At 67.4% G+C, this 43,465-nt stretch carries 40 protein-coding genes and 7 tRNA genes; 16 read left to right on the forward strand and 31 right to left on the reverse strand.

Features of this window, described 5'->3' with window-relative positions:
* Positions 1–46: 46 nt before the first annotated feature.
* The 8 genes from HLB44_RS35375 to HLB44_RS35410 form a co-directional block, all read right to left on the reverse strand.
* Positions 47–122 (reverse strand) — tRNA-Trp (locus HLB44_RS35375).
* Positions 123–726: 604 nt separating this feature from the next.
* A tRNA-Arg gene (locus HLB44_RS35380) sits at positions 727–804 on the reverse strand.
* A gap of 61 nt (positions 805–865) precedes the next feature.
* Positions 866–941, reverse strand: a tRNA-Asp gene (locus HLB44_RS35385).
* Positions 942–980: 39 nt separating this feature from the next.
* A tRNA-OTHER gene (locus HLB44_RS35390) sits at positions 981–1,041 on the reverse strand.
* Positions 1,042–1,048: 7 nt separating this feature from the next.
* Positions 1,049–1,124: transfer RNA gene (locus tag HLB44_RS35395), tRNA-Ala, on the reverse strand.
* Between the two features lie 90 nt (positions 1,125–1,214).
* Positions 1,215–1,291 (reverse strand) — tRNA-Glu (locus tag HLB44_RS35400).
* 175 nt (positions 1,292–1,466) lie between these two features.
* Positions 1,467–1,542: transfer RNA gene (locus HLB44_RS35405), tRNA-Gly, on the reverse strand.
* A gap of 248 nt (positions 1,543–1,790) precedes the next feature.
* On the reverse strand, positions 1,791–2,000 hold the full coding sequence (locus HLB44_RS35410; RefSeq protein ID WP_173135218.1) for a hypothetical protein: 210 nt from the start codon (positions 1,998–2,000) through the stop codon (positions 1,791–1,793).
* A gap of 202 nt (positions 2,001–2,202) precedes the next feature.
* Between HLB44_RS35410 and HLB44_RS35415 the strand changes: the two genes are divergently transcribed.
* Positions 2,203–2,565, forward strand: a complete 363-nt coding sequence (locus HLB44_RS35415; RefSeq protein ID WP_173135221.1) for a hypothetical protein — start codon at positions 2,203–2,205, stop codon at positions 2,563–2,565.
* A gap of 158 nt (positions 2,566–2,723) precedes the next feature.
* Here HLB44_RS35415 and HLB44_RS35420 read toward each other — a convergent pair whose 3' ends face one another.
* The 14 genes from HLB44_RS35420 to HLB44_RS35485 all read right to left on the reverse strand — a co-directional run bounded on the left by HLB44_RS35420 (position 2,724) and on the right by HLB44_RS35485 (position 19,883).
* Positions 2,724–3,698, reverse strand: coding sequence for a GlxA family transcriptional regulator (locus HLB44_RS35420; protein ID WP_173135224.1), 975 nt, complete (start codon positions 3,696–3,698; stop codon positions 2,724–2,726).
* Between the two features lie 81 nt (positions 3,699–3,779).
* Positions 3,780–4,850: an FAD-binding oxidoreductase gene (locus tag HLB44_RS35425; protein WP_173135226.1), complete on the reverse strand. Its 1,071-nt coding sequence runs from the start codon at positions 4,848–4,850 to the stop codon at positions 3,780–3,782.
* A gap of 4 nt (positions 4,851–4,854) precedes the next feature.
* Complete coding sequence (locus HLB44_RS35430) at positions 4,855–6,099, reverse strand: aromatic ring-hydroxylating oxygenase subunit alpha (protein WP_173135228.1); 1,245 nt, start codon at positions 6,097–6,099, stop codon at positions 4,855–4,857.
* Position 6,100: 1 nt separating this feature from the next.
* Positions 6,101–6,871: an adenine nucleotide alpha hydrolase family protein gene (locus HLB44_RS35435; protein ID WP_173135229.1), complete on the reverse strand. Its 771-nt coding sequence runs from the start codon at positions 6,869–6,871 to the stop codon at positions 6,101–6,103.
* A complete protein-coding gene (locus HLB44_RS35440; protein ID WP_173135232.1) occupies positions 6,868–7,977 on the reverse strand; it encodes an electron transfer flavoprotein subunit alpha/FixB family protein in 1,110 nt (369 codons plus the stop codon). Before HLB44_RS35440 ends, HLB44_RS35435 begins: the two co-directional genes overlap by 4 nt.
* The gene (locus tag HLB44_RS35445; RefSeq protein ID WP_173135234.1) at positions 7,974–9,797 is read right to left on the reverse strand and encodes a DUF3483 domain-containing protein; all 1,824 of its coding nucleotides are present in this window, start codon (positions 9,795–9,797) and stop codon (positions 7,974–7,976) included. Before HLB44_RS35445 ends, HLB44_RS35440 begins: the two co-directional genes overlap by 4 nt.
* On the reverse strand, positions 9,797–11,857 hold the full coding sequence (locus tag HLB44_RS35450) for an oxidoreductase (RefSeq protein WP_173135236.1): 2,061 nt from the start codon (positions 11,855–11,857) through the stop codon (positions 9,797–9,799). The genes HLB44_RS35445 and HLB44_RS35450 overlap by 1 nt, the downstream gene beginning before the upstream one ends.
* Before the next feature lie 12 nt (positions 11,858–11,869).
* Positions 11,870–12,409, reverse strand: coding sequence for a 4-vinyl reductase (locus tag HLB44_RS35455; protein WP_173135318.1), 540 nt, complete (start codon positions 12,407–12,409; stop codon positions 11,870–11,872).
* Positions 12,409–13,380 carry a dipeptidase gene (locus HLB44_RS35460; RefSeq protein WP_173135238.1) on the reverse strand — a complete coding sequence of 324 codons (972 nt, stop codon included), beginning with the start codon at positions 13,378–13,380 and terminating at the stop codon, positions 12,409–12,411. The genes HLB44_RS35455 and HLB44_RS35460 overlap by 1 nt, the downstream gene beginning before the upstream one ends.
* Before the next feature lie 12 nt (positions 13,381–13,392).
* Positions 13,393–14,661: a serine hydroxymethyltransferase gene (gene glyA / locus HLB44_RS35465; protein WP_173135241.1), complete on the reverse strand. Its 1,269-nt coding sequence runs from the start codon at positions 14,659–14,661 to the stop codon at positions 13,393–13,395.
* Positions 14,658–15,326 (reverse strand): sarcosine oxidase subunit gamma, encoded by a 669-nt coding sequence (locus tag HLB44_RS35470; protein ID WP_173135244.1) that lies wholly within the window; start codon positions 15,324–15,326, stop codon positions 14,658–14,660. The genes glyA and HLB44_RS35470 overlap by 4 nt, the downstream gene beginning before the upstream one ends.
* Positions 15,319–18,321, reverse strand: coding sequence for a sarcosine oxidase subunit alpha family protein (locus HLB44_RS35475; RefSeq protein ID WP_343051775.1), 3,003 nt, complete (start codon positions 18,319–18,321; stop codon positions 15,319–15,321). The genes HLB44_RS35470 and HLB44_RS35475 overlap by 8 nt, the downstream gene beginning before the upstream one ends.
* Positions 18,318–18,617: a sarcosine oxidase subunit delta gene (locus HLB44_RS35480; RefSeq protein WP_246312662.1), complete on the reverse strand. Its 300-nt coding sequence runs from the start codon at positions 18,615–18,617 to the stop codon at positions 18,318–18,320. The genes HLB44_RS35475 and HLB44_RS35480 overlap by 4 nt, the downstream gene beginning before the upstream one ends.
* Before the next feature lie 9 nt (positions 18,618–18,626).
* Entirely contained in the window at positions 18,627–19,883 is a 1,257-nt protein-coding gene (locus HLB44_RS35485) for a sarcosine oxidase subunit beta family protein (RefSeq protein WP_173135249.1), read from the reverse strand.
* A 253-nt stretch (positions 19,884–20,136) separates the two neighbouring features.
* On the opposite strand from HLB44_RS35485, the gene HLB44_RS35490 reads away from it, so the two are divergent.
* Positions 20,137–21,246, forward strand: coding sequence for an ABC transporter substrate-binding protein (locus HLB44_RS35490; protein ID WP_173135252.1), 1,110 nt, complete (start codon positions 20,137–20,139; stop codon positions 21,244–21,246).
* A 480-nt stretch (positions 21,247–21,726) separates the two neighbouring features.
* Here the strand turns inward: HLB44_RS35490 and HLB44_RS35495 are convergent, their stop codons facing one another.
* The gene (locus HLB44_RS35495) at positions 21,727–22,458 is read right to left on the reverse strand and encodes a hypothetical protein (RefSeq protein WP_173135255.1); all 732 of its coding nucleotides are present in this window, start codon (positions 22,456–22,458) and stop codon (positions 21,727–21,729) included.
* 308 nt (positions 22,459–22,766) lie between these two features.
* Here HLB44_RS35495 and HLB44_RS35500 point away from each other — a divergent pair, with 308 nt between their 5' ends.
* Positions 22,767–23,441 (forward strand): hypothetical protein, encoded by a 675-nt coding sequence (locus HLB44_RS35500; RefSeq protein ID WP_173135258.1) that lies wholly within the window; start codon positions 22,767–22,769, stop codon positions 23,439–23,441.
* A gap of 332 nt (positions 23,442–23,773) precedes the next feature.
* Positions 23,774–25,312 carry a toll/interleukin-1 receptor domain-containing protein gene (locus HLB44_RS35505; RefSeq protein ID WP_173135261.1) on the forward strand — a complete coding sequence of 513 codons (1,539 nt, stop codon included), beginning with the start codon at positions 23,774–23,776 and terminating at the stop codon, positions 25,310–25,312.
* Between the two features lie 166 nt (positions 25,313–25,478).
* Here HLB44_RS35505 and fdhA read toward each other — a convergent pair whose 3' ends face one another.
* The gene (gene fdhA, locus HLB44_RS35510) at positions 25,479–26,684 is read right to left on the reverse strand and encodes a formaldehyde dehydrogenase, glutathione-independent (RefSeq protein ID WP_173135264.1); all 1,206 of its coding nucleotides are present in this window, start codon (positions 26,682–26,684) and stop codon (positions 25,479–25,481) included.
* Positions 26,685–26,717: 33 nt separating this feature from the next.
* The gene (choX, locus tag HLB44_RS35515) at positions 26,718–27,668 is read right to left on the reverse strand and encodes a choline ABC transporter substrate-binding protein (protein ID WP_343051776.1); all 951 of its coding nucleotides are present in this window, start codon (positions 27,666–27,668) and stop codon (positions 26,718–26,720) included.
* 225 nt (positions 27,669–27,893) lie between these two features.
* Here choX and HLB44_RS35520 point away from each other — a divergent pair, with 225 nt between their 5' ends.
* From HLB44_RS35520 to HLB44_RS35530, 3 genes are all read left to right on the forward strand, one after another.
* On the forward strand, positions 27,894–28,751 hold the full coding sequence (locus tag HLB44_RS35520; protein ID WP_173135267.1) for a quaternary amine ABC transporter ATP-binding protein: 858 nt from the start codon (positions 27,894–27,896) through the stop codon (positions 28,749–28,751).
* The gene (locus HLB44_RS38290; RefSeq protein WP_173135270.1) at positions 28,748–30,106 is read left to right on the forward strand and encodes an ABC transporter permease subunit; all 1,359 of its coding nucleotides are present in this window, start codon (positions 28,748–28,750) and stop codon (positions 30,104–30,106) included. The genes HLB44_RS35520 and HLB44_RS38290 overlap by 4 nt, the downstream gene beginning before the upstream one ends.
* 76 nt (positions 30,107–30,182) lie before the next feature.
* Positions 30,183–31,163, forward strand: a complete 981-nt coding sequence (locus tag HLB44_RS35530) for a glycine betaine ABC transporter substrate-binding protein (RefSeq protein ID WP_173135274.1) — start codon at positions 30,183–30,185, stop codon at positions 31,161–31,163.
* A gap of 51 nt (positions 31,164–31,214) precedes the next feature.
* Here the strand turns inward: HLB44_RS35530 and HLB44_RS35535 are convergent, their stop codons facing one another.
* From HLB44_RS35535 to HLB44_RS35545, 3 genes are read right to left on the reverse strand one after another with little or no spacing between them, the layout of a single operon-like run.
* On the reverse strand, positions 31,215–31,535 hold the full coding sequence (locus HLB44_RS35535; RefSeq protein WP_173135277.1) for an addiction module antidote protein: 321 nt from the start codon (positions 31,533–31,535) through the stop codon (positions 31,215–31,217).
* A 6-nt stretch (positions 31,536–31,541) separates the two neighbouring features.
* The gene (locus tag HLB44_RS35540) at positions 31,542–31,853 is read right to left on the reverse strand and encodes a type II toxin-antitoxin system RelE/ParE family toxin (RefSeq protein ID WP_246312663.1); all 312 of its coding nucleotides are present in this window, start codon (positions 31,851–31,853) and stop codon (positions 31,542–31,544) included.
* 26 nt (positions 31,854–31,879) lie between these two features.
* Entirely contained in the window at positions 31,880–32,911 is a 1,032-nt protein-coding gene (locus tag HLB44_RS35545; RefSeq protein ID WP_173135280.1) for a GlxA family transcriptional regulator, read from the reverse strand.
* 181 nt (positions 32,912–33,092) lie between these two features.
* On the opposite strand from HLB44_RS35545, the gene cdhC reads away from it, so the two are divergent.
* Genes cdhC through HLB44_RS35580 form a run of 7 tightly spaced genes read left to right on the forward strand, consistent with a single transcriptional unit; the run spans position 33,093 to position 39,897 of the window.
* Entirely contained in the window at positions 33,093–33,983 is an 891-nt protein-coding gene (cdhC, locus tag HLB44_RS35550; protein WP_173135284.1) for a 3-dehydrocarnitine:acetyl-CoA trimethylamine transferase CdhC, read from the forward strand.
* Positions 33,984–33,990: 7 nt separating this feature from the next.
* Positions 33,991–34,956, forward strand: coding sequence for an L-carnitine dehydrogenase (locus HLB44_RS35555; RefSeq protein WP_173135287.1), 966 nt, complete (start codon positions 33,991–33,993; stop codon positions 34,954–34,956).
* 1 nt (position 34,957) lies between these two features.
* The gene (locus HLB44_RS35560) at positions 34,958–35,338 is read left to right on the forward strand and encodes a thioesterase family protein (protein ID WP_425500897.1); all 381 of its coding nucleotides are present in this window, start codon (positions 34,958–34,960) and stop codon (positions 35,336–35,338) included.
* Positions 35,335–35,901 (forward strand): thioesterase family protein, encoded by a 567-nt coding sequence (locus HLB44_RS35565; protein ID WP_173135293.1) that lies wholly within the window; start codon positions 35,335–35,337, stop codon positions 35,899–35,901. Before HLB44_RS35560 ends, HLB44_RS35565 begins: the two co-directional genes overlap by 4 nt.
* On the forward strand, positions 35,898–37,058 hold the full coding sequence (locus HLB44_RS35570; protein ID WP_173135297.1) for an acyl-CoA dehydrogenase family protein: 1,161 nt from the start codon (positions 35,898–35,900) through the stop codon (positions 37,056–37,058). The genes HLB44_RS35565 and HLB44_RS35570 overlap by 4 nt, the downstream gene beginning before the upstream one ends.
* Complete coding sequence (locus HLB44_RS35575) at positions 37,055–39,124, forward strand: acetate--CoA ligase family protein (protein ID WP_173135300.1); 2,070 nt, start codon at positions 37,055–37,057, stop codon at positions 39,122–39,124. Before HLB44_RS35570 ends, HLB44_RS35575 begins: the two co-directional genes overlap by 4 nt.
* Positions 39,121–39,897 (forward strand): enoyl-CoA hydratase-related protein, encoded by a 777-nt coding sequence (locus tag HLB44_RS35580; RefSeq protein ID WP_173135303.1) that lies wholly within the window; start codon positions 39,121–39,123, stop codon positions 39,895–39,897. Before HLB44_RS35575 ends, HLB44_RS35580 begins: the two co-directional genes overlap by 4 nt.
* A gap of 4 nt (positions 39,898–39,901) precedes the next feature.
* Here the strand turns inward: HLB44_RS35580 and HLB44_RS35585 are convergent, their stop codons facing one another.
* Positions 39,902–40,519: a GDSL-type esterase/lipase family protein gene (locus tag HLB44_RS35585; protein ID WP_173135305.1), complete on the reverse strand. Its 618-nt coding sequence runs from the start codon at positions 40,517–40,519 to the stop codon at positions 39,902–39,904.
* A 3-nt stretch (positions 40,520–40,522) separates the two neighbouring features.
* Positions 40,523–41,641: a porin gene (locus tag HLB44_RS35590; protein ID WP_173135308.1), complete on the reverse strand. Its 1,119-nt coding sequence runs from the start codon at positions 41,639–41,641 to the stop codon at positions 40,523–40,525.
* A gap of 527 nt (positions 41,642–42,168) precedes the next feature.
* Here HLB44_RS35590 and HLB44_RS35595 point away from each other — a divergent pair.
* Entirely contained in the window at positions 42,169–42,420 is a 252-nt protein-coding gene (locus HLB44_RS35595) for a hypothetical protein (protein ID WP_173135312.1), read from the forward strand.
* Positions 42,405–42,851, forward strand: a complete 447-nt coding sequence (locus HLB44_RS35600; protein ID WP_173135315.1) for a pepsin/retropepsin-like aspartic protease family protein — start codon at positions 42,405–42,407, stop codon at positions 42,849–42,851. Before HLB44_RS35595 ends, HLB44_RS35600 begins: the two co-directional genes overlap by 16 nt.
* A 167-nt stretch (positions 42,852–43,018) precedes the next feature.
* Here the strand turns inward: HLB44_RS35600 and HLB44_RS35605 are convergent.
* A partial coding sequence (locus HLB44_RS35605; RefSeq protein ID WP_217283941.1) for a TIR domain-containing protein occupies positions 43,019–43,465 on the reverse strand: 447 nt, incomplete at its 5' end.

The following is a 43,465-nucleotide window of genomic DNA, read 5'->3' on the forward strand; positions in this document are numbered from 1 at the left end:
CAGACTGCCGCCTTCGACCACTTGGCTACGTCGAGCGAGGAAATGGTGGCGGGGGTGCACGGACTCGAACCGCGTACCTTCGGTTTTGGAGACCGGCGCTCTGCCTGTTGAGCTACACCCCCTGTTGGACACGCTGAGCGAACGGCGGACGCGAAAGCCCGGTCATGGCTCGGCTGGATGCGAGTTCACTGCTTCATCACCCGCGTCATTTGAAACCCATGATCGGCTGTCGTGAAGCTCGGTGTCGAGCTTCACGACAGGCGACCTCGCGATCACTTGCTGTACCGGCTGAGACTACACCGGTGACCCCAGCACCTGTGTCGGGTTATCCGGACGCTTGCGGCGTCTGTTTCCGACTCGTCCACCATGAACGTCTTGCGACGCTCCGTGGTGTGCTGGCACGGCGGCCTTTGTTGGAGTGTGGCTGGTCACTCGTCACGCTGCCCCTGCGTGCGGACTTCGATCGATCACCTCCAGCCTTTCGGGCCTCGGGTGACCTCGGTTCGGTCTTTCGACCGCCGAGGCTTACGCCGCTTTCGTGCAGTGTCGGGAACGTCTTTGCGTTTGACTTTGAATCCTCGCTTTCGACGTGTCGCCACGTCTCATCTTGTCGGACCTCAGGCGGCCCGGAACCAAGGTTCGACAAACGCACCCGCTTGCCCGCATGGGGCGGGGACTACGGCGTTCTTGATGCGCTTGTCGAACACGGCTGCAGCGTATTCGGTCTGGAGCCTCGTGCACGATTCGAACGTGCGACCTCCGGTTTCGTAGACCGGCGCTCTGGTCCTGCTGAGCTAACGAGGCATGTGATGATGGACGGATGCTGACCGACGGCAGAACCCGGTATGCATCCCGTGCAATGACCTGGCGCCCCGTGCGGGAGTCGAACCCGCGGCTTCCGGCTAGACAGGCCGGCACTCTGGCCACTGAGTTAACGGAGCATGGAGACCCGGTGCCCGGTCGGGGCGGGTATTGATGAGTGGTGGGCGTTGATGGATTCGAACCACAGGCAGCCGCAATCGACCTCTCTGCCAAACGCCCGGCGACCTGGTGGAGATGGTCGGCTTCGAACCGACGACCCTCTGCTTGCAAAGCAGGCGCTCTTCCATCTGAGCTACACCCCCTGTGAAGTGTCCGGTGACGGGTTCCGGCGCCGCCCAATCGTTGCGGCCGATTTCCGCCCTCGAGGCGCGCGTGCGCCGAGGGCTCCTGTCTGGCATCCCGTACGGGAGTCGAACCCGTGATCTCCGAGTTGAAAGCCCGGTGTCCTTGACCACTAGACGAACGGGACATGCGTTGGCGGCTGCTGCTGCCGGCTGAGCTACGAGGGCAAGAGTGGGATCCATGTCGGCTGTGCCCACACGCGCGGCGCCCAGTGCACCAGGCGCATCGCTGCACGTGTCCCGCAGCGTGGCCACGCACATGCACGCAGGCGAACCGGCGCTTGTGCACGGACACACCCGACATGGAGCGGACGACGAGTCTCGAACTCGTGGCCTCGACCCTGGCGAGGTCGCGCTCTGCCAACTGAGCTACATCCGCATGTTGCGAGAACGACCTGCCGGCCAGTACCGGCGGCGCCTCGCTGCAACTTGTTAAAGAGCCACCAGCAGCCAACGCGGCGGGTGTCGCGGACCAAGCAGCCTCGGTCCGCTGCGACACCTGCCTGCCCGGCGGGTCGCGGTTGGGTTGATGGCACATGGGTAGCGCCAGGAATGACAAAGGCCCGGATCCTTTCGGAATCCGGGCCTCTTTCGAGCCTGCTCTTGCGAGCTGGGAGGGGTGTGCGTCTACGCGCTTCCCTCGCCCGGTTGCATCTGGTCCTCATACGCGGCCAGTTCAAGCCTGGCGGCGACGACGCACGGATGCGGGTTCGTGCACCGATCCAATGCCTTGGCATTGACCATGGCCTTCGAGAACCACTGCGAACCGGCGTGCACGGCCGCACCGCAACCCGATGCGGGTCGAATGCTGGTCGTTGCAAATCGGCTGGCGTTCACGGCGTGTCCTCGATGGATCCTGGTGGCTCGGTGGCAGTCGGTTGTTAGGTCCTGGTTCCGTCGGACAAGTCTTTGACCTGACGTCGGGAATCGATGGCTGAAGTGTGAAGACTCTTCACGAGGTCGTCAACCCCTTTCTGTGAAGAATCTTCACGTTGATGCGAAAATCCCATCTCCGCTTCCGAAACCGCGCGCTGCTCCCGTGACCGACCCCCACCACATCCGCCGCAACAACGCCCACGCGGCGTTCCAGGCCTTCGCAGAGGAGCGCCTGGCATCTGGCCATGCCCCGAAGGGGCTCGAGCAGGCGTTCGCCGAGGTGTTGGAGATCAGCCCGGCACTGTGGTCGATGACCAAGTCCGGCTCGCGCCCCATGAGCGACAAGCTCGCTCGCCAGTTCGAGGTGCGGCTGGGCAAGCCGGTCGGCTGGATGGATGAAGAGCGCGAGCCCCATGGGCTGACGCAGGCGGAGCAGCACACGATGGCACTCGCGCTGGCGGCGTATCGACGCACCAACGCCGAGGGGCGCCGGCGTCTGCGCGCCTTGCTGAAGGATTTCACTTGAGCAGCGCGAGGCCGCTCGCATGCACCACCTGCGTGGTCCGGACGCCGATACGAACGGTCCGCCGCTGAGGCTTGGAACCAGGCTCAGATCACCTCGCCTTTCGGCCCTTCTTCGAGCACCTGCCGAAGCCGGCTGACCGCGCTGGACCACCTACCCAATCACGCTATCGCAGCCGTGCGCCGCCGCTCCGCACTCGGCGGGTAGCCGAACATCGCGCGGTAAGCCTTGCTGAAATGCGACGACGACTGAAAGCCGCAGGCGATCGTGATCTGCATGATCGGCACGCTGCTCAGCATCAGCAGCTCGCGTGCGCGGCGCAGCCGCAGGTTCATGTAGTAGTGCGCCGGCTTGGCGCTCAGGTAGCTATGGAACAGCCGCTCGAGCTGGCGCAGCGAGATGTGGATCGCGTCGGCGATCTCCTGCAGCGGCAGCGGCTCCTCGATGTTGGCCGCCATGATCTCCACCGTTTCGCGCAGGTGCTGGTAGCCCGGCCCCACCCGTTCGGGCATCGGCATGCGCTGGCGGTCGCCCGCCGCACGCTGGCGCTCGACGATGAACTGCTCGGAAATGTCGCGCGCCAGCGCGGCGCCGTGCTCGGCGCGTATCAGGTGCAGCATCAGGTCGAGCGGTGCGGTGCCGCCCGAGCAGGTGTAGCGGTCGCGGTCGATGATGAACACTTCCTGCGCGAACGCGACCTTCGGGAACTCCTCGCGGATCGCCGCCAGGTTTTCCCAATGGATCGCACAGCGGTAGCCGTCGAGCGCGCCGGCGCTGGCCAGCGCGAACGAGCCGGTGCACAGCGCACCGAGCGGCGTGCGGCGCGCCGCGCACTGGCGCAGCAGGCGGCGCACGTTGTCGTCGGTGGCGCCACGCACGCTGGTGCCGCCGCAGACGAAAACGATGTCGCAGCGCTCGACGGCGTCGCGCGGCAGCGTCGGCGCCATCACCAGGCCGTTGCTCGCCATCGATGGCGCGTCGTCGGCGGTGATCACGCTCCACCGGTAGAGCGCACGCCGGCTGATGTAGTTGGCCATGCGGAAACAGTCGATCGCATTGGCGAAGGCGATCATCGAGTGGTCGCGCAGCAGCACGAAGCCGATGTGGGTCGGTTCTCTGATTCGAGGCAACGTCATCTCAGCCTCCGCCGAGCCGCCTCAAGGAGGCTGAGCGCCCCCTCGGGGGGCAGGAGCGTAGCGACGTGGGGGCGCACATTTCTAACGGTCCAGCACCACGTCGGACAGCGGGCGGCTGCAGCAGGGCAGGATGAAACCCTGGTCGATCTCGCGCTGGCGGATGCCGCCGCTGTGGGCCATCACCACCTCGCCCGACAGCTTGTGGGTCTTGCAGGTGCCGCAGACGCCGCTGCTGCATGAAAACGGCAGGCGCAGGCCGGCACGCTGCGCGGCGCCGAGCAGGCGCTCGTCAGCGCCGCAACGGAATTCCTGCCCGATGCGGGCGAGCTTGATGACGAAGTCGGTGGTCGATGCCGGCGTCTCCGCGCTCGACAGTGTTTCGAACGAAAAGCTCTCCTCGCGATAGCGCCGCATGTCGTAACCCGCGGCGCCCAGCATTGCGCGCACGGCGGCCATGAAGGGCGCCGGGCCGCAGGTGTAGATGTCGCGCGCCAACAAGTCGGGCGCGATGTTGTCGAGCAGCGCTTGGCTGATCCGTCCCAGATAGCCTGCATACGCCGATTGCGCGCCACGCTGCTCGCACACCAGCGCCAGGCGAAAGTGCGGCAGGTTCTTCGCAAGCAGCGCCAGCTCGTCGGCGAACAGCACATCGGCGGGCGTGCGCGCGCAGTGCACGAACACGATGTCGGCGTCGCTCGCCAGATCGTGCAGCGCGCGGCTCATCGACATCAACGGCGTGATGCCGCTGCCGCCGGACAGGAACAGGTAACGCTCGGCCGGCTGCGCGAAGCAGCTGAACTGGCCGGCCGGCCCCATCACGTTCAAGCGGCTGCCGACACGCAGGTGTTCGTGCAGCCAATTCGACACCCGCCCACCGGGCACACGCTTGACGGTGATGCTCACGCGGTCCGGCCGCGTCGGTGTGGACGACAAGGTGTAGCAGCGATTCACCCGCTCGCCATCGATGTCGAGCTCGAGCGTGATGAACTGGCCCGGCAGATAGCGGAAGCTGCGTGCCGACGGCGCCTGCAGCACGAAGGTCTTCACGTCGTGGGTTTCGTCGCGCACCTGCGCACACACGAGCCCACCGTCGTCGTCGGCCTGCCAGGTCGGCGCGGCGGCGCAGGCGAAGTCGGGAATGCGCGCGTTCATGGCATCAAAGCGCCAGCGCGCGCATGCGCTGCACGTACCAGTTGCAGAACTTCTCGACCAGCTCTTCGGTGTAGGGCGAATAGGGCCCGGGCTCGTAGGCCGCATTCGCGACGCCGATCTGCGACTCTTCGACGAGTCGGCGGTCCTGGTCGTTGGTGGCGTTCCACACCGCGGTCAGGTTCTTCACGTCGTAGTCCACCCCTTCGACCGCGTCCTTGTGCACACACCAGGTCGTGCGAACGAGGGTGCGATCGGCGCTGATCGGCAGCACCGCAAAGCTCACCACGTGGTCGCTCATGAAGTGGTGCCACGAGTTCGGCTGGGTCCAGAACGACAGGCCGCCGAGTGCCGCGGCGGTGAAACCGCCGAGCAGCTTCTTGCACGCCACCTGCGCGTTCAGCGTCTGCGATTCGCCGGCGCGGTCCAGCGGCAGGCGCTGGGTGCGAAAACCCGTCACGCGCTGGTCGAGCGTATCGATCTCGCGCGACGGCAGGCCCATGGCTTCCCAGCGCGCATGGCTTGCCGCCAGCGTGTCCTTGAAGCGCTGGATGCCCTCGGCGTTCTGCGGGCTCGGGCGGTAACCGAAGCCGTATTCGTAGAGCGAGACGGTGAGCTCCGGATGGTTGGCCACGCAGTGATAACACTCACGGTTGTTCTCCAGCGTCAGCTTCCAGTTGCCCTTTTCGATGATGTCGACCTGCGCCGCGACCTTGCAGTCGGCCAGACGGTGCGGCGCGAGGTAGGGCGCCGTCTCGCGCAGCATCGCATCGATGTCGTCGGGCGCGTCGTCGGCCAGGCAGATGAAGATCAGGCCGGCGAGCGTGCGCACATGCACCGGCTTCAAGCCATGCCGGCTGCGGTCGAAATCGGCCGGCATGTGGTCGGCGTGGATCAGCGTGCCGGCGAGGTCGTAAGTCCACTGGTGGTAGGGGCAGACGATGTTGCCGACGGCGCCGTGCTGCGCCGCGCACAGACGCGTGCCGCGGTGCCGGCAGACGTTGTGGAAGGCACGCACCTGCCGGTCGTCGTCGCGCACCAGCAGCACCGAGTTGCGGCCGATGTCGACGCTCACGTAGTCGCCCGGCTCGGCCAGTTGCGGCTCGACGGCGACGAAGAGCCAGTGCCTGCCGAACACATGCTCCAGGTCGGCGGCGAACACCGCGTCGCTCAGGTAGAACGGCGCCTCCAGGCTGTGGCCCGGGCGGCGGCGCGCGAGCAGCGCTTGCAGTGACGGTGGGGTGGTGGGCATCTCAGAAACTCAGCAGCGAATGCGTTTGCAGATAGTCGAAAACGGCGCGTGCCTTGGCCTCGGCGCTGCCGTCGCGCAGCAGCGTGCCGGCGGCGCTGCGCTGCTCGGTGGCGATCGCGTCGCGCATGCGGCTGTGGCCGCTTTGTGCCTGCAGCGCTTGCAGGCGTTGCAGATGTCCGGACGCCGCCACGTATTGCCACGGTGAGGGTTCGGACTCGGGCCTGCGGACCGTGTGGCGCAGCACGCGGCCCGCCTGCTGGTCGCGGTACGAGTGGCGCAAGGTCACCGGCGCCGCGGGATGGACGGCGAAGACAGCCGGCGTGGCTACACGCAAGCGGCGCCGTGCGCCCTTGGGCAGGGCCTGCGTGGCGAGCCATGTGCCGGCTTCTTCGTGCAGTGCCACCACATCGGGGATCAGCGGGCGCTGCAGTTTCTCTGCGATCGCGTAGGGCAAGGCGCCGGAGCGCAGGCCGCCTTCGGCGCGCGTTCCGGTCAGCACCAGCGTGCTCGCGCGCAGCGCCGGGGCGAGCAGCGCGACCAAGTCGGCCTGGTGCGACTGCGCTTGCAGGATCTCGATGCAGGGCGCGCCCTGCGCGAGGTAGTCGCGCGCCACGGCGTCGGGCATGTCACCGCCGCAGAGCACCCGCACGTCGCGTGATGCGGCGACGCGCAGGGCCAGGCCCAATGCAATGGCGTCGCCCCCATTGCGCACCGGCCGGCCGCTCACTCGATGGGCGTGCCAGCCGACCAGAACCGTGATGGTGTTGTTCATCGTGTCGCGCGCGCCTTGTGGCGCTGCACCAGCGCGAGAAGCGATCGCATCAGCGCGCCGCTGTCTTCGACCGCGCTCAGGTCGGCGCGCCGCACCATCGGTGCCGCGGGGTCGAGGTTGACGGCGATCACGTGCCGGCAGTCCTTGATGCCTTGCAGGTGCTGCACGGCGCCCGAGATGCCGATCGCCAGATAACCCGAGGCGCTCACCGTCTTGCCGGTCGCGCCGATCTGCTGCTGGCGTTTGAAGGCACCGCTGTCGACCGCCACGCGCGAGGCGCCGACGGCTGCGCCGAGCTCGTTGGCGAGGGCGAGGAAGAGCGGCAGGTCGGTGACACCCTGGCCGGCGGCGAGGATGAGGTCGGCTTCTTCGAGGGCGATGTCGTCGGCGCGGCCGGGCTCGATGCCCAGGTCTTGCACACCGCTGAGCGGCAGCGGTGGAAGCTCGGGCGCGGCCTCGCGCTGACCGAGGCCGACGAAGGGCAGGCGCGTGTCGGCGACACCCCGTGCGAGCAGCATCACGGCGGCATGCGGGCGCAGCGCGTCGTGTGTCGCGTCGGCACGCACGCGCAGCGTGTCGCGGGTCAGCTCGATCACGTGGCAGGCGAGGCTGGCACCGGCCGCCGCGGCGTAGCGCCGGCCGAGCTCGCCGTCGGCGTCGCGATCGGCGAGCAGGATGTTTGATGGCTGCAGGCGGCGGGCGAGCTCGTCGAGCCACAGCACGGCTGCCTGCGGCTGCCAGCGGGTGTCGTCGTGGTGCACGCTGACGAGCATGCGGTCCCCACCCAACGAGGCCGCGTCGGGGTGGCAGGCGCCGAGCACCGCGACGATCACTTCGCAGTCGGGTCCGGCGAGCAGTGCGGCTGCGGCAATGACTTCGTGCACATGGCTGTCCAGCGCACCGCGATCGGCATGCGCGGCGACGAGCGTGCAGGAGCGGAAGGGGCCGGCGCTGCGCAGTGGCTTGACGCTGTCGTGCGCCAGCGTGATGGCGACGCTGCGCTCACCCTGCTCACTGCCGAGCACGATGCGACGCAGTCCTTGCGGCGCCGACACGGCCGGACGGCGCGGATCGATGCGGCGGATCAGGGGTTCGGCGAGGTTCATGTCGCCCCCACCGCGTTGGCCACCAACTCCGCCACGTCGAACACCTCCGGCCGCGATCCCACCACCCCTTCGAGCATCGCAGTGCACTGCGGGCACGCCACCGCCACCGCACCCGCGCCCACCTGACGCGCATCCGCGATGCGGATGTCCGGAATGCGTGTCTTGCCCGGAACATCGGTGTAGGGCGCGCCGCCGCCGCCGCCGCAACAACGACCACGCTCAGCATGCCGCTCCATCTCGACCAGCGTGATGCCGATGCCCTTCAACACCGCACGCGGCGCATTCACCTCGCGCCCGTAGCGACCGAGATAACACGGATCGTGGTACGTCATCACCTGAGCTGTCGCCTGCTTGATCGGCTGCAGCGTGCCCCGCGCCAGCAGATCGGCCAACAACTGCGTGTGATGCCAGACCTCGAGATGCGCCCCGAGTGCCGGGTATTCGTTTTTCAGGCAATGGAACAGGTGCGGGTCGGGGGTCACGATGCGGCGGACGTCGCGCGCGGCCAGCGTGTCGATCAACTGGCGAGCCAGACGCTGGAATGTCGCCTCGTCGCCGAGCCGGCGCGCCACATCGCCGCAATCCGTTTCTGCCGCGCCGAGCAATGCGAACTGCAGGCCCGCCTTCTTCAGCGTCTTCACCAGCGCGCGCAGCGTGCGCTGGTAACGCATGTCGAAGCCGCCTTCGCCCACCAGCAGCAGCCATTCGCTGCGCTCGCCCGCGACGAGCACCGGCACGTCGAGATCGACCGCCCAGTGGTGGCGTGCCGCCAGCGGATGGCCGCCCTGGGTGTCGGTTTCGCGCAGTTGCTGCAGGACTTCGGCGCCCTTGTTCGGCACCCTGCCGTCGACGAGCGCCAGGTGGCGGCGCATGCCGACCACCGCATCGACGTGTTCGATCAGCATCGGGCACTCCTGCACACAGGCGCGGCAGGTGGTGCACGACCACAGCGTGTCGGCGCCGATGCCGTGCGCGACGATCGACTCCTCTGCGCCGCTCTCCATGCCGGCCACCAGGTTCTGGATCAGCTGCTTCGGGTTCAGGGGCTGGCCGGCTGCGAGTGCGGGGCAGGCGGCTTCACACTTGCCGCATTGCACGCAGGCGTCGAAGGAGAGCAGCCGGTTCCACGCGAAGTCGCGTGGCGCCGCGACGCCCAGGTCGTCGGGGCACAGCGACAGCGGCTGCAATGCCGTCGCTGTCGGCGCAGCAGCGAAGCGCTCCGCGCGCGGATGAAGCCCCAGGTGCAGCAGCCCGGCGACGGCATGTTTCATCGGCCCGCCGAAGCCGATGCCGAGCGTGAGCTCGGCCGCGCCCGCTGCCAGCGCCAGCACGATCAACCCGGCGAACCACGGCGCGACGGCAGGACCGGCCAGCGCAACACCGATCACCGCGCCGGCAAACAGCATCAAGCTGTACGGCAGCCTGCTCCACGCACCACGCGACAGCCGCGCCGGCGGACGCCGCCTGCGCCACGCCATCGCTGCCGCACCGGCGAGCATCACCCCGCCGGCCATCAGCAAGCCCGCGTCGAGCCAGCGCGAGCGCAACAGCAAACCGTAGTTCAGCGCGGCGATCAAGAGCGCCACCACCGCGCCACCGGCCGTCGCGACATGGGCCCGTGCGACGAAAGGCTCGCGTGCCACCACGTGGTGCAGGTCGACCAAGTAGCGTTTCGGAATCGCCAACAAGCCCATCCAGTCGACGCTGGCAGCGCGCCCCGCGCGCCACAGCCGCGAACGCCGCCACAGCCCGAACAGCAGCACCGCGAGCGCACACCAGAACACCACGCCGACGAGTTGGGGCAAGCCGATCGTGCCCATCAGAAGTCCTTGCACAGGCGCAGCGCGTCGTAGATCGCCGCGTGGATGTTGTGCATCGAGATGCAGTCGCCAACGCGGAACAGCAGGAACCGGCCGCCACCCGTCGTCTCGTTCAAACAAGGCTGGGGCTGCGCCGCGAACAAGGCATCGATGTCGACCTGCCCCTTGTTGATCGAGCGCGCCTTCAACTGCCCGTACAGCGCATCGTTCGGCCGGGTGCCGTTTTCGACCACCACCTGGTCGACCGCACGTTCTTCGAGCGCATCGGTGTATTCGTTGCGCAGCACCGCGATCAGCTTGTCGCCTTCACGGTAGACACGGTCGAGCCAGGTGTTGGGGGTCTGGATCACGCCTTGTGCGTACAGGCGCCGGTAGAAGATCGGAAAGGTCGTGCCGCCCGTGTCGTCGGCCACCTTCACGTCGGGCGTGACGATCTCCACCAGCTTGCCGCGGCTCGCGATGTAGTCGGCCACCCCCGTGCCGGCATGCGTGCTGATCGCGTCGTAGACCAGCACGTTCTGCAGCGGCGCGACGGCGCCCGACAGGATGTCCCATCCGCTCACCACCAGCCCCTGCGCCGCGCCCCAGCCGGCCACCTGGTCGGTGTGCGGCAGGCCGCCGGTGGCGAGCACGACGATGTCGGGGCGCTCGTCGAGCAGCATCGACACATCGGCCTCGACACCCAGCCGGCGCTGTACGCCCAGGCGCTGCGTTTCCATGTCGAACCAGCGCACGATGCCGGCCATCTGCTCGCGCTGCGGCGCCTTGGCCGCCAGGTTGATCTGCCCGCCGACCTGCGCATTCCTTTCGAACAGCACCACGTCGTGGCCCCGTTCGCGTGCGACTCGCGCCGCCTCCAGACCGGCCGGGCCGGCCCCCACGACCACGACCTTGCGCTTCGGCCCGCTCGAGCGCTCGAGCACATGCGGCATCGTCTGCTCGCGGCTCGTCGCGGCGTTCTGCACACACAGCACGTCGAGCCCGTTGTACTGCCGGTCGATGCAATAGTTCGCGCCGACACATTGCTTGATCTCGTCTTCGCGCCCGTCGCGAATCTTGATGACCAGGTGCGGGTCGGCGATCTGCGCACGTGTCATGCCGACCATGTCGACCATGCCGGCCGCCAGGATGCGCTCGGCCTGCGATGCGCCGCGGATGCTCTGCGCATGCATCACGGGCACGCGGCTGACGGCCTTGATGCCGGCCGCAAGGTGCACGAACGGCTCGGGCGGCAGGGCCATCGGCGGCATGCAGTTGGCGAGTGTGTTGTGGGTGTCGGCCCCCGAGCCGACCACGCTGATGAAGTCGACCAGGCCGCTTTCCGACATCGCTTGCGCGATCTCCTTGGCCATCTCGTGATGGATGCCGTCGTCATGAAACTCGTCGCCGCACATGCGCAAGCCCACGCAGAAGTCGCGCCCCACTTGCTCGCGGATGGCGTTGAGGACTTCGATGCCGAAGCGCATGCGGTTGGCGAGCGAGCCGCCGTATTCGTCATCGCGCTGGTTGGTGCGCGGGCTCCAGAACTGGTCGATCAGGTGCTGGTGCGCGGCCGACACTTCGAGCCCGTCCATGCCGGCGGCCTGGACCCGTTTCGCGGCCTGGGCGTAGTCGGCCACGATGCGGCGAATCTCCTCGACCTCGATGGTCTTCGCGTTGCCGCGGTGCACCGGCTCGCGCACGCCCGAAGGGCTGACGAGGTGCGGCCAGTTCTCGCCATGCCAGGCGTTGCGCCGGCCCATGTGGGTGGCCTGGATCATGATCTTGGCGCCGTGCCGGTGCATCGTCGATGCCAGCCGGTTCAGCGGCTCGATCACCGCATCGGTCGACAGGTTGACCGAGCTCCACCACGACCACGGGCTGTCCTTGGCGACCGGGCTCGACCCGCCGCAGATCGCCAGGCCGACGCCGCCCCTGGCCTTTTCTTCGTAGTAGCGGATGTAGCGCTCGCCGGGCAATCCGCCTTCGGCGTAGACCTCGGCGTGCGCGGTGCTGACGATGCGGTTGCGCACCGTCAACTGGTTCAGCCGCATCGGCTCGAACAGGTGGGGGTAGCGCACGTTCGTCGCCCCTCAAGCGTCCAGCGGGCTCACGCTGAACACGCAGTGCGAATGCCCTTCGGCGGCGCACTGCGTTTCTGCGCTCAGCGTGCGGTAGCGTGCGCCGGTGTCTTCACCCACCCAGTCCATCGCGCCGGCAAACCAGCCGGCGAACAGGTAGCAGAGCTTGTCGTGCCGCACCGGCACGCCGGCGATGCCTTGCGCCAGCACGAACACTGAGTGGGTCAAGGCGATCTGCGCGTGGCCGCTGCGGGCGTCGGCGGCGATGAATTCGAACTGGCCCCAGCCGCGTTGCGACAGGCGTTGCAGATAGTGCTCGGCAACGGCGAGCCCCGACAAACGATGGGTCTGCGATTCCTGCGCACACCAGAAATGGGCCGAGCGATACCCCGCCGTGTACAGGCTCTGCGCGTACGCCGCGCGGCCGAGCGCCTTCTCGACCTCGACGTGGTTGTTGACGAAGAAGTGGCGCGGCAGATAGATCATCGGCAGGCCATCGGTGCGCCATACACCGGTGCTCGCATCCACGTCGATGGGCAACTGCGGTGTCATCAGGCGCCCCACACCTGCTTGAACAAACGCAGCCAGTTGCCGCCGATCACCTTCTCGATGCGGCTCGGTTTCCACCCGGCACGTTCCATCGCCGCCGTCAGGTTGGGCAACTCGCCGATCGTGCGAATGCCCAGCGGGTTGCGCACCGTGCCGAACTGCGTGAGCCGGCGGTGCCGCCCCTTGTCGTGGGTCAGCCACTCGAAGAACTCGTGCCCATGGCCTTGGGTGTGGTCGGTGCCGATGCCGACACAGTCTTCGCCGATGCGCTCGATCACGTAGCCGATCGCTTCGACATAGTCGTCGACCGTTGCATCGATGCCGCGCTTCAGGAACGGCGGGAACATCGTGACGCCGACGAAGCCGCCGCGGTCGGCGATGAACTTCAGTTGCTCGTCGCTCTTGTTGCGGGGGTGCTGCTTCAGCCCCGCCGGCAGGCAATGCGTGTAGGCGACAGGCTGCTTCGATTCGAGGATGGTCTCTTCGGACGTCCTGGCGCCGACATGCGACAGGTCGATCAGCATGCCGAGCCGGTTCATCTCGGCGATCACCTCGCGGCCGTAGTCGGACAGCCCGCCGTCGCGTTCGTAGCAGCCGGTGCCGATGAGATTCTGCGTGTTGTAGCAAAGCTGGACCACCCGCACGCCCATGTCGTGGAAGGCCTCGATGTGGCCGAGGTGGTCTTCGAAGGCATGGGCGTTCTGGAAGCCGAGGACGATGCCGGTCTTGTTGTCGCGCTGCGCCTGCAGGATGTCGCCGGTGCTGCGCACCAGGCTCGCGAGCTCGCTGTTCTCGCGGATCAGCGACTTCATCCGCGCGATGTTCTGCACGGTGGTCTTGAAGTCTTCCCAGACCGAGACCGTGCAGTTGGCGGCGGCAAGGCCGGCGCGGCGCATGTCTTCGAAGACCGCGCGGTCGAACTTCGCGATGATGAGCCCGTCGATGACGAGCGATTCCTGGTGCAGCGTGTGCATCGTCGCAACCTTTCAGGCGTAGATCGGAAAGCGCGCGGTCAATCCCTTCACCCGCTCATTGACCGATGCTTCGACATCCGCATCACCGTCGGGCCGTTGCCGCAGTGCATGCAGCACCTCGAGCATCAGCCCGGCGACTTCGCGGAACTCGCCTTCGCCGAAACCGCGTGTCGTGCACGCGGCGGTGCCCACACGAATGCCCGAGGTGACGGTCGGCTTCTCGGTGTCGAACGGAATGCCGTTCTTGTTGCAGGTGATGCCGGCACGTTCCAGCGCCACTTCGACCTGGTTGCCCTTCAAGCCCAGCGGCCGCAGGTCGACGAGCAGCAGGTGGTTGTCGGTGCCGCCGGTGGCGAGCGCCAGTCCGCCGGCTGCGAGCTCTTCCCCGAAGGCGCGTGCGTTGGCTACCACCTGTTGCGCATAGCGCTTGAAGCTCGGCTGCAGCGCTTCGGCAAAGGCCACCGCCTTCGCCGCGATCACATGCATCAACGGCCCGCCCTGTGCGCCCGGAAAGACAGCAGAGTTGATCTTCTTCGCAATCGCTTCGTCGTCGGTCAGGATCACGCCGCCGCGCGGGCCGCGCAGCGTCTTGTGGGTGGTCGAGGTCGTCACATGGGCATGCGGCAGCGGGCTCGGGTAGACGCCGGCGGCGACAAGCCCGGCCACATGGGCCATGTCGACCATCAAGGTCGCACCGACCTGGTCGGCGATGCGCCGAAAACGGGCCCAGTCGACCACCCGTGGGTAGGCCGAGAAGCCCGCGATGATCAGCTTCGGCCGGTGCTCCAGCGCCAGCCGTTCGACCTCGTCGTAGTCAATCAATGAATCCTCGCGCCGCACGCCGTACTGGACGGCGTTGAACCACTTGCCCGACAGCGCAGGCTTCGCGCCATGGGTCAGGTGTCCGCCGGCTGCCAGCGCCATGCCGAGCACCGTGTCGCCCGGCTGCAGCAGCGCCAGCATCACGGCGGTGTTGGCCTGCGCGCCCGAGTGCGGCTGCACGTTGGCGAACCTCGCGCCGAACAACTCGCACAGCCGTGTGATCGCCAGGCTTTCCACCACGTCGGCGTGTTCGCAGCCGCCGTAGTAGCGCTTGCCCGGGTAACCCTCGGCGTACTTGTTGGTGAAGGCGCAGCCTTGCGCTTCCAGCACCGCCCGCGAGACGATGTTCTCGGAGGCGATCAGCTCGACCTGCTGGCGCTGGCGCTGCACTTCGTTGCGGATGGTGCGCGAGACACCCGGGTCAACGTCGACCAGCGCAGCGGAGAAGAAAGGGCTCATGCGGCCTCCAGAAGGGGTGCGAACAGGGGATCGGCGCAGTGCTGCGGCGTGACGACACACAGGCCATACGGCCGCGCCGCACGTTCGACCAGGCGCCAGACGTAGTCGGCAAAGCTGCGCCGGAAGACGAGCAGCACGCCGGCCGCGTCGGCGCGAACGACGCTGACCGTCGCCTTCGAGAACACCGTGCCGACGCAGCGGCCGATCTGCAGCCGCTCGAAGTCGTACGGGCCCAGGTGGCGCAGCAGCCGAACGTGGTCCTTGCCCGCGAGGCGAAGCGTCGTGAAGCCGCCGCTCACGTCGACCACTTGCGCGAAGACGCCGGCCAACGCAGCGTTCAGCGATCCGACCCAACCGTCGCGCGCCGCGCGCGGGCAGACCAGCATCCATTCATCGGGCGACAGCCACAACGCCGCGCCATGGGACCAGCGCGCGAAGCTTGTCGGCCCCGTCGGCAACGGACTGCCGAGCACGCTGCCCACACGCTCGAGGAAATCCGCATCATCCGCACGACCGCGCACGATCACATAGCCCAGGTGCGCCAGCTCACAGGCGAGCACCCCATCGGCCGCGCCCGGCGCACGCGCGAGGGACTGCCAATCGAAACCTTGCAAGGGCGATTGCAGAAACGCGTTCAGCGGCGCATCGGTCGAAGCTCTAGACATTCTGGTGCTCCCCTTTCGGATCGACGAACACGCTCGAAGCCACCGTCACCGGCGTCAGCTTCCCGCGGGCACAGGCATACAAGGTCTGGCCCGTGCGCTGGGCACCCCCTGCCACCAGCGCCATTGCAAACGAGCGCCCGAGAAACGCGCTGTGGTAGCTGGAGCTCACATGCCCCAGCATCGCGGCGGGTGCATCGGTGTGCGGCGTTTCGAGGATCTGTGCGCCTTCGGCCAGCACCTCGTTCGCGTCGACCGGCAGCAGCCCGACGAGCTGTTTGCGGTCCGCACGCGCCGTGTCGCTGCGCGCCAGCGAGCGTTTGCCCAGGAAGCTGAACGGCTTCTTCATGCCCACCGCCCAGCCCATGCCCAGATCGATCGGCGACACCGAACCGTCGGTGTCCTGGCCGACGATGATGAAACCCTTCTCGGCCCGCAGCACGTGCATCGTCTCCGTCCCGTAGGGCGTGATGCCGAACTCGGCGCCGGCCGTCATCACCGCTTCCCACAGGTAGTGGCCGAAGCCCGACTCGACGTTGATCTCGTAGGCCAGCTCACCCGAGAAGCTGATGCGGAAGATGCGTGCCGCAAGGCCTGCCGCCGTGCCGCGGCGCCAGTCCATGAACTTGAACGCTTCGGCCGACAGGTCGACATCGCTCACCAGCCTGGCCAGTACCGCACGCGCCTTCGGCCCGACCACCGCGACGGTCGACCAGTGGTCGGTCACCGAAGTCATCCACACGCGCAGCTCCGGCCACTCGGTCTGGTGCCAGCGCTCCAGCCACGCCAGCACCCGCGCCGCGCCGCCGGTGGTGGTGGTCATGTAGAACTGGGTGTCGTGGATGCAGGCGGTGACGCCGTCGTCCATCACCATGCCGTTCTCGTCGAGCATCAGGCCGTAGCGGCACTTGCCGGGCGCGAGCTGGCTCCAGGCATTGGCGTAGATGCGGTTGAGGAACTCGCGCGCATCGGGCCCGTCGATCTGGATCTTGCCGAGCGTCGACGCGTCCATCACCGCGACACCTTGCCGCGCCGCGCGGCATTCGCGTGCGACGGCGGTGTGGATAGCCTCGCCGGGCTGCGGAAAGTACCAGGGGCGCAGCCACTGGCCCACCGGCTCGAACTCGGCACCGCGCGCGACATGCGCCGCGTGGATCGCCGTCGTGCGGCGGGGGTCGAAGGTGTCGCCCTGCATCGCGCCGGCCAGCGCCCCCAGCGTCACCGGCGTGTAGGCCGGTCGATAGGTGGTGGTGCCGACCTCGGCCACCGGCCGCCGCAGCGTGCGTGCGGTGATCGCGACACCGTTGATGTTGGACAGCTTGCCCTGGTCGGTGCCGAAACCGAGCGCCGTGTAGCGTTTCACATGCTCGATCGACTGCCAGTTCTCGCGCACCGCGAGCACGATGTCGGCGGCCGTGACGTCGTTCTGATAATCGACAAAGGCCGTGGCCCCGGCGCCTTCCGCCTTGCCGTCGGGCAGGCGAAACATCGGACGCGCCGGCTGGCGCGGGCGGCGCGTGGCGTGCGGCGACACCAGCACGTCGGGACGCTCGAGGTCGTGGATCACGCGTTGCATCGCTTCGGTGGTCTGTGCCAGTGCATCGGCCAGCTCGAAGGCGCCGGTGACCGCACCGGCGCAGGCCACGCCCTCGCGGCCCTCGCGCGGTGCGACAAAGGCCGCCACGGCTTCGTCCCAGCGCGGGCGGCTGCCGTCGTGGCAGAACAGGTGCACGGTGGGCGACAGGCCGCCCGAGCTCAGCACGACGTCGCACTCGACGAGCGGCCCATCGCCGATCACGTCGTCGCGCTCGTGATGCAGCCGCACGAGCCGCGCAGCGCGCACCTCGCCGCGGCCGGTGACCTCGGCGATGCCGTGGCCGGCCAGCACGCGCAGCCCCGCGACCGGCCGCGGCGCGCGGGACAGCGGCCGCACGTCGGCCACCGTCACGCGCGCGCCCGCCGCCACCAGCAGCTCGGCCGCGTCGTAGACCAGGTCGCTGCTGCCGCAGATCAGCACCCGCTCGCCAACGCGCACGCCATAGCGCTGCAGATAGGTCTGCGCGGCCGACACCGTCATCACGCCCGGCCGGTCGTTGTTGCCGAACACGAGCGGACGCTCGATCGCGCCCGTGGCCAGCACGACCTGCTTCGCGCGGATCTTGTGCAGCCGTTGCCGCGGCAGCGCGGCATTGCGCTGCGCCGGTGCCAGGTGGTCCTGCACCAGCTCGACCGCCTGCACGAGGTTCTGGTCGTACAGGCCGAAGGCCGTCGTACGTGCCAGGCAGCTCACCTGCGGCATGGCAGACAACGCGGCCAGCGAGGCGCGGATGAACGCTGCGCCATCGCGGCCTTCGATCTGCGCGTAGGGGTCCGACAGCAGCCAGCCGCCGAATTCGGCCTGCTCGTCGACCAGCAGCGTCTTCAGCCCGGCGCGCCCGGCCTGCAGCGCGGCCAGCAGCCCGCAGGCGCCACCGCCGACCACCAGCACGTCGACATGGTGGTGAAGGTGATCGTAGTGTTCGGGGTCCGGCAGCTCGGGCGCGCGGCCGAAGCCGGCCAGCTTTCGGATCACCGCCTCGTAGGCCGGCCACAGCGCGCGCGGCCACTTGAAGGTCTTGCTGTAGAAGCCGGCCGGCATGAAGCGCCCGGCGATGCCGAGCGCCGCCTTCCAGTCGAACGCGAGCGACGGCCAACCGGAGGTCGGCTGCGCCACGAAGCCTTCGTACAGCTCGGCCTGCGTCGCCTTGACGTTGGGCACGGTCCAGGCGCCGACGCCGGCCTGCACCAGCGCGTTCGGCTCTTCCGACCCGGCGCCGACGATGCCGCGCGGCCGGCCGTATTTGAAGCTGCGCGCCAGCCGCCGCACGCCGTTGGCGAGCAGCGCGGAGGCGAGCGTGTCGCCGGGGTGGGCGGCGTAGTCGCGGCCGTCGAATCGGAAGTGGATCGTGCGTGACGTGTCGATGCGCGCGCCGGGCACCGGAACCCGCTGGCCGCTCACGATGCCGCCTCCTCGGCCAGGAACTTTTCCTTGCCCTCGGCCAGCGTCCAGCTGCCGGCGATTGCATAACTGCCGGTGTGCCGCTTCACCGCGAACACCTTGCGGCAGCCGCTGCTGTGCATCCATTGCTCCCAGAACCAGCCGCGGGTATTGCGGCGCATGAAGAGGTAATCGCCCCAGGCGGCGTCGTCGACCGTGTCGGGCGCAGCGGGGCGCGCGATGTAGGCCTCGCCGGCGTAGCTGAACTCCTCTTCGTCGCGCAGCTCGCGGCAATGGGGGCAGTGCAGTTGGAACATTGCTGACCCTCAATGTGCGACGGCTGCCGCGCCGTGTTCGTCGATCAGCCGCCCGCTCGCAAAACGTTCGAGGCTGAACGCCTCGGCCAGCGGATGCGGCCGGTCGTGCGCGATCGTGTGCGCGAACACGTGGCCGGATCCCGGCGTGGCCTTGAAGCCGCCCGTCCCCCAGCCGCAGTTGAAGTACAGGCCTTGCACGGCGGTCTTGCCGATGATCGGGCAGGCATCGGGCGACACGTCGACGATGCCGCCCCACTGGCGGTTCATGCGCACGCGCGAGAACTGCGGGAACAGCTCGATCACCGCCGCGGCCGTGTGGTCGATCACGTGCGGGCTGCCGCGCTGGCCATAGCCGAGGTAGCTGTCGATGCCGGCGCCGATCACCAGCTCGCCCTTGTCCGACTGGCTCAGGTAGCCGTGCACCGCGTTCGACATGATCACCGTGTCGATCACGCGCTGCATCGATTCCGACACGAAGGCCTGCAGCGGATGGCTCTGCAGCGGCAGCCGGATGCCCGCCATGCGCGCCAGCATCGACGAATGCCCCGAGGCGACACAGCCCACGCGATCGGCCTTCACCGCGCCCAGCGTCGTCTGCAGCCCCTTGATGCGGCCACCCTCGACCTCCAGGCCCGTCACTTCGCAGCCTTCGATCAGGTGCACGCCGAGCCGGCTCGCGGCGCGTGCAAAGCCGCGCGCCACCGCATCGTGGTGCGCCACGCCGGCGCGCGGCTGCCAGCTGGCGCCCAGCACCGGGTAGCGGCGGCTGCGGCTCGCGTCGAGCTGCGGGATCCTGTGCTTCACCTCGGCGGCCGTCAGCACCTGTGCGTCGATGCCTTGCAGGTTGTTGGCGTTGACGCGGCGCTCGATGTCGCGCATGTCCTGCAGCGTGTGGCCCAGGTTGAATACGCCGCGCTGGCTGAACATCACGTTGAAATTCAGCTCGGCAGACAGGCGTTCCCACAGTTTCAGCGCGTGCTCGTACAGCAGTGCCGCTTCGTCCCACAGGTAATTGGAGCGCACGATCGTCGTATTGCGCGCGGTATTGCCGCCGCCGAGCCAGCCCTTCTCGAGCACCGCGATGCGGCCGACGCGATGCGCCTTCGCCAGGTAGTAGGCGGTGGCCAGCCCATGCCCGCCGCCGCCGACGATCACCACGTCATAACTCGGCGCCAGCGTGGCCCGCTTCCACGCCGGTTCCCACGTGCGATGCTGCCGAAGGCCATGCTTCAACAGGCTCCACAGTGAGTAGTTCTGGCCGGACATTGGCTGCTCTGCTTGGGGTGTGAACGAGTGGATTCATTGTTCGGCGCGCGCTCGCCCAGGCCTTGCATGAGGGGGACCTGGACTTGTCCGAATGCGACATCGCGGCGGCCGGCGAGCGCCGCCGCCCGCGGCGCGGGCGCGACTTGTCTTGCCGCGACGCCGCCTTGTCCGCGGCCGCCGGCGCACGACACGGCGCGCGCGCTTTCGCGTTCAATGCACGCCCCAATCATCCGAAGCCGAAGGAGCGCCAACGATGTTCAACCTGAAATCAATCGCCTGGCTCGGTCTTGCGCAGCTGCTGCTGGCGCCGCTGTCGCAGGCGCAGATCCTGGTCGGACAGACGGCGGCCTTCAATGGCCCCGACAGCGCCTATGTGCGCGAGGCGCGCACCGGCGCCACGCTGTACTTCGACGCCGTCAACGAGCAGGGCGGCGTGCACGGCCAGAAGATCGAGCTGGTGTCGATCGACGACGGCGACGACCCGCAGCGCGCCGCGCACAACGTGCGGGCCTTGATGGCCGGGTGGAACACGCTGGCGCTGTTCATGTCGCACGGCACCTCGACCAGCCAGGCCGCGGCCGCCGTGTTGCCGGCGTACCGCGCGCCGCTGGTCGGCCCGTCGTCGGGCGCGCAGAGCCTGCGCCAGCCGGTGCACCCTTATGTCTTCAACGTGCGCGCGAGCTACCGGCGCGAGGTGCAGCAGGCGGTGCAGGCGATGCAGCGGCTGGGCCTGGAGCGGCTGGCCGTGGTGCAGGTGGGCAATGCCTTCGGCGACGACGCGGCGGTGGGCGTGGTCGATGCGGTGCCGGCGGTGCGGCCGGTGCTGAGCGAGACATTCGACCCCGAGCGCCCCGACTTCGACGCCATCGGCGCGCGGGTGGCGAAGTCGAATGCGCAGCTCGTGCTCTTCATCGCCGACAGCGCCGCGGTGGCCGCCGGCGTGCGCGCGCTGCGCGACGCCGGCTCACGGGCCCAGGTGATCACGCTGTCGAACAACGCGTCGCCGGCCTTCATCCAGCGGCTGGGGCCGCTGGCGCGCGGCGTCATCGTCACCCAGGTCTTTCCGTACGAGCGCTCGATGGTGTCGCCGCTGGTCAAGCGCGCGATGGACGTCGGCCGCACGCGCGGCATCCACGAGCTGACGCAGCCGCTGATGGAAGGCTTCGCCGCGGCGCAGGTGCTGGTGGAAGGGCTGCGGCGCGCGGGGCCGAAACCGACGCGCGAGAAGCTGGTGACGGCGCTGAATGGGATCGCGCGCCTGAACATCGGCGGCGTGATGATCGACTACAGCCCGACCGACCATACGGGCACGACGTATGCGGACATGGCGGTGATTTCGGAGCTGGGGCGGTTTCAGCGCTGAGCGGCCGGCGCCTGTTGATGGGTGTCGGGACCGGCGCCACTCCTCGTCGTGCGAGGCCACGATCAACGCGCCCTCGAAGCCTTGCAGCGCCTCCTGCAGCCCCGTGGTATCCAGATCGAGGTGATTCGTCGGCTCATGGTTGGCGATCAACAGTCCTGCGTAGAAGCGAGGCGACCGTTCAAGACTGAACTGAGACAGTCGCCCCCGGGGCTTCGATCGACCGCTGCCGGCCAGCAGGGGTCGCTCGCCGCTGTCTGCTTCCGGACTTCGCTCACGAGGAGCCGTGGCGCGATCCACGGCTGTTGCAATATGCCAAGCAAGCCAAAGCCACCGCCGGCGCCAAGCCCACCGCTCGACGACCCGCAGCAATCAAAGCAGTTCGAAGACGCGGCGCGCGAGTTAGAAGCGGATGGGAATGAAAGTGCGTTTCACCGCGCTCTAGACGCCGTAGTCCCGCCCGCGAATAGGAAGGATCGCAAGTCATAAGGGCGGCAATTCTCCTGTGGCTACGGCCTGCTCAATCCAATTCAGAGCCTGAGAGGATGGTCTATCACTCAGTAGCTCAAACTGGGCCACTCTGGCGTAGTAGCGCTCCAAAACTGGCCCCGTCACATGCCAACCACGTCGGATTCGCGAGGCGATGTTTGTTCCGCTGGTTTTTCGTAGGTTGTCGCCAAGTAGCGCACGCAAAGAGCCGCGCAGTCTGGTTTCCCCCTTTTCGTCGATAGGAAACTTTGCGGCGTCCCGCTCGACATGTTTGGCCCATTCCCAAGCATATATGTCTGCCATCTCGAATAGCCTCGAATCTGCTGCATCCAAGATCGCATATGAGCGCATTCCGTATAGCTGTTGAGCCATACCTCGATGGGACCGAATGTGGTTGGTGAAGGCCGCGGAGTCGCCCTGATCCCCGTCACCGAACTCGAAGAAGTATGCAATGTCAGCGTTGCGGGTCAAGCTGCGCATGGCAGCCATAGCAAGATGGCAGCACACCGCATACGGAGTCCTTAGGCCGCCCAAGATCACTTTGGAGTCTGTATCGGCTGCTGCTGGCGCCAATGCTGCGAGCTCGGCCGCAGTCACCGAAACGGCAACACCGAACGAAGCCCAGCGATTGATGATCGGGACCGAGGCCTCAATGTGCGCTTTGGTCTTTGTGCTCGACCAGCCCTTGAAGTCGCCTTGTGGTGGGTTTGCGCTGAGGTCGGTCATGTGACATTGCGTCTCACCCCAGACGCGCTTCCAATCTCGTGTAGCCTTTTTGGCGGCAACAGACCCAAACGCGAACCCGGCCACGCAGAAACTTCCACCGTCCCTCTTGCTGGCATCGAAGTAGGCTTCAAGCACGACTGCGTAACCTCCGTCCCACGGCATCACGCGGTCTAGTAGCCAGCAGAAGTGCAGAAGAGTCCGCCTCATCAACCAGATCGGGGTCGCAAGGAGCAATCACAGCCTACTCCTTGGGTACGCAAAGTACAATATGCTCAAACTTTAGCGGTCATCATTTAAGGGGCGCACCGATGACTCCAGTCCAGGACACGAAGCGATTCAACATCTACCTCTACGGCAGCATCGTAGTGGCTGTGTGGTTCGCGGTCGTCGCCTCCAACGCGCACCTGGCGTTTCCGGACCCGGTAGTAGCCCTTAGAGGTCTCACCCTCGGCGGAGCGGTCGCGTACCTCCTGTCCATCGCAATGGATCGTTGGCTGTGGCGACTGCCTCTCTTGCAAAGAATCAATGGCGTTCCGGACATCTCTGGCCGATGGGAGGGCTGGTTCTGGAATACCCTCGGGCAACAGTGGCTTCCAAATGCCCAGGAAATTACACAACACTCATGGCGCGTCTCGTTCCATTCGTGGGGTCCTGTTAACGAGTCGTCAACCATCAGTGCTGCGCTTTTAACAGATGGAACCGGGAAGATAAAGCTCGCATCTGTATATTCGACAGAGGTCATTTCCGGCGCTTCCGAGCCACACATGGGAGCCTCTCACCTGTCGCTGTCTAGTATGGGTCAAGTGACTCGCCTTTTTGGAACGTATTGGACAAACCGGCGACGTGACGATGGAACGAGGGGGCAGTACGGATACATAAGGCTGATGCGTACCGACAAGAAGGCACTCGGCGGCCTCAGTTTCGATGAAAAGAACTGGGCAATGCCGAAGCCGATCGAGCCGCCCGAACCAATGCGCAGCTAGCTGGCGCGTTTTCATAAGACGGCGATGGCGTCTAAGCTCTCAGGCACGGGACGTCTCGCGGCAAGCCGCCCTTACCTCGAACGTTGAGCGTCTGCTTGATGGCGCCGCATTTGGTCGCGGGTATGACCGCAACGGGTCGAAAGCGGAAGTTGGCGGGCATCGGCTGAAGGACCCCAACCGCTGCAAACGGGCCCTTCGGCTCTTGCGGGATCGCCTTCCTAGGGAAGACCCTATCAACACGCTTGGTGAGCCATCAACACCACGTTCGCAAGCCTGGCCTTGCGCCACAAGGAAGGCAGAGGCATACAGTACTTGCCTACCGGGGGTAGATCATGGCGATCGAGAACGCGCAGCGGCATCTTCACCTCAAGCGCGCAAGTGCGCGGGCCCAGCGGCTTGACCTTGAACAACGCGTCTTGCGCGCGCTGGCCGAAGCGCTGAAGGCGAGGTTCGGCAGCACGTTCGCGCAGCAGTTGCAGCATCAGCAGCGAATTCAGCTGCAGCAAGTCAGGCACCCCCTGCAGCTGTTCGACGAACTCTCCGTGAACTGGCCGAAGGCCCTGCGGGACTACCTGCTGGAGAACTGGCAGGCCTTTGCCGACGTGCAGCAGCAACAACAGCAACAGCAACAGGAGCAGCAGCAGCAACAACAGCAGCAGCAGCAGGAGGAGGAGGAAGAAGAGGAGGAGCTGCGAAGCCACCGACAGCGCCGGCATGAGCATGGGCACCAGCGTCAGCAGCAACAGGAGCAACAACAGCAACCGCAGCAACGGCAGCAACCGCGGCAACTGCAGCGGCAGGAGCCCCAAGCGCCGCGGGAAAGTGAATCGGAATTGGCGCGAATCGCTCTCGAAAGGATTCTGAATCGAGAGCTCGAGCTCTCGAGAATGCTAGTTCAAGCGAACGACGACGTGGAAGCGCTTGCCGCAGACGTCGAGTCCAAGTCGGAACCTGTGCGCCAATCGGATCAGCCGGCAGTCCTCGAAGAACACCTTCAATTCTCCCTGTGGAGCCCCCACGCTGTCGCAGTCGGTCAAACGTTTGTGCTCGACTTTTGGGTGCATACGGCGTCACAGGCTACAAAGGTGCAGGCCCTCATGAATCGCATGGGGCAATCGGCAGTCGGCAAGCCTTGCGACAGCGTGACATCGCGTGCGGCAGCGCTGACAGTTCGCTTGCTGTGTCCGGCGCTCGTGATCGAGCAGGACTTGCAACTGCTGACCTGGACCGGGACGGAGAACTCGGCGTCGTTCACCTGCCGAGCCGATTCCGGTTCATGGGGGGGCACCGTGCAAGGCTACTTCGACGTACGCGCAGGCGGCCTCAGCTTGAGCCGACTTCCCTTTGAACTGAAACTCACGGCAGGGCCGCAATTGCAGCAGCAGCAGCAAGTGCCGTGGCAGCAGCAGCAACAACAACAGCAGCAGTTTCAAAAGATGTCGTGGACGAGCTTCGCACGCGGAACGGCTTTCGCTTCTTACTCCAGCGAAGACCGAATCGATGTGCTGCGCTGCACAGAGGGTCTAAAGAAGGGGGCTCCGTTCATGGATGTATATCTCGATATTGTCAAGCTCCGGTCCGGCGACGACTGGGAACGCACCTTGATGGCCTACATCCGGACAAGCGACGTCTTCTATCTCTTTTGGTCTCCTTCCGCAGCCAAGTCGAATTGGGTCGATCGCGAGTGGCGGTACGCGTACCAAGAGCGTGGTCTCGACTTCATCGATCCGTTCCCGTTGGAAGACCCTCGGCTCGTTCCTCCGCCCACGGAACTGGAAAGACTCCATTTCAATAGCGCATATCTCAGCCACATCAATGCAGAGAAGTACATCAAGGAACGTATGCGCGCGATTCCCCAAACTGGTCACTGAGGGACCCAACCGTACAACGGCAACTCAGGGCCGATTGCGTCGGGCGCGGTCGGTCGGCAGTGATCTGGTCGTCGGGGCCGAGCACCCGAGGGTCGCAAGCAGGCCACCCGGCCCACCAACCGTTTCACCCCCGCGCCGCACGTCATCGACCACGCCCCCCGCGCCCTCAACCCGCCCCCACCACCACCCCATGCGGATCAATGACGAACTTCTTCGCCACCCCCGCATCGAATTCCGCATACCCCTGCGGCGCGTCATCCAGCGAAATCACCTGCACCCCCACCGTCTTCGCAATCGCGATGCGGTCCCACAGGATGGCCTGCATCAGCGCGCGGTTGTACTTCATCACCGGCGTCTGACCGGTGAAGAAGCTGTGCGATTTGGCCCAGCCGAGGCCGAGGCGGATGCTCAATGCGCCGCGCTTCGCCGCCGAATCTTCCGCCCCCGGATCGTCGGTCACGTACAGCCCCGGAATGCCGATCTTGCCCGCCGCGCGCGTCACTTCCATCAGCGAGTTCAGCACCGTGGCCGGCGCTTCGTGCTGCGCGCCTTCGTGGCCATGGCCGCGCGCTTCGAAGCCCACTGCGTCGACGGCGCAATCGACCTCAGGCGTGCCGAGGATCTGCGCGATCTGCTCGGCGAGCGTGGCATCGAGCGAGAGGTTCACGGTCTGGAAGCCGACCTGGCGTGCATGCTCCAGCCGCTTTGCATTGACGTCGCCGACGATGATCACCGCGGCGCCCAGCAGTTGTGCCGATGCCGCGGCCGCCAGGCCCACCGGCCCGGCGCCGGCCACGTAGACCGTGCTGCCCGGCCCCACGCCCGCGCTCACCGCGCCGTGGTAGCCGGTGGGCAGGATGTCGGACAGGCAGGTCAAGTCGCGGATCTTCTCCATCGCCTGCGCCCGATCGGGAAACTTCAGCAGGTTGAAGTCGGCGTACGGCACCGTCACGTATTCGGCCTGGCCGCCGATCCAGCCGCCCATGTCCACGTAGCCGTAGGCGCCGCCGGCGCGCGCGGGGTTCACCGTCAGGCACACGCCGGTGTGCTGCTCCTTGCAGCTGCGGCAGCGGCCGCAGGCCACGTTGAAGGGCACCGAGACGATGTCGCCCTTCTTCAATGACTCCACGTCGCGCCCGAGCTCCAGCACCTCGCCGGTGATCTCGTGGCCGAGGATCAGCCCGGCCGGCGCCGTGGTGCGGCCGCGCACCATGTGCTGGTCGGAGCCGCAGATGTTGGTGGTGATCACCTTCAGGATCACGCCATGCTCGATGCGCCGCCCGCGCGGATCGGCCAGCGTGGGGAACGGGATGCCCTGCACCTCGACGACGTTCTGCCTGATGTAGGCCACGCCCCGGTTGTCGCTGCTCATGCCTTCTCTCCTTCGTTCAGCATTCGATGAGGTTCACGGCGCGCCGAGCAGCGCCTTGCGCACGGCGGCCAGTCCGTCCTCGCCGCCGAAGCTGCGCACGCCGCGCAGCCACGTCGCCAGCACCTCGGGGTTCTTGCGCAGCCAGTCGCGCGCGGCCTGCACGGGGCTCGTCTTCTCGACGATCGCGGCCATCACCTGGTTCTCGATGTCCGTCGTGAACTGCAGGTTGGCGAGCAGCGCACCGACATTCGGGCAGCGCCGCCCGTAGCCGGCCTGCACGGCGGTGTAGATGCTGGACTCGCCGAAATTCGGGCCGAACACCGCATCGCCGCCTTCCAGGTAGCGGATGCGGAACTGCACGTTCATCGGGTGCGGTTCCCAGCCGAGGAAGACGATGGGCCGGCGGTCTTTCACGGCACGCTGCACCTCGGTGAGCATGCCGCTCTCGGACGACTCCATGCGCCTGAAGTTCGCCACGCCGAATTCGTTCTTCTCGATCATTCGCTGGATCAGCGCATTGCTGCCGGTGCCCGGCTCGATGCCGAAGATGCGGCCATCGAGCGCCTTCTCGAAGCGATGGATGTCGGCAAACCTTTTCAGGCCCTGGGCGTGCAGGTAGTCCGGCACCGCCAGCGTGGCCTTCGCGCCGGTCAGGTTGGGCTGCTCCAGCACCTGGATCTGCCCGGCTTTCACGAAGGGCTCGATGCGCGGGCTCATCACCGGCTTCCAGTAGCCGAGAAAGGCGTCGACGTTGCGCGCCGCCATGCCGGCGAAGGCCACGCGCACCGAGGCGTAGGTGATGCTCGGCCGGTAGTCCAGGCCCTCCAGCACCACGGCGGCCAGGCCGGTGGTGGCGGCGTTGTCGCTCCAGCCGACGTCGACCAGCCGCACGTCGCGGCAGGCCGGTGGGTCCTGCAGCGGCGCGGCGGCGGCGCCGCAGGCCAGCAGCGCGAGCGCCCACGGGGTTGTGCTGGCAAGGGACACGGTGGCACTCCGGCAATGGCTTCAAACGCCCGATTGGAGACACAAGCGCCCGCCCGCTCAGGTCGTTTTTCGACATGCCCCAGCACGCACCCGACATCGGGGGTAATCCCCGGTGCAGTCAGCGCGCCGAAAGTCGCGGCAGTCCAAATCCTGGTCGCGGCACGAACAGGGCGGTGGGGGTCCTGCCGGATAAATTTCCGCTGCCACCGAAGGAATCATTGGGATATGCCGCACGCATCGGTCATCGAAGTCGAATGCCGCAACGTCTGGAAGGTGTTCGGCCAGCGCCACCGCGAAGCGCTGGAAGCCGCGCGCAGCCGCGGGCTCGACCGCAGCGAGGTGCAGCGCCAGTACGACTGCACGCTGGCCATCGCCGATGTGAACCTGCAGGTGATGAAGGGCGAGATCTTCTGCATCATCGGCCTGTCGGGCAGCGGCAAGTCCACGCTGGTGCGCCACGTCAACCGCCTGATCGAGCCCAGCGCCGGCGAGATCCGCGTCGGCGGGCAGGACATCGGCAAGCTCAACCAGAAGGCGCTGCGCCAGCTGCGCGCGCGCTCGATCGGCATGGTGTTCCAGAACATGGCGCTGCTGCCGCACCGCACGGTGCGCGACAACGTGGCGCTGGGCCTGGAGCTGCGCGGCATGCCGCGCGACCAGCGCTACGAGATGGCCGAGGAGAAGCTGCGCATGGTCAACCTCGAAGCCTGGGCCGACCACATGCCCTACGAGCTGTCCGGCGGCATGCAGCAGCGCGTGGGCCTGGCGCGGGCGCTGGCGGCCGACCCCTCGGTGCTGCTGATGGACGAGCCTTTCTCGGCGCTCGACCCGCTGATCCGCCGCCAGCTGCAGGAGCAGTTCATCGAGCTCTCGGCGCAGATGCACAAGACCACGCTGTTCATCACCCACGACATCGACGAGGCGATCCGCATCGGCCACCGCATCGCGATCATGCGCGACGGTGTCATCGTGCAGACCGGCAGCGCCGAGCAGGTGGTGGGCCATCCGGCGGACGACTACGTCGCCCGGTTCGTACAAGGGATCTCGCTCGCCGCCGTGAAGGCCAAGGGAGCGCTGTCGTGAACGCGCCCAGCGAGCGCGGGCTGATCAACAGCGTCAGCACCAAGCTGCGGCTGGAGCACGTGCGCCACTTCAGCGGGCTGAGTGCGCCGCACTACCTGGCGGTGTTCGAGCGCCTGGCCGGTGCGCAGCGTTCGCGCGTCAAGCTCAGTTGGGCGGCGCTGCTGGGCGGGCCGTACTGGGCCGCCGCACGCGGCCTCTGGGGGCTGTTCTGGCTGTCGCTGGTGCTCGACACGGTGGGCGCCTGCTGGGCCTTCAGCGAGTGGCGGTCGACGGCGCCGGCCGAGGGCATTCTGGTGCTCGCCTTCGGCCGGCTGCTCGTCGGCTTTGCCGGCAACTGGGCCTATTGGCAGGCCTTCTGCACGTGGCGGGTCGGGTCGAAGTCGAGCCATCGCTTCGACGCCTGGCGGCTGCTGCTGGCGGCGGGCATGGCGCTGCCGGCCTTCGCGCTGATCGTGCTGCAGACGGCGGGTTATCCGCTGCCCGAGCTGGTGCGCAGCTTCCCCGTGGCGCGCACGATCAGCATCGCCACGCAGAACGGCATCAACCAGACGGTGCACTGGCTCACGGTGAGCTGCGGGCCGTTCTTCGATGCGATCACGCTGGCCGTGCGCGGCGTGCTCGATGCGATCGAGCGGGTGCTGCTGGCGATGCCCTGGCCCGCGCAGGTGCTGGTGCTGCTGCTGCTCGCCTGGCGCGCCGGCGGCGTGCGCGCGCTGCTGTTCGCGGCCGGCATCCTGGCCTACCTGGGTCTCTTCGGTTTCTGGGAGAAGGCGATCTCGACGATGTCGCTGGTGGCCGCGGCGGTGCTGATCTGCGTGCTGTTCGGCGTGCCGCTGGGCATCCTGTGCGCCAAGTACCGCATGCTGAACCGCATCGCCAATCCGGTGATGGACTTCATGCAGACGATGCCGAGCTTCGTCTACCTGCTGCCGGCGATCGCCTTCTTCTCGATCGGCAAGCCGCCGGCCGTGCTGGCGACGGTGGTGTTCGCGATGCCGCCGGTCATCAAGCTCACCGCGCTGGGCATCCAGGGCGTGCCGCGCGACGTGAAGGAGGCGATGCTCGCCTTCGGCGCGAGCCCGCTGCAATTGCTCGTCAAGGCGGAGCTGCCGATGGCCATCGACTCGATCATGACCGGCATCAACCAGAGCATCATGATGAGCCTGTCGATGGTCGTCATCTCGGCGCTGATCGGCGCGGGCGGCCTCGGTTTCGACGTGCTGTCTGCACTGCAGCAGATGGAGAACGGTGCGGGCCTGCTGGCAGGCCTGGCGATCGTGCTGTGCGCGATGTTGCTGGACCGCCTGGTCCAGGGACGCAACGGCGCCGGCGATAAACACAAGGGGAAGGAGTGAGGCGTTTTCGGCGCGGGCTGGCCACCCGCGTCGAAGGCGTGCTCGTGGTGCTGGAAATCCAACTTTGGAGTACGCAGTGAAACGGTTTCAACACGCCCTCATGGCCGCCTGGGCAGCGGCTTTCCTCGGCGCTAGCGCCACGGCCATGGCCAAGGAAACCATCGTCATCGGCGACGTCAGCTGGGAGGCATCGCATGCCGTCAGCAACGTGCTGAAGGTGATCATCGAAAGCCGGCTCGGTGCCGACGTCAAGATCATCCCCGCCGACCAGGCGGCGATCTTCGCGGCGATGGACAAGGGCGACGGCAGCATCGACGTGCATCCCGAGCTGTGGCTGCCGGCGCAGGCCGATCGCCATGCCAAGTTCGTCGCCGCGGGCTCGAAGGAGACGGTGCTGGTCAACGACAAGCCCTACACCGGCAGCGACGGTCTGTTCGTGCCCGGCTTCGTGCAGGACAAGTACGGCGTCAAATCGGTGCAGCAGCTCGCCGACCCGAAGATCGCCAAGCTGTTCGACACCGACGGTTCGGGCAAGGGCTCGTACTGGCCCGGCGCACCGGGCTGGAACGGCACCAACATCGAGCTGATGCGCGCCAAGGGCTACGGCTACGACAAGACGATGAAGCCCTTCATCGTTTCCGACGCGGTGATGCGCGCCGAGCTGGCCAAGGCGGTGTCGGCGCAGAAGCCCTTCGTGCTGTACTTCTGGGAGCCCGAGGGCCTGTTCAAGAAGTTCGACCTGCGCAAGCTGGAGCAGCCGGCGCACAACGAGAGCTGCCACAAGATGGTGCAGCCGCAGGAGGCGCCCGATTGGCAGGACAAGGCCAGGATCGCCTGCGCATCACCGGCCAGCACGATTCACGTGGCCTATTCCAAGTCGCTGCACAAGCGCGCGCCCAAGGTCGCGCAGTTCCTCAAGCAGGTCAGCTTCGACGTGCCGACGATGAACGAATGGATCCTGCGGATCACCGACAAGACCGACCCGGCGGCGCTGGCCAAGGAATGGGTGGCGGCCAACCCGGACAAGGTCAATGCCTGGCTGGCGGGGGTGAAGTAGTCAACGGCGCTGCGCGCACTGGTCCGGCGCGGCGCCTCTGCGGCGTCGCGATCAGGCGGCTTCTGCGTGCAGGCGGACACCCAGTGCCCGGGCGACCTTGAGCACGGTGGCGAAGCTAGGGTTTCCGTTTTCGCTGAGCGCCTTGTAGAGGCTCTCGCGGCTGAGTCCCGCATCGCGAGCCACCTGCGACATTCCTTTTGCGCGCGCGATGTCGCCAAGCGCTCGAGCGATGCCTGCGGCGTCGTCGGGGGCCTCCGCAAGCCAGGCATCGAGATAGGCCGCCATCTCTTCTGGCGTGCGCAGCTGCTCGGCGACGTCGTAGGGAACGGTCTTGGTCTTCGCGGCTGATTTCTTGAGCGACCCCTTGGGCATGACGAACTACTCCTGCAAATTCCGGGCAAGCGCGATGGCTCGCTTGATGTCCTGTTGCTGGCTCGACTTGTCGCCGCCGGCGAGCAGAACGATGAGCTCACCACCTCGCTCGGTGTAGTAGACGCGGTAGCCGGGACCGAAGTCGACCTTCAACTCCGACACACCATCCGTGAGATTGCGGTACTGGCCAGGGTTCCCGTGAACAAGTCGATCGACACGAACCTGGATGCGCGCGCGACCGGCCTGATCCTTGAGAGCATTGATCCAATCACGATAGACCGCTGTCACCTGCACGCGCATCGCTACATCGTATCCCATGGGATACACATGTCAAGCGTCAAGCGTCAAGCATCGAGCGGATGTTGAGGCCGGCGTTCGGTCTGAATCGCGTCTCTTACGCCCACGCCCGGCAGCGTCACCTTCGCCACCCGATCCCCGCTGGGCGCCAGCTTGAAGCGCGTGCGGTACGCGCGCGAGAAGTACGACGCCGACTCGAATCCGCAGGCCACGCTGACCTCGACGATGCTCATCTGCGTCTGCTGCAGCAGGCGCCGCGCCTGGTCGAGCCGCAGCCGCAGGTAGAAGTTCGACGGCGTGTCGCCCAGGTGCAGCTTGAACAGCCGCTCGAGCTGCCGCCGCGTCACGCACACCGTGCTCGCCAGCTCGTCCACCGACATCGGCGCCTCGGTGTGCTGCTCCATGATGTTCAGCACCTGCGTGATCTTCTTGTTGCACACGCCGTAGCGCATGCCGATCTGCATGCGCTGGTGGTCCGAGCGCTGGCGGATGCGGCCCTGCACGAACTGCTCGCTCACCTGCACCGCCAGCTCGCTGCCGTGCTTGCGCGCGATCAGGTCCAGCATCATGTCGATCGACGCGGTGCCGCCGGCGCAGGTGATGCGCCGGTCGCTGATCTCGAACAGCTCCTGCGTGACGACGGGGCCGGGATAACACTCGATGAACGCGGGGATCGCCTCCCAGTGCATCGTGATGCGCTCGCGCTTGAGCAGGCCCGCGGCGGCCAGGTTGAAGCAGCCGCTGTCGATGGCGCCCAGCGTGGCGCGCCGCTGGTCCAGCCACTGCAGCCAGGCCGAGAGCTCGGTGGTGTGCTCGTCCAGCGGGCTGAAGCCGGCGACCACGAACACGCAGGACGCGTCGGTCACTTCGGCGATGGCGTGGTCGGCCATCAGCGCGATGCCGTCGCTCGCCGCCACCGGCCCGCCGTTCACGCTGAGGATGTGCCAGCGATACGAGTTCGGGCGAAAGCGGTTGGCCACGCGCAGCGGCTCGAGCGCCGAGACGAATCCCAGCATCGAGAACTTCGGCAGCAGCAGGAAGTGAACGTCTTCCGCGGCATCCGTCGGGCGAAGGTTCATGCGCGAATCCTCGGTGGCGGTCTCGGCCGCAGCAATCCCCGGGGCCCGGGGCCGGGAAGACGCCAGGCGCGGGCGTCGCGGCAAGGCAATCTTGTGTCGCCGGAAGGCGCGGGGTCCAGGGGGCAAGTGGCTATCGTTTTCACGTAGACCGCGGCACGACAACCCCGCCCGAAGGAGCCCTGTGAACAACGAAGTGATCGTGACCTGCGCCGTCACCGGTGCCGGCGACACGGTGGGCAAACACCCCGCCATCCCCGTCACCCCGCGCCAGATCGCCGATGCCGCGATCGAGGCCGCGAAGGCCGGCGCCACCGTCGTGCACTGCCATGTGCGCGACCCGCACACCGGAAAAGGCAGCCGCGACCCGGCGCTGTACCGCGCGCTGGTCGACCACATCCGCTCGTCGGGTGTCGACGTGATCATCAATCTCACCGCCGGCATGGGCGGCGACCTGCAGGTCGGCGCGGGCGAGTCGCCGCTGGCCTTCGGCGAGGGCACCGACCTGGTCGGCGGCCTGACCCGGCTGCTGCACGTGGAGGAGCTGCGCCCCGAGATCTGCACGCTCGACTGCGGCACGCTGAACTTCGGCGACGGCGATTTCATCTACGTCTCCACGCCCAACCAGCTGCGTGCCGGCGCCCAGCGCATCCGCGAGCTCGGCGTGAAGCCCGAGCTCGAGGTGTTCGACACCGGCCACCTGTGGTTCGCCAAGCAGCTGCTGGCCGAAGGCCTGCTCGACGCGCCGCCGCTGTTCCAGCTGTGCCTGGGCATCCCGTGGGGCGCGCCGGCCGACACGACAACGATGAAGGCGATGGTCGACAGCCTGCCGCCGGGCGCGATCTGGGCCGGCTTCGGCATCGGCCGCATGCAGATGCCGATGGTGGCGCAGGCGGTGCTGCTGGGCGGCCATGTGCGGGTGGGCCTGGAGGACAACCTGTGGCTCGACCGCGGCGTGCCGGCGAGCAACGGCGCGCTGGTCGAGCGCGCGATCGAGCTGATCACGCGCATGGGGGCGCGGCCGCTGACGCCGGCCGAAGGGCGCGCCAAGCTCGGCCTGGCCAAGCGGGGTTGAGCGCGCGATGGACTTCATCACTTCGATCAAGACTTTCGCGGCGGTCGGCACCGGCGTGATCGGCGGCGGCTGGGTGGCGCGCGCGCTGGCCAACGGGCTCGACGTCATCGCCTGCGATCCGGCAGCGGGCGCCGAGCGGTCGCTGCGCGAGACGGTGGACAACGCCTGGCCGGCGCTGGTGAAGCTCGGGCTGGCACCCGGTGCATCGCCGTCGCGGCTGCGCTTCGTCGACAGCATCGAGGCCTGTGTCGCCGAGGCCGACTTCATCCAGGAGAGCGCGCCCGAGCGCGAGGACCTGAAGCTGCAGCTGCACGCGCAGATCAGCGCCGCGGCCCGGCCCGATGCGCTCATCGCGTCGTCGACGTCCGGGCTGCTGCCGTCGCACTTCCATGCCGATGCCCGGCACCCCGAGCGTTGCCTGGTCGGGCATCCGTTCAACCCGGTCTACCTGCTGCCGCTGGTCGAGCTGGTCGGCGGCAAGAACACCGCGCCCGCGGCGTTGGCCGCCGCCGCGCAGGTCTACAGCGCGCTCGGCATGCGCCCGCTGCTGGTGCGCAAGGAGGTGCCCGGCTTCATCGCCGATCGCCTGCTCGAAGCGCTGTGGCGCGAGGCGCTGCACCTGGTCAACGACGGCGTCGCCAGCACCGGCGAGATCGACGATGCGATCCGCTTCGGCGCCGGCATCCGCTGGTCGTTCATGGGCAGCTTCCTGACCTACACGCTGGCCGGCGGCGAGCTGGGCATGCGGCACTTCATGTCGCAGTTCGGGCCGGCGCTGAAGCTGCCGTGGACGCAGCTGGTCGCGCCGGAGCTGACCGAGGCGCTGATCGATCGGGTGGTCGACGGCACGGCCGCGCAGCAGGGGGCGCGATCGATCCGCGCGCTGGAGCGCTATCGGGACGATTGCATCCTGGGGGTGCTGGCGGCGGTGCGGGAGGCGAAGGCGCGGCATGGTTTCAACGTCGAGGACTGAGGTGCAAGCCGAGTGGGTCGACTACAACGGCCACTTGCGCGATGCCTATTACGCGCTGGTCTTCAGCCACGCGGTCGACGCGCTGATGGACCAGATCGGCCTCGATGCCGCCGGCCGCGCGCGGCATCGCAGCAGCCTCTACACGGTGGAGACGCAGATCCGCTACCTGCGCGAAGTGCGCGAGGGCCAGGCGCTGCGTGTCGAGACGCGGCGCATGACCCACGATGCGAAGCGCCTGCGTCTGCAGCAGACGATGTTCGTCGAGGACGGTGCGGAACCCGTCGCGACGGCCGAGCAGCTGCTGCTGCATGTCGACACCGACGGCCCGCGCGCCGCGCCGTTTCCCGAGCCCGTGCTCGAACGCATCCGGGAGCTGCCATGAGAGACCTGCAGGGCCCGCACGGGGTGATCACACCCTACGAGGGCAATCCGCACCGCGATTGGGATTCCGACGCGACCATTCCCGCGCCGCTGCGCGTCCACCAGACCCCGGTCAAGCCCGAATGGGTGGACTACAACAAGCACATGAGCGAGTCGTGTTACCTGCTCGTCTTCGGCGACAACTCCGATGCCTTCTTCCGTTATGTCGGCATCGACGAGGCCTACCGCGCGAGCGGACTATCGTTCTACACCGTCGAGACGCACATCCATTACCTGCGCGAGGCGATGGAAGGCGAGCCGCTGCGGCTGAGCTACCAGCTGCTGGACCTGGACCGCAAGCGCGCCCATGTGTTCCAGGCGATGCATCACGGCGGCAGCGGCGCGCTGCTGGCCACCGCCGAGCAGCTGCTGGTGCATGTGGACCTGCACACCGGCCGCTCGGCACCGCTGCCGGGCGAGCTCTACGAACGCCTGCTCGCGATCCGCGCCGCGCACGCGCTGCTGCCGACGCCCGAGCAGGCCGGCCACACCATCGGCATCCGCCGCCCCAGGGACACGCCATGAACTTCGCCCTCGGCGACGAGCAGCAGATGATCGTCGACACCGTTCGCCGCTTCGTCGAGCACGAGCTGATGCCGCATGAAGCGCTGGTCGAGCGGCTCGACGAGGTGCCGCCCGAGCTGGCGCGCGAGATCCAGGCCAAGGCCATCGCCGCCGGCCTCTACGCCGCCAACATGCCCGAGCCGCTGGGCGGCGGCGGGCTCGACCACCTGGCGATGACGCTGATGGAGCGCGAGCTCGGCCGCACCTCGTTTGCGCTGCAGATGCTGGTGGCGCGGCCCAGCAACATTCTGCAGGCCTGTAACCCGGCGCAGGCCGCCGTGTACCTGCTGCCGGCGATCCGCGGCGAGCGCCACGACTGCCTGGCGATGACCGAGCCCAACGCCGGCTCCGACGTGCGTGCGATGCAGACCCGGGCCGTGCGCGACGGCGAGCACTACGTCATCAGCGGCAGCAAGCACTTCATCAGCCATGCCGACAGCGCCGACTTCGTGATCCTGTTCGCCGCCACCGGCAGCGAAGAGACGCCGCGCGGCACGAAGAAGCTGATCACCGCCTTCCTGGTCGACAAGGACACGCCCGGCCTCACGGTGCGGCGCGGTTCGGCTTGCGTGTCGCACCGCGGCTACCACCAGTGCGAGCTGTTCTTCGACCACTGCCGCGTGCCGCTGGCGCAGCGGCTCGGCGAGGAGGGGCAAGGCTTCGCGTTGATGGGGCAATGGCTGGGCGCGAGCCGGCTCACGGTGGCGGCCACCAGCGTCGGCCGGGCGCGGCGTGTGCTGGAGATGACGACGGAGTGGGCGGCCACGCGCAGGCAGTTCGGCCAGCCGATCGGGCAGTTCCAGGGCACCGGCTTCAAGCTCGCCGACATGGCGACCGAGCTCGAGGCCGCGGAGCTGCTGACCTTGCAGGCCGCGTGGAAGCTCGACCAGGGCCGCATGACCGACCCCGACGCCGCGATGGCCAAGCTCTTCGCCACCGAGGCCCTGGCGCGCATCACCGACCACGCGGTGCAGATCTACGGCGGCATGGGGCTGATGAGCGAGCTGCCGATCGAGCGCTTCTGGCGCGACGCGCGGGTCGAGCGCATCTGGGACGGCACCAGCGAGATCCAGCGGCACATCATTTCGCGTGCGCTGCTGCGCTCGCATGGCGCATGAATCCGCTGCAACGCGAGAACCTGCACCGGCTGCTGAAGCCGCGCCACGTCGCGGTGTTCGGCGGCCGGCCCGCGGCGGAGGTGGTGCGCCAATGCCGGCGCATCGGCTTTGCCGGCGAGATCTGGCCGGTGCATCCGCGGCACGTCGACGTCGAAGGGCTGCGCTGCTTTCGTTCGGTGGCGGACTTGCCGCAAGCACCCGACGCGAGCTTCATCGCCTTGCCGCGCGAGTCGAGCATCGAGGTCGTCGCCGCGCTCGCCGCGCGCGGTGCCGGCGGGGCCGTGTGTTATGCCTCGGGCTTCGCCGAGGTCGGCGCCGAAGGGGCGGTGCTGCAGGCCCGGCTGGTGAGTGCGGCGCAGCCGATGGCGCTGATCGGCCCCAACTGCTACGGCGTGCTGAACCTGCTCGACGGTGCCGCCCTGTGGCCCGACCAGCATGGCGCACGGCGGGTCGAGCGCGGCGTTGCGATCGTCGCGCAAAGCGGCAACATCGGCATCAATGTGACGATGCAGCGGCGCGGCCTGCCGATCGCCTACCTGATCACGCTCGGCAACCAGGCCGGCACGGGGCTCGCCGACGCGATCGACGGTCTGCTCGACGATCCCCGCGTGACCGCGATCGGCCTGCACATCGAAGGCCTGGGCGATGCCGCCGCGTTCTCGCGTGTCGCACTGCGTGCGCTGGAGCGTGGCGTGCCGCTGGTGGCGCTGAAGTGCGGCGGCTCGGCGGTGGGCGCACAGATCGCGCTCAGCCACACCAGCTCGCTGGCCGGCGCGGATGCCTTGTGCGACGCGTTCTTCAGGCGCTTCGGCATCGCCCGTGTGCACGAGCCGGTGGCGCTGGTCGAGACGCTGAAGCTGCTGCATGTGCATGGCGCGCTGCCGGGCCGGCGCATCGCGTCGGCCAGTTGCTCCGGCGGCGAGGCCGCGCTGGTGGCCGACCTCGCCGAGCCGCGTGGCCTGCAGATGCCTGCCTTGCCGGCAGCGCCGCGCGAGCGCCTGCAGGCGCTGCTAGGCGACAAAGTGAACGTCACCAACCCGCTCGACTATCACACCTACATCTGGGGTGATCTGGCCGCGCAGACCGACTGCTTCGCGGCGCTGATGGACTGTCGCTTCGACCTGCATCTGCTGCTGCTCGACCTGCCGCGGGCCGACCGCTGCAGCGCCGGCGACTGGCAGACGGCGCTGGATGCGTTCATTGCCGCGCAGCAGCGCACCGGCGCGGCGTCGGCGGTGGTCAGCTCGCTGCCCGAAGGGTTGCCGGAGCCCATCGCCGAGCGGCTGGTGAGTCTGGGCATCGCGCCACTGCAAGGCGAGGCCGATGCGCTCGACGCGGTGGCCGCGTCGGCCGCGATCGGGGAGGGTCGCCGCCGGCGCGGCGAGCTGCTGCCGATCGACCCACCCCCGTCGATCGGCGCTGACGCGCAACTGCTCGACGAGTGGGCCAGCAAGCAGGCGCTCGCGCGCTTCGGCGTGCCGATTCCGCGCGGCGAAGCGGTCGCGGCTGAAGAGGCGCTCGCCTGCGCCGAGGCCATCGGCTATCCGGTGGTGATCAAGGCGGTGTCGCCGGCGCTCGCCCACAAGACCGAAGCGGGTGCGGTGTGCCTGAACCTGCAGGATGCTGGCGCGGTGCGCGAGGCGGTCGAACGCTTGAGCGCTCTGTCCAAACGCCTGCTCGTCGAAACCATGCAGCGGGGCGCGGTCGCCGAGCTGATCGTCGGCGTGAACCACGACCCGCAGTTCGGCCTGGCGCTGACCCTCGGCGCGGGCGGCGTGCTGGTCGAGCTGCTGAAGGACAGCGCCACGCTGCTGCTGCCGGCGACGCGCGAACACATCCGCCGGGCGCTGATGTCGCTGCGAATCTGGCCGCTGCTCGTGGGCTACCGCGGGCGCGCCGTGGGTGACATCGATGCCACGCTCAATGCCATCGAAGCCGTCATTTCGTTCGCGCAGCACCACGCCCATCGCCTGCACGAGCTCGACGTCAATCCGCTGCTGGTGCTGCCGCAGGGGCGCGGTGTGGTTGCCGTCGACGCGCTGATTCGCTTGTCCAGGGAACCATGACTGTCCACACCACTGTCGACAACGGCATCCTGACGATCACGCTCGACCGTCCCAAGGCCAATGCGATCGACGTGCCGACCAGCCGCGCGCTGCATGCCGCTTTCGCGCGGCTGCACGACGACGCATCGTTGCGCGTGGCCGTCGTCACCGCGGCCGGCGAACGTTTTTTCTCGGCCGGCTGGGACCTGAACGGCGCGGTCAACGGTGAGGCCATCGACGCCGACCACGGCCCCGGCGGTTTCGCCGGGCTGACCGAATTCTTCGCGCTCGACAAGCCGGTGATCGCCGCGGTGAACGGCCTGGCGATCGGCGGCGGCTTCGAGCTCGCGCTGGCGGCCGACCTGATCGTCGCGGCCGAACATGCCGAGTTCGCCTTGCCTGAAGTGCTGCGCGGCATGGTGGCCGATTCGGGCGGCGTGCTGCGCCTGCCGCGACGGCTGCCGCGCGCGATCGCGATGGAATTGCTGCTGACCGGCCGTCGCCTCGGCGCGGCCGAAGCGCTCGCGCATGGGCTCGTCAACCAGGTCGTCGATGGCAGCCAGCTGCTCGATGCGGCGATGTCGACGGCACGCGCGATCGTCGCGGCCGCGCCGCTGGCCGTGCGGGCGATCAAGGAGGTGATGCGCGCGACCGAAGAGCAGGACCTGGCAGCCGCGTACCGGACGATGCGCAGCGGCTCGCCCGCCTATCGCGAGATGCTGGTCTCGCAAGACGCGCAGGAAGGCCCACGCGCGTTCGTCGAGAAGCGTGCTCCGGTCTGGCGCGGCCGCTGACCACTCAAGCGGCGTTGTCCGCAAACCACCACGCAGGCCAGCGCTGCACCAGCGACGCCATCAGCTCGTAACCGAGCGCGCCGGGATGACAGCCGTCGCTGGCGGCGACATCGCCGCGCCAGCGTTGGTTGCTCATCAGCGTGCGCACGATGGGGAGGTAGGGCAGCTGCAACTGCTGTGCGCTGGCTTCGTAGCGCCGGCACAGCGCGACGATGCGCTCGTCCTGTTCCGGCTCGTTCACCGGACTCGGGCCGACGACGAGCACGGCGTGGCGCTGGCGCGCCGCCACCACCATCGCCTGCAGGTTGGCCACGCTCTCGTCGTAGCCCACACGCAAGGCACCGTCCTGCAGCGTCATGTCGTTGGCACCGAAGGAGAACAGCACGTGGGTCGCGCACGGTACGGTGAAGCGGACGGCACACTCGGCTTCCCAGCGCTGGCGCACATCGCGGCTGGTGTCGCCCCGTACGCCCAGGTTGAAGCACGTCACGTCGATGCCGCGGACGCGCGCCGCTTCGCACACCCGTCCCACCCAACCGCGGCACTGCGGGTCGGCGGTGCCCTGCGTCATCGAATCGCCGAAGAAGCAGATGCGGTGATCCGCGGTCGGAGGGGTGTCCATGGGTCAGAACGAGTGCGTGATGCCGAGGTCCATGCCGGTGACCCCGCGGCGGCCGTTGTCATCGACGAAGGCCCAGCGCACGCGTGCGACATCGGTGAACACGCTGGTGCGCTTGGACAGGTTGTACAGGTAGCCGGCGCTGATCATCGTCGACGGCCCGGAGTATCCGGTGCCGGCGTTGGCGAAGGTCGCGCCCACATAGTTGAAGTAGCTCGTCGAGCCCTGGAAGTCCTTGCCCCAGCCGGCGCGCACGCTGCCCAGCCCGATGCTGTAGCTGGCATTGATCGCCGCAGCGCTGCGCTTGGTGGTCGGGTTCGACGCGCCGGCCCAGTTGGTCCACGCGGGGCCATAAACCGCGCCCGCCGGATTCAGCTTGCCGTGGCTGTACCAGGCGCCGAGCCCGAGCTTGTCGAGCTGATAGGCACCGCCCAGGTAGTAGACCTTGTCCTTCTGGCTGTTCTGTTCGGCGACTGCAAAGAGGTTCAGCGACCCCTGGTCGTACTTCAGGATGCCGCCGAAGTTGCGCGTTAGGTCGCCTTGGCGTTTTTCGATCGCGCCGGCCAGGTGAACGCGGAAGCCGCCCAGCGTCGGCGAGTCGTAGAACACGCCGTTGTTGATGCGCGCATAGTCGCCGCCGAGCCCGCCGCCCGGTCCCTGGCCGGCCATCGGGTCCGACAGGTAGTCGGGCGCGAGCAGCCACCATTGCTGCGACGCGACGCGGTTGAAGCCGTACCACGGGTCCGGAGTCCACGTGTGGGCCCACAGCGGCGTCAGCGCCCGCCCGAAGCGGATCGCGCCGAAGCTGCCCTTCAAGCCGACCGTCGATTCGCCTTTCCAGAACGGGCGGATCGTGTCGCCGGCTTCGACGGTGCCGGTGTCCAGGTCGAAGCGGTGGCTGAGCCGGAAGGTGGCCGCCAGGCCGCCGCCCAGGTCCTCGGTGCCGGAGAACACGAGGCTGCTGCGCTCGATCGTGCTGAGCTGCGTCGGCCCGCCCGTCTTGTGGATGACGCCCAGGCTCAGGTAGCCGCTGACGTTCACGCTCGACTGGGCCCAGGCGGCCCCGGTCGCGAGGCTCAGCGCCATCGCGGTGGCCGCATGCAGCGGCAGTTGTCTCGGTCTCATCGGTCCCCCTCCTACGGGTTGGTGGTGCTCGCCTTCATCGTAGGAAGGGGGCCGTGTGTGGCCTCGTACTGAAGCGACACAAACTGGAGATGGGGCGACGAGCGGCGGCTAAAGGGGTCGATCTGCTGGCACTGCGTGTCGCCACCCCGGGACTCGATTCACCTTCACGAACGGGCCGTGGGGCTGGGCCGCCAGGCGCTTTACCAAGTTCTGCGAAAATGTCGAGCTTTTTGACAGTGAGCGAGCCCCAGGTCGAATCAACCGCGCCAAGCCTTGCTCGGCGCGAATCTTGCCCTCGTCGGTGGCTGGCTGCACGGACCGGATGAACGCTTCCTCGCTTGCGGAGATTCGCCGACTTCGGTAAAAACACGTCGGATTTCTGGGGATAACGCTGTGGGGAATCAGTTGACAGAGGTTCGACCGTGAGCGCTTGGCGCTCTCATGAAGAGCGCGAAGCCATGGTCGCCCGTTGTCCGGACCGTGATTTGCCTGGCAGCCCCGTGCCTCAGTGCCATCCGGAGATCCCCATGACTGAAGTCGACACAGCACTGCAGACGAATCTTGAGGAATTCAGGCGTCGCCTCGGAGGTCTGCTCAAAAGCTCCCCAGGCCAATACGCGATCTTCGCGGGTGGTGACCTGGTCAAGGTGTTGGCGACATACGAGGCCGCACTGACGTACGGCTACGAGCACTACTCTGACGAGCAGCATTACCTGTTGCAGAAGATCGCGCCCATCCCCGAGCAGCTCGACTTCCATGTCGCATGCCGGGGCAGCTAGCGTTCAAAATCGTCGGTGATCGACCTCTCGTCAGCGTTGAGGTCAAACCAAGTCTTCCGCGGCAGGAATACCTGAACCGCAGCACGCTACCTATCCCGTCGGACACCGTGCCGTTCCTCATCGACACCGGCTCGCCGTACTGCGTGATCGACGAGAGCGTGATCGCGACTTGGCGCTTACGGATGAACAACCCCGTGACGATTCAAACTGGACTTCAGCAGGTCGTGAATCGGTGGCACTTTGACCTGTCGCTTCGCCTGCATGTCCATCCAAGCAGCGACAGTTGGCTGCATGGAAGCGAATCGGTGATGTCAGTACCCGCTGGACACTTCGCGCCCGAAGGACACAAGGGCATCATCGGTATGAGCATCCTCTGCAAGGGGAGGCTCACCTTCGACGGGCACACCGGAGTCGTGACGCTGGATTGGTAGCGCCGGTCGGGTCGGTCGCTTTGGGCGCTTCGCCAGCAGGAACATCGGCGGACAACACCGCCGCCGAATCTTCAATGCCCCGGGGGCGAGCAACCACCGCCGGGCCTTCAGTCAAATCCTCTCGTGCACCTATGGCATGGACGGGCGCTGGTTCCGGCACTACGCGACTACGCGAACACCTTGTTGAAGTCGATCGTCATGCCGCTCGCCTTCATTTCCCTGGCGAGCTCCCCCTTCCATGCTCCTCGCTCGTCGAAGGCGAGATACAGCACGCCGACGTAGTCGGAAGGTAGCTCCACGTTGCCTTTGTGAAGGACGCATACCTTCTTGCGTCCGAGAGCGCCGATGAAGTAGCCGAGTTCGAGGATTACGTTCTGGCGAGCACGAGGCCGCACCTCATCCTCGTGCCCAGCGCGGTGGCCCACGTCGTCCGGGCTGAGTAGAACGATGGCGAAATCGACGTCAGGCGCGTGCGCTTCGAACTTCTCGATGGCTCTTCGTCGTTTCGTGTGGAACGGGCAACCGGCGTTCAGTGAGCGTACGCGCCTGAAGTACGCGGCATAGCCGCGGCGAACGGGGAGACCGGCAGATGCGTCAGCTTGCCCAGCCGCAGG

Source organism: Pseudaquabacterium terrae (genome assembly GCF_013266755.1).
Taxonomy (GTDB): domain Bacteria; phylum Pseudomonadota; class Gammaproteobacteria; order Burkholderiales; family Burkholderiaceae_C; genus Pseudaquabacterium; species Pseudaquabacterium terrae.

Excerpts from the sequence above, each read along its gene's own strand:
- HLB44_RS35420 (WP_173135224.1), bottom strand. The coding sequence starts at position 3,698 with ATGACGTTGCCTCGAATCAGAGAACCGACCCACATCGGCTTCGTGCTG.
- glyA (WP_173135241.1), bottom strand. The coding sequence starts at position 14,661 with ATGAGCCCTTTCTTCTCCGCTGCGCTGGTCGACGTTGACCCGGGTGTC.
- HLB44_RS35470 (WP_173135244.1), bottom strand. The coding sequence starts at position 15,326 with ATGTCTAGAGCTTCGACCGATGCGCCGCTGAACGCGTTTCTGCAATCG.
- HLB44_RS35505 (WP_173135261.1), top strand. The coding sequence starts at position 23,774 with ATGGCGATCGAGAACGCGCAGCGGCATCTTCACCTCAAGCGCGCAAGT.
- HLB44_RS35520 (WP_173135267.1), top strand. The coding sequence starts at position 27,894 with ATGCCGCACGCATCGGTCATCGAAGTCGAATGCCGCAACGTCTGGAAG.
- HLB44_RS35565 (WP_173135293.1), top strand. The coding sequence starts at position 35,335 with ATGAGAGACCTGCAGGGCCCGCACGGGGTGATCACACCCTACGAGGGC.
- HLB44_RS35455 (WP_173135318.1), bottom strand. The coding sequence starts at position 12,409 with ATGACACCGCAGTTGCCCATCGACGTGGATGCGAGCACCGGTGTATGG.
- HLB44_RS35435 (WP_173135229.1), bottom strand. The coding sequence starts at position 6,871 with ATGAACAACACCATCACGGTTCTGGTCGGCTGGCACGCCCATCGAGTG.
- HLB44_RS35590 (WP_173135308.1), bottom strand. The coding sequence starts at position 41,641 with ATGAGACCGAGACAACTGCCGCTGCATGCGGCCACCGCGATGGCGCTG.
- HLB44_RS35480 (WP_246312662.1), bottom strand. The coding sequence starts at position 18,617 with ATGTTCCAACTGCACTGCCCCCATTGCCGCGAGCTGCGCGACGAAGAG.
- HLB44_RS35570 (WP_173135297.1), top strand. The coding sequence starts at position 35,898 with ATGAACTTCGCCCTCGGCGACGAGCAGCAGATGATCGTCGACACCGTT.
- HLB44_RS35440 (WP_173135232.1), bottom strand. The coding sequence starts at position 7,977 with ATGAACCTCGCCGAACCCCTGATCCGCCGCATCGATCCGCGCCGTCCG.
- HLB44_RS35575 (WP_173135300.1), top strand. The coding sequence starts at position 37,055 with ATGAATCCGCTGCAACGCGAGAACCTGCACCGGCTGCTGAAGCCGCGC.
- HLB44_RS35425 (WP_173135226.1), bottom strand. The coding sequence starts at position 4,850 with ATGAACGCGCGCATTCCCGACTTCGCCTGCGCCGCCGCGCCGACCTGG.
- HLB44_RS35535 (WP_173135277.1), bottom strand. The coding sequence starts at position 31,535 with ATGCCCAAGGGGTCGCTCAAGAAATCAGCCGCGAAGACCAAGACCGTT.
- HLB44_RS35600 (WP_173135315.1), top strand. The coding sequence starts at position 42,405 with ATGCCGGGGCAGCTAGCGTTCAAAATCGTCGGTGATCGACCTCTCGTC.
- HLB44_RS35490 (WP_173135252.1), top strand. The coding sequence starts at position 20,137 with ATGTTCAACCTGAAATCAATCGCCTGGCTCGGTCTTGCGCAGCTGCTG.
- HLB44_RS35495 (WP_173135255.1), bottom strand. The coding sequence starts at position 22,458 with ATGACCGACCTCAGCGCAAACCCACCACAAGGCGACTTCAAGGGCTGG.
- HLB44_RS35580 (WP_173135303.1), top strand. The coding sequence starts at position 39,121 with ATGACTGTCCACACCACTGTCGACAACGGCATCCTGACGATCACGCTC.
- HLB44_RS35540 (WP_246312663.1), bottom strand. The coding sequence starts at position 31,853 with ATGGGATACGATGTAGCGATGCGCGTGCAGGTGACAGCGGTCTATCGT.
- HLB44_RS35585 (WP_173135305.1), bottom strand. The coding sequence starts at position 40,519 with ATGGACACCCCTCCGACCGCGGATCACCGCATCTGCTTCTTCGGCGAT.
- HLB44_RS35445 (WP_173135234.1), bottom strand. The coding sequence starts at position 9,797 with ATGGGCACGATCGGCTTGCCCCAACTCGTCGGCGTGGTGTTCTGGTGT.
- HLB44_RS35485 (WP_173135249.1), bottom strand. The coding sequence starts at position 19,883 with ATGTCCGGCCAGAACTACTCACTGTGGAGCCTGTTGAAGCATGGCCTT.
- HLB44_RS35430 (WP_173135228.1), bottom strand. The coding sequence starts at position 6,099 with ATGCCCACCACCCCACCGTCACTGCAAGCGCTGCTCGCGCGCCGCCGC.
- HLB44_RS35545 (WP_173135280.1), bottom strand. The coding sequence starts at position 32,911 with ATGAACCTTCGCCCGACGGATGCCGCGGAAGACGTTCACTTCCTGCTG.
- HLB44_RS35595 (WP_173135312.1), top strand. The coding sequence starts at position 42,169 with ATGACTGAAGTCGACACAGCACTGCAGACGAATCTTGAGGAATTCAGG.
- HLB44_RS35555 (WP_173135287.1), top strand. The coding sequence starts at position 33,991 with ATGGACTTCATCACTTCGATCAAGACTTTCGCGGCGGTCGGCACCGGC.
- HLB44_RS35500 (WP_173135258.1), top strand. The coding sequence starts at position 22,767 with ATGACTCCAGTCCAGGACACGAAGCGATTCAACATCTACCTCTACGGC.
- fdhA (WP_173135264.1), bottom strand. The coding sequence starts at position 26,684 with ATGAGCAGCGACAACCGGGGCGTGGCCTACATCAGGCAGAACGTCGTC.
- HLB44_RS35460 (WP_173135238.1), bottom strand. The coding sequence starts at position 13,380 with ATGCACACGCTGCACCAGGAATCGCTCGTCATCGACGGGCTCATCATC.